We start from the raw sequence: 56,184 nt of genomic DNA, 5'->3' as shown, positions 1-56,184 counted from the left end.
GACCGGCACGGCGTCGAACTCCACGCTGCCGCTGGCCGAGAGCCGCTGCCCGAAGTTGTCCCAGTCGTCGTTGCGTACCACCCCTTGGTGCGCCGGGTCGACGAGGACGACCACGGGCTCCCCCGTGTCCGTGCGGGTGGCCCCCGCCACGAGCCGGTCGGCGACCCGGGCGCCGGTGGCGAAGCTCTTGCGCCCGTCGAGCCGGAAGCCGCCCCCGTCCGGGGTGAGGACGACATCGGGGTCGCGGGGGTTGAAGGCGCCGCCCCACAGCCACCGGCCCTCGGCTGCGGCGCGCTCGACGCGCTCGGTGTGCGCGGGGCCGCCGAAGAAGCGGACGTTCCAGGAGAGGAGGTAGTGGTAGCCGATGAGCTGGCCGATCGAGCCGTCCGCGGCGGCGATCTCGCGGATGACGGCGTAGGCGGTGCGCCAGTCCGCTCCTCCGCCGCCGCGCTCGGTGGGGATGAGGAGGGTGAGCAGCCCGGCCTTGCGGAGGCGGTCGGCCTCGTCGAAGGGCGGCTGGTTGGCCTGGTCGCGGGCGACGGCGTCCGTGGCGAGGTCGGCGGCGACCGCGCGGGCGGTGGCGACCCATTCGTCGTGCGTGGTGGGTGGCGGGAGTGTGGTCATGGAGTGGTCCTCAGACGATGCCGTTGGCGGGTGGGTCGACGCCGTTGAGGGCGTGGTTCCCGAGGTGCTGGATCTTCCAGCGGCGTGGGTCGTGCAGCGTGTGGGTGCGGGCGTTGCGCCAGTGCCGGTCGAGGTTGCCGCCGCGCAGCGCGGACCGGGTGCCGATGAGGGCGAAGACGTCGCTGGAGACGGTGACGGCCGCCGTATCGGCCTGGGCGCGGGCGGCGGTGACCGCGACCGACGCCTCCGCGGCCAGCCGCTCGTCGGCGGGCGCGCGGCGGGCCGCGTCGATGGCGGCCCCGGACCGGTCGAGCAGCGCCTCGGCGGCCCGTACGAGCAGGGCGAGTTCGCCGAACTTCTGGATCACCAGCGGCTCCTCGCTCGCCCGGTCTGCCCCCGACTCCCCCCAGGGCCGGGCGATGTCACGGACCAGCTGCCCGCCCTCCTCCAGCGCCGCGCGGGCGATGCCGGTGTCGACGGCCGCGTGGATGAACTGGCCGAAGGCACCGAACACTTCGGGCCGCTCGAACGTGAGGTGATGCGGCACCACCCGGTCCTCGGGGACGTACACGTCCTTGAGCCGCACGGTTCCGCTGGCGGTGGTGCGCTGGCCGATGCCGTCCCAGTCGTCGACGACGGTGACGCCGGGTGCGTCGTGCGGAAGGAACACGGCGGTGAGGCGGTCGTCGGGGCCGAGGGCGAAGACCGGGATCCAGTGGGCGAACAGCGCACCGGTGGCGTAGTGCTTGACGCCGGTCAGCCGGAAGCCGCTGCCGGTGGGGTCCGGTACGAGCCGGGTGGCGAACTCCAGGGCGTGCTTGGTGCCTTTCTCGGCGAGGGCATTGCCGAACCTGCGCCCGGCCAGCAGTTCGGCGTAGAAGAAGTCGCGCTGCCCGGCCGTCCCGTTCTCCTTCAGCACTTCCACGAAGAAGAAGTGGTTCTGAGGGATCTGCCCGATGCTCGCGTCGGCGGCCGACAGCAGGCGGATGACCTCGCCGAGGGTGCGGGCGCCGACCTCGGCACCGCCTTGGGTACGGGGCACGGTGATACCCAGCAGCCCCGACCGGGAGAGCTGGTCGAGTTCGGCGTGCGGGAGGATGCGCTCGGCGTCGCGCAGCGCGGACCCGCGGGCGAAGGCATCGGCCAGCTCGGCGGCGATGGCGATCGCCTCCGCCTCGCTCTTGATCACGTGGGTCATCAGGAACTCCCTGCGTTAGCGAAGGGGACCTGCGCGGCGGGGCGGTCGTCGGTGCGGAACGGGTGGCTCCACAGGCCCCGTTGGCGCAGGAGCGGCAGCACGCCCTCGCCGAACCAGAGGCTGCCCACGTCGGCGCCGCCGAACTCCGCGGGCACGGTCACGGTCGGCAGGCCGGAGGCGGACAGCCGGTCCAGTTCGGTGCGCGGAAGCCGACGCCGAGCGTCCCGTTCGGTGGCGTCCTCGCGGAACCGGGCGGCCAGTTCCGCGGCGACCGCGAGCGCTTGGCCGTCGTGGGCGATCCGGCCGGTCATCCGGCGGCCGCCAGCACGGAGGTCCGGCCGCCGAGGGCGGCGGAGAACTGGCCGACCACCTGATCGAGGCCCTCCGACGAACCCGAAGCCACCGTCAGGGTGCCGTCGTCGCCCGTCGTGATGTCGTTGTCGAGGGTGAACCACCCCTGGACGATGTGGGCGGCACCCATGGAGCTGAGGACGGGGCGCAGCGCGTAGTCGATGGCCAGGACATGGGCCGTGGTGCCGCCGGTGGCCAGGGGAAGCACGGTCTTGCCCTCGAGGGCGTACTGCGGGAGCAGATCGAGCAGGGACTTCAGCAGGCCGGAGTAGGCGGCCTTGTAGACGGGCGTGCCGATCACGACGCCGTCGGCGCGGGCGAAGAGGGCGGCGGCCCGGGTGATGGCGGGGTGCTGGAAGTCTGCGCCGGGCAGCGCCTCGGCGGGCAAGGTGCGGACGTCCAGCGGGATCACCTCATGCCCCTGAGCCGCCAGCCGGCTGTCCAGGTGGCGCAGCAGCCGGGCGGTGCGGGACGTGGCGGACGGGCTTCCGGAGACGGACAGGACGGTGGCCATGCGGGCCCCTTCCACAGTGAGGGACAGGCTCGAAGACGAACCGGTGGTCGGGTGTACGAGCCGGGTCGGACGGCGCCGGGGCGGGATCGGCACCGAAAAGGGCGCAGCGCCCCGGGGCGGGGTATGCGCGCAGAGCGGATCAGCGCCGCCGTCCCCGCGCCGTCGCATGGACGACCGGACGACGGGCGCGGGGGATGTCAGCCGCGAAGAGAGGGGAGGGAGCCGCGGAAGACCGGACGCGCCGGGATGACGGCAACGGAAATGCCCGGGAGCGTGATGTCAGGAAGGGGCGCCTTGGGGTCGCACCTGATCAGGGACCCGACTCGGGGGCGAGCACTTCCGGGAAGGCTTCTCCGGAGGCTTGTTCAGACCAGACAGCAACAGGTCGCGCTGGAGACGCGCGCGAGGTCGACGTGGCGCCGACGCGTGAATTCCTGTCGCTTCATATCACCGATAGAACCAGTGGGGAGTCCAGCCGGTCAAGCAAGCCCGGTGTGATTCCACATCCCGGACGGCCTGCTCAGGACGGCTCCCGCAGCCGCCGGCCCGGCAGCGAGGCCAGAAGTTCGCGCGTATAGGGATGGCCCGGGGAGGTGAAGACCTCCTCCACATCGCCGCGCTCCACCACCCGTCCGTCCTTGAACACCAGCACGCGGTCGGTGAGGTGGTGCACGACGCCGAGATCGTGTGAGATGAACAGCAGGGACGTGCCCAGCTCGGACCGGAGGTCCGCGATCAGGCCGAGCACTTGGGCCTGGATGAGGACGTCCAGGGCGGACACCGGCTCGTCGCACACGATGATCTCCGGCTCGGCGATCAGTGCCCGCGCGATCGCCACGCGCTGGCGCTGCCCGCCGGAGAGCGAGCGGGGGCGGCGCGTGAGGTGATCGGCCGTCAGGCCGACGCGTTCCAGGGCTGTGGCGGCGAGGTCGCGCCGCTGGGAGCGGGAGGGGGAGGCGCCCGGCCGGTGGATGTTCTCCGCCAGCACCTGGCCCACCGTCCAGCGGGGGTCGAAGGAGCTCAGCGGATCCTGCGGCACGTACTGGACCAGCCGGCGCGAGGCCCTGCGCTCCCGCTCGGTCAGCGCGCTCCACGGGCCGCCGTGCAGTCGCACCTCGCCGGAGTCGGGCCGGGTGAGCGCGAGCACGATGTCGGCGCAGGTCGTCTTGCCCGAGCCGGATTCGCCGACGATGCCCAGCGCCTCCCCCCGGTGGAGCCGGAAAGACACATCGTCCAGAGCGGTGAACCGCTGCTGTCCGCCCGTGCGGCTCCGGCCGCTCGGTGCGTACGTTTTGGTCAGGCCGCGCGCCTCCAGGACCACCTTGCCCTCGGGTGCGTCGGCCCGCCGCGGAAGGCCGCGTACGGCGGTGTCGGTGGCCGTGGGCGCTGACGGGCGGTCTCCGGTGAGCCGCGCACCGCGTGAGGCAGCCGACGGGATCGCCGCCAGCAACCGCCGGGTGTACGCGGCCCGTGGGTGGCTCAGCACCTCGCGCACCGGCCCGTCCTCCACCACCCGGCCGCGCTCCATCACCAGGACGCGGTCGGCGATGTCCGCGACGACGGCCAGGTCATGGCTGATCAGCAGCAATCCGGTGCCCTCGGCGACGCGGGCGGCGAGCAGTTCGACGATCTGCCGCTGCACGGTGACGTCCAGCGCCGTCGTCGGCTCGTCAGCGATGATCAGTCGCGGTTCGGCGGCGATGGCGGAGGCGATCAGTGCCCGCTGCCGGAGCCCCCCGGACAGCTCGTGCGGGTAGGCGTCGATCCGCCGGTCGGGCTCGGGTATGCCGACGGCGCGCAGCGTGTCCAGCACGCGGCCGCGCACGTGGGCACGGGGCGCCAGCCGGTGGTGGCGGACCGGCTCGCCCACCTCCTGGCCCACGGTGCGCAGGGGGTCGAGCGAGACCAGCGCGTCCTGCAGGACCAGCCCCGCGAACCGGCCGCGCAGCGCGCGCCAGTCCCGCGCGGAGAAGCGCAAGCCGTCCCGGCCGTCCACCCGCAGAGCGCCCGCGCCGGTCACCGCCTCCCGGGGGTTCAGTCCGACGAGGGACCGGGCGGTGACGCTCTTGCCCGAGCCCGACTCGCCGACGATCGCCACGCACTCGCCGGGGTGGACGGCGAAGGAGACGTCGTGCACGGCCGGTACGGCCCCGCCGCGCGCGGGGAAGGTGACGCTGAGGGAGTCCACCTCGACGAGGGGCCCGCGGGACGCGTCCCGCGCGCTCGTGGACGTGGTGAGCGTGGGGGCGGTCATGGGGTCCTGCCTTCCAGGAGGAGTTGCAGCCGACGGCCCACGACGGTGAAGGCGATCACGGTCGCGGTCATGGACAGGCCCGGGAAGAGCCCGGCCCACCAGGCCGTACGGAGGATGTCGCGGCCCTCGGAGAGCATCACGCCCCACTCGGGGATCGGGGGCTGCGGGCCGAGGCCGAGGAAGCTCAGGCCGGACACGGCCACGATCGACGTACCGATGTCGATGGTGGCGATGACGGGGACGGCGACCAGGACGTTCGGAGCGATGTGCCGGGCCAGGATCCAGCCGCGGCCGCGGCCCTGGACGATGGCGTGGGTGACGTAGCCGGCATCCCTCACCGACCGGGTCTGTGCACGGATCACCCGGGCGAACTTCGGTACGCCCGACACCCCGATCGCCACGGCGATGTTGAAGACACCGGGCCCGGTGAAGACCACGACGAGCATCGCCAGCAGGACGCCCGGGAAGGCGGAGACCACGTCGAGCACGCGCGCCACGGCCTCGTCGACCACCCGGCCGGACAGTCCCGCGAGGACGCCGGTCAGCAGGCCGAGGACCAGGCTGATGAGCATGGCGGCCACGCCGAGCAGCAGGGAGTAGCGCGCCCCGTGCACCACCCTGGCGAAGACGTCCCGGCCCAGCAGATCGGTGCCGAACCAGTGCCGCGCGCTGGGCGCCTGCAGGGATTCGGGCATCGACGAGCGCAGCGGGTCGACGTCGCCGAACAGGCCGGGGAAGGCGGCGGCGAGCAGCAGCACGGCGATGAGCGCGGCGCACAGGGCGGTGCCGGCGTGGCGCAGCCATCCAGGACGTGGGGTCATCGGGTCCTCAGCCTCGGGTCGATGAGCAGGTTGACGATGTCGACGAGCGTGGAGATGACCACGTACGCGAAGGCGGCGAGCAGCACGACGGCGAGGACGACCGGCACGTCCTTGTTGGTGACGGCGGTCAGTGTGACGGCGCCGAGCCCCGGCCGGCCGAAGACGGTCTCGGTGATGACGGCGCCGCCGAGCAGGTTGCCGATCATCCAGCCGCCCAGGTTGATGACGGGTGGCAGCGCGTGAGCCAGTGCATGGCGCAGCCGCACCGGCGTCTCGCCGACGCCCCGCGCGCGGACGGTGGTGATGAACGGCTGCTCGAGGGCGGATTCCAGAGCCTCGCGCAGGACCTGTGACAGCAGCCCGGCCATGGGCAGCCCGAGGGTGACGGCGGGCAGGACCAGGGAGGCCGCGCCGCTGTCGGCGGTGATGGGGAACCAGTCCAGCTCGAACGAGAACACCATCAGCAGCAGGATGCCGAGCCAGTACACCGGCATGGAGGTGGCGACGAGCTCGGTCACCGAGGCCAGTGCGCGCAGCGGACGCGCCCGGCCGGCGGTACCGACCGCCACCGACAGCGCGAGGAGGAGGGCCAGCCCCGCCGCGAGCAGGGTCAGTTCGACCGTGGGCCACAGCTGGTCGCCGACGACGGAGGCGACCGGCTGCCGCATCGCGTAGGAGGTGCCGAGGTCGCCGTGGAGCAGCCGCCCCAGATAGTCGAGGTACTGCACAAGGGGCGGCCGGTCCAGGCCCCATTCGGCGGCGACCGCCTCGTGGGCTCCCGGATAGGTCTGGTCGCCCACCAGGATGTCTTCGATCTTTCCCGGCATGGCGTGCAGGACGGCGTAGGCGACGGTGGCGGCCGCCCACATCACCCCGATGCCTGTGGCGACCCGGGTGGCGACACGGCGCCAGGCCACCCCTGCCGCCCGCTTCCGGGACACCTCGGCGGGCCGATCCGTCGTGGCAGTGGCCGTGCTCATCGGCTGACCCGGACCGCGTAGGGGTTGGCGGGCGCGTCGAGCTGGGTCTCGAAGCCGAGCCCGTGGACCGCGTCGGACGCGGCGATCTGGTAGTGCGGCGCGAACAGCGGGACGATGTACGCGCGGTCCACGGCGCGCTGCTGGATCCGGGCGAGGAGCGGGCGCCGCTTGTCCAGGTCGGTGGTGGCCAGCGCGTGTTTGATCATTGCGTCGAGCTTTCTGTCGTAGCCGCGGACGTTGGCGTAGAGGAACTCGGTGCTGCCGAGGACCTGGTTGAGTTCCATCCCCGCGTCCAGCGGATTGAGCGTGTTCGGGTAGATGGTCCAGCTGCCTTTGGCCTTCTGGTCGGTGAACTCTCCGGCGGTGTTGATCTTCAGATCGAGGTCGAGGCCGATGTTCTGCCGCAGTTCGGCCTGGAGCGCCTCGATCAGCACGTCGCGGTTGTCGCGCACGTACGGCTGGGGGTAGCCGACTTCCAGGGTGAGCCGTTTGCCGTGTCTGGTGCGGTAACCGTCGCTGTCCCGCCCGGTCCAACCGGCCTCCTCCAGCAGGCGGTTGGCCTCCTTCGGGTCGTTGCCCCAACTGCCCTTCAGCGAGGCGTCGTAGTCGGGGTTGTCCGGGCCGATGTTGGACCACGCGCGGGGCACGGTGCCTCGGTAGACGGCCCGCACCACCGCGTCCAGGTCGGCGCCGTCCCGCAGCGCGCGCCGGACCCGTATGTCGGCGCCGGGCCCCCGGGCGTAGTTGACGTTGAGGGTGAACGAGGTCTGCCGGGACGGTCCGGTGCGGTACTGGAACCCCTTGACGCCCTTGAACAGCGGTACGTCCAGGGGCTGCACGCCCTCGATGACGTCCACCTGACCGGAGGAGAGCGCCCCGGATCGGGTGGAGTACTCGGGCAGGAAGCGGTACGTGACGGTGTCCAGATACGCGGGGCCGCGGTGCCTCGCGAAGGCGGGCGGCCAGTCGTAGTGGGTGTTCTTGCGGAAGCGCACGGACTGGCCCCGGGTGTAGCCGTCGAGGACGAACGGGCCGGTGCCGACCAGGGCCCGGCTCGCGTTGCACAGCGTGTCGCCCTTCTTCAGCGACGCGGGCGACAGGAAGCCGAGCTTGACGCTGGAGAGTGATTCCAGGAGCGAGGAGTCGGGCTTCTTCAGCTCGATGCGGAACGTGGTCGGGTCGGGCGCGGTGCTGCGCTTGTAGTTGACGAGCAGGCTGGCGGCGTCCGTGGCGTTCTCGGGGTCGGCGACATAGTCGAAGTTGGCCTTCGCGGCCTTCGCGTCGAAGTGGGTGCCGTCATGGAAGGTCACATCGTCGCGGAGCTTGAAGGTGTACGCCGTGCCGTCGTCGGAGACCTTCCAGCTCCTGGCAAGCCAGGGGGCGAAGGTCCCGTCCGGCTTCTTCCCGATGAGCGAGTCGACGTAATTGCGGATGACGATGAACGCGTTCTGCTGCGTGGAGCGGTGCGGGTCGAAGCACTGCGGCTCCGTGGTGACCCCCCAGGTGAGGGACGACCCGGGGGCCGACGCGCGGGAGCCCGCCCCGGACGGGGCACACCCGGCGAGCAGCAGCAGCAGCGCGCCGAGGGCGGCGAGCGGCCGGAGGTTACGCATGGCGGTGGGGCTCCTTTCCCCGCGCGGCATCCGGCGCGTGGGCCGGGCCGCTGCTCAGCCGCTTGGCGAAGCAGACGCTGTAGGGGTCGCGGCTGTACGGCGGATAGGGCGCGATGCGCCGCCAGCCCTCACGCGCGTAGAGAGCGGCGGCCTCCGGCTGCCGGTCGCCGGTCTGCAGCATCAGCTCCGCGATGCCCCGCTCGGCGGCGGACGCCTCGACGGCGGCCAGCGCGGCGGCGGCCAGCCCGCGGCCACGGTGGTCCGCACGGACGAACACCCGCTTGATCTCCCAGCGGTCACCGGGGAGCGCGCGGAGCGAGGCGGTCGCGACGGGATCTCCGGACGGGTCGAAGGCCACCCAGGTGACGGCGATCTCGTCGGTGGTGGGCGGTGGCGGCAGGTGCGGGCGCGGCCCGTACGGCGCGTACCGCGGCTTGATCTCCGCGTCCATCAGCGCCCGGAGTCCGGCGGCCGCCGGGTCGTCCCAGCCGACCGCCGCCCAGCGGATGGGGCCCTCCGGGGCGGGCGCGGGCCGCGGTGGAACGGAAGAGGCGGTCGGCGCGTGGGTCATCGGGCCGCCTCGGGCTTCAGCGCCGCGGCCAGCCGGCCGGCCGCGGTGGCGAAGTCGGCCTCGCCCACCGCTCCGATGCCGAGCCGGATACGCCCCGGGGAGCCGGCCCCGCCGGGTGGGGAGAAGTGGCTGCCGACGCCGAAGTCGGTGCCGAGCGCGTGGGCCCGGGTGCGCGCCGCCTGCAGGTCCACATCCTCGTCCAGCACCGTGGCCCACAGGAACAGCCCGCCCTGCGGCAGCGTGGCCTCGACGCGACCGGCGAGCACCGTGCCGAGCGCCGTGTGGAGGGCGAGGGCCCTGCGCCCGTACAGCGCCCGCGCGTCGGCGGTCACGCGCTCGAACAGGCCGGGCGTGGTGAGGAGGGCGGTGGCGATGGCCTGGGTGAAGGTCGAGGTGTGCTGGTCCTGGTTGGCGCGCAGCCGCGCCACCGCCGGGAGCAGCCACGGCGGGCCGACGATCCAGCCGAGGCGCAGGCCCGGCCCGAGGGTCTTGGAGAAGCTGTTGACGCGGACCACGCGGTCGCTGTCGGCGCTGACCTGGGGTACGTGGTGGCCGGAGTACCGCAGCTCGCGGTACGGGCTGTCGGCCACGATCGTGAAACCGTAGGTTTCGGCGAGTTCGACGAGCCGGAGGCGGGCGGGGGCGGGCAGGGTGGCGCCGGTGGGGTTGTGGAAGTCGGGCACGGTGTACAGCACCTTGGGGCGGGCGCCGCCTTCCAGAGCCCGCGCGAGGGCGTCGACGTCCAGGCCGTCGGGACCGGTCGCGACCGGCAGATACTCCACGTGGGAGCGGCCGAGGACGCGCAGCGCGAGGGGGTAGACAGGGTCCTCGAGGGCGACCAGGTCCCCGGGGTCGAGCAGCGCGTCGAAGACGAGCGACAGGGAGTGCAGCGCCCCGTTGGTGACGAACACCCGGTCCGCGCCGACCCCTTCGTGGTGGCCGATCCACTCGCGCAGCTCCGGGGTCCCCTCCACACCGGAGTACTGGAACGCACCGGCCGCCGACGGGCCGCCGAGCACGCCGGCGGCGGCCTCGGCCAGCTCCTTGATGGGCAAGGCCGCGTCGGCGGGGGTGCCGCTGGTGAGCGGGAGGAAGCCGGGGACTCCGGCCGGTGGAGGGGGGCCGAAGCCGCCCAGGGCGGTGGTGTCGGCGCCGCGGCGGGACAGGGGCATGGTGTCTCCTGGTGAGGGGGTGACGAGGCGAGGGGGGGGCAGGCGAAGCGTCCGCGGCGGGAGCGGCGCCGGGTCCCGGGGCTAGGTCCTGTCCGGCGGATCTTCGTGGATCAGGCCGCGGCGTCTGGTGCCGTGCATCGCAAGGCGGAGGATCGTCCTCGTACTGGGCGTACTCGGACGACTCCGACAACGCAGCGAGGTGCGGTGCCAGGCGCCGCGGTCCCGCGAAGATCCGCCGGACAGGGCCTAGAGGGCCTTGCCCGGGTTGAGGATGCCGTGCGGGTCGAACACGGCCTTGACACTCCGCTGGAGCGCGAGCCCGGCTGCCCCGAGCTCGTCTTCCAGCCAGCGGCGCTTCGTGGCGCCCACCCCGTGCTCGCCGGTGATCGTGCCGCCCAGGGCCAGGGCCCCGCGTACCAACTCATCGGCGGCGACGTCGAGTTCGGGCGGCGGCGGGGCGGCGGGGTCGGTGCCCTCGGGCACGGGCCGCGAGAGCACGGGGTGGAGGTTGCCGTCGGCCGCGTGAGCGACGGCGGCGAAGTCCAGCGCGTGGCGCCGCCCGATCCGCTCCAGCTCCTCGTACATGCCCGCCACCCGGGACTTGGGCACGGCGACGTCCTCGCCGACCGACCACACCGGGCGGGTCCGGCCACGCCCGGAGCGGCGCAGCTCCCACAGCCGCTCGGCCTCCCGCTCGTCGGTGACCAGGTGTGCGTCCCCGCCCGTGCGGCGCAGCGCCGCGACGACGTCGGCGGCCTCGGCCGCGGCCGCGTGTCCGTCCGTCTGCGCCAACAGCAGGACGTGCCCGCCGTCGGTGAGCCGGGAGCCGCTGTACTCGTCGATGTTGCGGAGACTGGCATTGTCGATGAGCTCGGCGATCGCCGGAACGACACCCGCGCGCGAGATCTCCCGGACGCCGTCCAACGCCCCCTGTACGGACGGGTAGTACGCGCTGACCGTGGCCGTGGCGACGGGGAGCGGGCGCAGGCGCACGGTCGCGCCGACGATCACGCCGAGGATGCCCTCCGAGCCGACGAACAGGGCCGTCAGGTCCAGCCCCGTGACGCCTTTGACGCTGCGGTGGCCGGTGCGCAGGGCGGTGCCGTCGGCGAGGACGACATCGAGGGCGAGCACCGAGTCGCGGGTGACCCCGTACTTCGCGCAGCGCAACCCACCCGCGTTGGTGGCGATGTTTCCGCCGATCGTGGAGATGGCGTGGCTGGCCGGGTCGGGGGCGAAGTACAGCCGGTGTTCGGCGAGCGCCTTGTTGAGATCGGCGTTGATCACCCCCGGCTGGACGACGGCGACCTCGTCCTCGGGCGAGATCTCCACGATGCGGTCCAGCCGTTCCGTGCTGAGCACCACACATCCGTCGACGGCGGACGCCCCGCCCGACAGTCCCGTACCGGCGCCGCGGGTGACGACGGGGACGCGGTGGCGGTGGGCGAGCCGCAGGACGGCCGCGACCCCGTCCGCGTCAGCGGGACGTACGACGGCGAGCGCGCGGACATCCGTCCGTGCCGCGGCGGCCCCGGAGCGATCGTGGAGGTAGGGAAAGGTGCGCTCGTCGTCGACGAGCGACGCGCCGTCCTCGGCGAGAGCCTCACGGAGTTCCCGGAGGAACACGCGCTCGGCGTCGTGGGACACAAGAACCTGATGGCTAGTCACTATTACTTCCTCGTGGGCCTCATGGCCTCACCGGCGCACGTCGGGCGCTCGTCGGTACTCGTATCGACGTGGGGCGAGGACGGGGACGACAGGGCCGCCGCTCACAGGACGGCCCTTGGGGGAAGTCACACCTGAGGGAACCCACCGGGAGGCCGGGCAGCGGGAGAACGTGGCGCCCGCACTCGTACAAGAGGGTGCCCGCAGGCAGGAATCAGCGCCTCAACAACACTGCGCGCTCACCACTCGACCGAAGTCGACGTGGTGGCGGTGCACCAGAAACACGGAGGCCATGGCCGTCACGAAACACTGCCACCCGTCGAGCGGTCAAGTGGCCACCACCATGCGGCAACCCTCCACTCCCCCGCCCATCTCAGGATGCGGTCCGCCCTTGACCTCCGACGTTGAGGGCTGTGAGCATCCATCCCCATGTCGCGGAACCGTCGCTTCACGCGCCGACGCACGGTCGATCACATGATGATCACCAGTGCCGCCTGTTTCTCTCACTGAACCTCACCCCCGCTCGGGGCAGGCCGTCTCCCCCTTCGACGTGCCCGCCCGCACTCCCTCCAGAGCGTCGAGGAGTCCACGCGGTGATCCGTGTAGAGAAACTGCAGAAGACCTACGGCACCGGCACCCGCGCGCGGCCGGTGCTCCACGGAATCGACCTGAACATCGCGCGGGGCACCATCCGTGCCGTCGTCGGGCCCAGCGGCGCCGTAAAGGGCACCCTGGCCCGCTGCGTCAACCTGCTCGAACGCCCCACGTCCGGGCGCGTATGGGTGGCCGGAACCGATGTGACCGACCTTCCGGAGCGCGAGCTGCGCCATGCCCGGCGGGCCATCGGAACGGTCTTCCAGTCCGCCAACCTGCTGCGCAGACGCACGGCGGCGGAGAACGTCGCGGTGCCACTGCGGTACCTCGGTGTGACCGCCCGGGACGAGAAGCGCCGCGTCGCCGAACTGCTGGAGCGGGTCGGCCTCACGGACCGCGCCGACTCCTACCCTGCCCAGCTCTCCAGCGGCCAGCGCCAACGCGTCGGCATCGCACGGGCCTTGGCCCGCCGCCCCAGGGTGCTGCTGTCCGACGAAGCCACCTCCGGTCTCGACCCCGACGCGACCCGGTCCGTCCTCGCCCTGCTGCGCGAGCTGCGTACGGATCGGGGCCTGGCCATCCTCCTCATCACCCACGAGATGGAGGTGGTCCGTGAAGCGGCGGACACCGCGATCCTGCTCCGCGACGGGCGCGTGGCCGAGTCAGGGCCCGTCGATCAGCTCGTGGCCGATCCGCGGTCCGCACTCGGCAACGCGCTGCTGCCCGACCGCCCGTTCGCACAGGAGCGGCCGGGGCTGGGCACCTGGCGCGTCACCTATCAGGGGCACGAGGTGCCCACGGACTGGCTGACGCGGCTCGGTGCGGACCACGGGCTCGACGTCCACGTCTTGTCCGCGACCGTGGAGGAGATCGCCGGACGGGTAGCCGGCCGGGCGACCATCGCGATCGACGAGGACCGGGCCGACGAGCTGACATTGGCCCTGGACGGCTGGGGAATCCACGCCGAACCACTGCCCCCGGGCGGGCCCCTCGTGCCCGAGGAGCCATCGGTGCCCTCCGACCCCGTGCGCGAGGCGGTCGCGGAGACGGCCGTATGAGCACCGAACTCGACAACCTCTGGCCGCTGCTCTTCCCCGCGATCGGCCAGACCCTGCAGATGGTCGCGGCCGTCATGCTCATCGTCGTCACCATCACACACGACCTCGACGTGGAGACCCAGCCCGCGAGGCTCCCGACCGACCATCGACAGCGAGCCGCCCCATGACCAGCGGAACCGGCAGGCGCCACCTGCACCTCAACGTCAACATCTTCCAGTCCGGGATCTTCGCCGGCGCGTGGCGCGCCCCGGACGGCGACCCGCGCGCCGCCTTCTCCCTCGACCACTACATCACCACCGCCCGCATCGCCGAGGCCGCGAAGCTCGACGCCGTCTTCCTCGCCGACACCCCGGTCCTCACCCCCGACATCGCCCACCGCCCGGAATACGCCCTCGAGCCCACCGTGATCCTGGCGGGGATCGCGGCGCACACCAGCCGCATCGGCCTGATCGCCACCGCCTCCACCAGCTACAACGAGCCCTACAACATCGCCCGCCGGTTCGCCGCGCTGGACCACCTGAGCCGGGGCCGTGCCGGCTTCAACGCGGTGACCACGGCCGGTCCCGCCGCCGCCCGCAACTTCGGGCTTCACCAGGCACCGGCCCACCGCGACCGCTACCGGCGCGCCGCCGAGTTCGTCGAGGTCGTCGGCGCCCTGTGGGACAGCTGGGACGATGACGCCCTCGTCGGCGACGCCGCGCGGGGCGTGTTCGCCGACCCGGACCGTATCCGCACGATCGACCACGAGGGCACGTTCTTCCGGGTGCGAGGACCGCTGAACACTCCGCGACCGCCGCAGGGCCGCCCCGTCCTCGTCCAGGCCGGCGGATCGCCCGACGGCATCGAGCTGGCGGCCGCGCACGCCGAGGCCGTGTTCAGCGCCGCGCAGACGCTCGACGAGGGCAAGGCGTACTACCGGGCGGTCACATCCCGTGCCGCCGAGCTCGGCCGCGACCCCGGCCACATCGTCGTGCTGCCCGGCCTGTCCACGGTGGTCGCCGCCACCCGCGACGAGGCACTGGAGCGGCTGAACAGCCTGCAGGACCTCATTCCGCTCCGCTACGGCCTGGACCGGCTCGCCGCCCTCCTCGGCATCGACGCCGAAGCCCTCGACCCGGACGCGGAACTGCCGTGGGACCTCATCGGCCCCGCCGAGAACGTCCAGGGGCTGCAGACCTTCTTCACCGTCACCACCGAACTCGCCCGGCGCGAGCGGCTGACCGCCCGGCAGCTGATCCGGCGGCTCGGCGGCGGGCTCGGCCACCGTGTCGTCGCCGGGAGCCCGGCCGATATCGCCGACACCATCGAGGAGTGGTTCAGCGAAGGCGCGGCCGACGGTTTCAACCTGATGCCCGATGTGCTCCCCAGCGGGCTCGCGGCCTTCGCCGAGCACGTGATCCCGGAACTGCGCCGCCGGGGACTGTTCCGTACGGAGTACGCGGGCACCACACTGCGCGACCACTTCGGCCTGGTCCGGCCCCCGGTCGCCCGGCCCGCTCACGACACCGTGGAGGCGATCGTCTGATGCCACGTCCCCTCAGCTTCCTCGTGAACATCACGGGGGCCGGCAACCACCCCGGAGCGTGGACCCTGCCCGGCCGGGCCCCGGACGCGTACATCGACCCCGAACACCATCTGCGCGTCGCCCGCACCGCCGAGCGCGGCGCCCTCGACGGGGTGTTCCTCGCCGACATCCCCGCCCTCCACGGCGACATCGGCCAGGGCCCCGGGCAGGCCCTGGAACCGTCGATGCTGCTGACCTACCTCGCCGCCGCCACCGAGCGAGTCGGGGTCGTCTTCACCGGCTCCACCACCTTCAACGAGCCCTACAACCTCGCCCGCCGTGTGCTCTCGCTCGACCACGCCTCGGGCGGGCGCGCCGGCTGGAACGCGGTGGCCACCTTCTTTCCGGAGGCGGCACGGAACTTCGGCCTCGACGCACCCCTGGATCACGACACCCGCTATCGCAGGGCGGAGGAGTTCATCGGCCTGGTGCACCGGCTGTGGGACTCCTGGGAGGGTGACGCGCTCATCGCCGACACCGTCGGCGCGCGCTTCGCGGACCCCGACCGGATTCACGCCGCGGACCACACAGGAGAGTTCTTCGACGTCGCGGGGCCGCTCAACGTACCGCGATCGCCACAGGGCCGCCCGGTGACGCTGCAGGCCGGGGCCTCATCGCAGGGGCTGGCGCTCGCGGGACGCTTCGCCGAGGCGGTCTACACCCCGCTGCTCGACGCGGAGGCGGCCCGCGGCTACCGCGCCCGGCTCGCCGAGCAGGCGCACCGGTACGGACGGGATGGGTCCGGTATCCGGTTGCTGCCCGGCCTCACCCCCGTGATCGGCAGCACCGAGGCCGAGGCCCGTACCCGCTTCGCCACGCTCGAGGCGGGCGTACGCGAGGACGCGCGGCAGATCGGCCGGGTGGCCCGTACGCTCGGCCTCGACCCCGCCATCACCGACCCCGAAGCGCCCCTGACCGCCGCCCAGTTGGCGGGACCACCACCGGGCCGGCTGCCCACCGGCTTCTTCCGCGCCCACGTCGAGATCGCCCGCCGCGAGGGGCTTTCCCTCGCCGGGCTCGCCGCGCGCACCATCGGCGGCCACCGCTCGGTCGTCGGCACCCCCGAGCGGATCGCCGACGACATCACCACGTGGTGGTCGGCCGGCCTCGTGGACGGCTTCACGCTGCTGCCCGACGCGCTCCCCGACGGCCTGGAGGTCTTCGTCGACCACGTCGTGCCGATCCTCCGCGCTCGCGGCGTCTTCCGCCACGGTTACACCGGCACGAACCTCCGCGACCACCTGGGACTTCCCGTACCGGCATCGTCATACGAGCAGAAAGGGGCCGCGGCCCTATGAGCACCAGTACGGTCCACCGGCCCGGAACCGTTTCGCTTCGGGGCCTCCTCGACCGCGTACCGGAGCTGACCGCCGCCCTCGCCGTCGACGCGGCGCGCCGCGAGGCCGCGCGGGAGCTGCCGTACGCGGCCATGGACGCGGTGCGGGCCAGCGGCATCGGGGGCCTGCGGGTCCCGGCGGCGTACGGCGGTCCGGGGGCGAGCCTGGTGGACCTCTTCCAGGTCGTCATCGATCTTTCGGAAGCAGACTCCAATGTGGCGCAGGCGCTGCGCCCGCACTTCGGTTTCGTCGAGAAGCTCATCAGCGACGGCACGGAGGCGGAACGCGAGCGGTGGTTCACGGCGGCCCTCGCGGGCGAGCTGTTCGGCAACGCCACCGGGGAGACCGCGGCCAAGCATCCCGGAGACATCCACGCGGCGCTGACACCCGACGATGACCGCTACCGGCTGAGCGGTACGAAGTACTACAGCACCGGCGCTCTGTTCGCCGACTGGGTGGTGGTCGCCGCCAAGGACCACCGGGACCGGCGGGTGCGCGCCGTCGTGCCGCGCGGCCGCCCCGGTCTGCGGCTGGTCGACGACTGGGACGGCATGGGTCAGCGCATGACGGCCAGCGGCACCACGGAGCTGGACGACGTCGTGGTGCACCCGCACGAAGTCGTCGTGGACGAGGCCGTGGGTGTGCGCCGGACCCATCTCGGCGCGTACCACCAGCTCTTCCTCGCCGCCGTGGAGACCGGCATCGCCAAGAACGCGGCGCGCGACGCCATCGGCTACGCCCGCGACCGCGCCCGCGCCGTCCGGCACAGCGGCGTCGAGCATGCGGTCCGGGACCCCTTCGTGCAGCACACCGTGGGCGAGATCGCGGCGCTCGGGTACGGGGCGGAGGCCACTGTGCTCCGCGCGGCCGCAGCCATCGACCGGGCGCTCGCCGACGCCCCTGGCGAGGACGGCGTCGCGGGCTCCGAAGCGGCGCTCGCGGAGGCTGCCACGGAGGTGGCACAGGCCCAGGTGGTCGCCGCCCAGGCGGCGCTGCGGGCGGCGGAGCGGCTGTACGACGTGGGCGGGGCCTCCGCCACCCGGCGGGAGTTCAACTTCGACCGCCACTGGCGCAACGCGCGGACGCTCGTCAGCCACAATCCGATCGCCCACAAGGCGCGCGTGGTGGGCGACTTCCTCCTCAACGCCGAGGCCCCGCCCCTGACCGGCTTCTTCTGAGAGCCGCCCCGTTGAGGGAACCCGCACGTTGGGGGCGCGCCGTGACGGCGCGCCCCCAACGTGCGAGATGAGGAGCCACGTCAGCGCAGGAGCCGCCCGGACTGGCGCAGCACGTGGGCGGCCACCTTCTTGCCGAGCGTGACGCCGGCCTCGTCCGCGGAGCGGGTGTGGATGCCGGAGAAGATCCGTGCGTCGACGTTGTCCGCCGTCAGCTGGTGCCAGCTGGTGTACTCGCGGGTCACCCCCGGCGCAGTCGGGCTGGTCACCTCGAACGGCGCGGTGCGCGGGCCGATGAGGGCGGACAGGATGCCCTCAGCCGACCCCGAGTAGGTGGTGTGGCCGCTCGGATAGTCCGGGTGCGCCGGGGTGTTGTGCAGCGGCGTCCACGTGGGATCGGTGTCGATGGAGCCGGTGCGGATCGCGGTGACCGGGCGCCAGCGCAGGTACGTGTACTTGGTGTCGGAGGTCGCGATCTGTGTGTCCACCGACGCGACGTGGAACAGCGCGACCAGCTTCGCCCGCTCCTCCACCGGCCCGGCGGACCGGGCCAGCGCCACCCTCAGCGGCTTGTCGTAGAGGGTCAGCGACGAGCCGTACCAGAAGGTGGCCGTCTCCGTCTGGCGGGCGGTGCGCCGCGTGCTGTCCTTGGCGCCGTAGGCGCGCACTTCGGCCAGGTCGGAGCGGTACTGCCGGGAGTCCAGCGATGGCGGCGGCCCGAGCCGGAACTGGTCGGGGCCCGCCAGCGCGAAGGGCCGGGCGAGGCGGTTGCCGTACTGCGTGGCGGGGGCGTGGTCGGGCGGCGTCGGCTGCCACACGCCGGGTGCGGCGGGCGGCACGGTGAACGGGGCGATGACTGAGGCCGGGTCCAGTCCGTCTCCCTCCCGGGACGCGAGGACGGACCGGGCCTGCCGCTCGCCGGCCGCCACGCCCCGGTCCTCGGCGCCACCGTCCGGGATCGCTTCCAGGGTCCGGCGGAACGCCGCGTCGAGCTGCTCGGTGCGTGCCGGGGCGAGGGCGACGAGGGAGCTGTGCACGGCGGAGGCGAGCGCCGCGTCCTGGTAGTCGCCTCGGCTGACACCCGCTGGAACGTCGCGCGTGGCGCGTGCCGCGGCCAGCCAGCTCACCGCCCAGGTGCGGCTGTTGGTCACCTGGGTGGGCGCGCCGGCCGACGCGATCGTCTCGGCGGTGGTGTCGTACCAGTCGAGGACCACCGACGTACGGGGCTCGGCGGGGGCCGCCTCGGCGGTGGGGGCCAGCGCCGAGGCGGCCAGCAGCGACGCGGCACCGAGGGTCACCAGCAGCGGTCGGGTACCTGTCGGACTCACAAGAGACTCCTGAGGTCTGATATGTGGAGGGACGGTGGGAGACGGTCAGCTGTGGCGGGCGTGGCGGCTGCGCGGCCGCTCCTGCCCGTAGTGCTCGCGCAGGGTGGTGCCGGTCTACGCGGTGCGGAACAGCCCGCGTCCGCGGAGGATCGGCACCACCTGGTCCGCGAAGTGGTCGAAGCCCTCGGTCAGCCACGGCGGCATGACGTTGAACCCGTCCGCGGCCCCCTGCTCGAACCAGACCCGTATCTGGTGGGCGACCTGCTCGGGCGTGCCCGCGACCACACGGTGGCCGCGCGCCCCGGCGAGGCGGTACAGCAGCTGAAGCGAGTACTCCGGGATCCGCGGAGAAGTCCCGGCCGCTCGCCGGCGTCTGGTGGGGGGATGCAGCCGGCCAGCAGCAGAGTGCTGGTCACAGTGGCCAGGACGAGTGGGGCGTGCCTGGGCATACGGGTTCCCGGGTGCAGGGCGTACGGCGTCGGTGCGTACGGAAATCGACTGATCGCGGGCGGAGAGTTCTCGCGCGAGTGAGAGGTGTTCGCGGCTGGAGTTCAGCTACACAGCGCGGCGGTGAGGCGCATCAGATCGACAGCGCGCCGCCGCGTGAACCGCGGGAAAGTCGGCATGCCGCCGAAGCTATATACGACACCAAGAGAGGGTCAAGCGTGTGTTCGCCTTCCCGGGGTTCCGCAATGACGACTTCGTGCGGCTGCCATGCGCGCGTTACAGTGCCCCGCCACATCCTCTCTGTGACGCGAACGCCCCCTCCACCGCGGGGCCGTTGTCCCAGTCCATGAGATCGCTCCGGTCTCACTTGAGCGGCGGACAGGAGCCGACCATACCGTCGGCCATGTCAGACGCCGTCGGCCAGCTCGTGGTCCGTCTCCCCCTCGTGGGACGGCTCCACGTCGACCTGTGCCGCCAGTCCAGCGCCTGTTGTCGTCTCTGATCCGGTCTGATCCGGGATTCCAGGCAGGTTTGCCCCGGGTGACGGTCCTCTGTGACCACCTTCGCGGCGATGATCCCGCTCACTCGGGCGTCCTCGCGTCCACACCGGTGACGCTCACGCACCCGCCGCGGGGTTCTCGTCCTTCTCTCCCGGCCACGCCTGCCGGGTGACGCGATGCGCGCGGAGCCGCGCGCCGGTCCCACCTCAGCCCTCTTCGTACATCACCGCGCCGTGAACCGTCCCCGGCGTCACATCGACAGCGGCGCGCCCGCGCATGCAACGAAACGGTAGTCCGACCATGCCCGACACACCGCTCACCTCCCCGCCAACCGACAAGCGCACCAACCGGCGGAGCCTTCGTACGGTGGTGCTGTCCAGCCTCCTGGGCACCACGGTGGAGTGGTACGACTTCTTCCTCTACTCCACCGCCGCCGGCCTCGTCTTCGGCAAACTGTTCTTCCCCACCGGCAACGACACCGTCGGCACCATCCTCTCCTTCGCCACCTTCGCTGTCGGCTTCCTGGCGCGCCCCATCGGTGGCCTGCTCTTCGGCCACATCGGCGACAGGATCGGCAGGAAACGGACCCTCGCCGTCACCATGGGCGTGATGGGCGGCTCCACCACGCTCATCGGTCTCCTGCCGACGTATGAGACGGCAGGCATCTGGGCCCCGATCCTCCTGCTCGTCCTCCGCGTCGCCCAGGGGGTGGCGCTCGGCGGGGAGTGGGCGGGCGCCGTACTGCTGTCCGCGGAGCACGGCCCGGCCGGTCGCAAGGGCCGCTACGGCAGCTACCCGCAGATCGGGCTGGCGCTGGGGCTGGCCCTGGGGACCGGTGTTTTCGCCCTGCTCAGCAACCTGCTCAGCGACGAGGCGTTCCTGAGCTACGGCTGGCGAGTGGCCTTCCTGGTGAGCCTGGCGCTGGTCGTCCTCGGTATCGCCGTACGGCTGAAGGTCGACGAGACCCCGGCCTTCCAGCAGATCGAACAGCGCCAGGCAGCGTCCCGGGTCCCGCTGGCCCAGCTGCTGCGGAATCCCGGAACCAGGCGCCACACTCTGCTCGGGATGGCGGCCAGGTGGGGCGAGGGCGCCGCGTTCAACACCTGGGGCGTTTTCGCGATCACCTACGCCACCTCGACGCTGAAGCTGCCGCGCACCTCGGTCCTGCTCGCCGTCACCGTCGCCGCGCTGCTGATGGCCGTGCTGATCCCGCTGTCCGGTTCCCTGGTGGACCGGCAGGGCGCGCGCCGGACGTACATGACCGGCATCGCCCTGTTCGGGCTCGCCGTGTTCCCCGCCTTCCTGCTGTTCCGGTCCACCGGAATCTGGGGATTCGCCGTGACGCTCGCGGTGACGCTGGGAGTGGTCCACGCCTACTTCTACGGTGCCCAGGGCACACTCTTCGCCGCCCTGTTCCCGCCGGAGGTGCGCTACACGGGCATGTCCGTCGTCTACCAGCTGTCCGGTGTCTTCGCCTCCGGCATCACGCCCCTCCTCATGACGACCTTCCTCGCCCTGGGCCACGGCACACCCTGGATCGCCTGCGGGTACCTCGCGGCCACGGCGGCCGTCAGCGTCTGGGCGACCTCACGCATCCGGTCGTCCGACATGTACTTCGCGACCGGGTCCGCATCCATCCATGGCCACCCCGCCGAGCTCCCTCCGGAACACACCCCGGCCTCCGCGGCCCGGTAACCCTCCCGCGCCGACGCTCGTCTGCCCGCGACATCGCCCTCGATCCAGGGGCGCGGTCGCGGGGGCGCGTCGTCCTCGGCGACTACGGCGCTCGGCACGACCGCCCGACCGGGTGTGTTGCAGCGATATGTAACGAGCATGAACATCGGATGAGGGCAGCTCGCGAAGAGTTGTCCGCAGCGCCGGTGGCCCCCAGCGTTGATCACTATGAACGATCCCAGGATGTCCCGACGCCTCTTCCACGGCCTGATGGGTGGCAGCGCGCTGACCGCGGCAGGTGTGACCGCCGCCGGACCGGCCACCGCGAACGACAAGGCCGGCAAGGAAACGGAGGAACGGCCCTTCCGTTCCCGCTCGGACGGCGCTGCGGTCCGCCGGCCCAACCTGCTGGTCATCCTGGGCGACGATCTCGGCTGGGCCGACCTGTCGTCCTATGGCGCGCCGCACATCAAGACCCCGCACCTCGACCGCCTCGCCCGGCAGGGTGTGCGCTTCACCAACGCGTACTCCGGCTCGGCGACCTGCTCCCCCACCCGGTTCAGCCTCTACACCGGCCGTTTCCCCGGCCGGACGAAGGGCGGACTTGCCGAGCCGGTCAGCGACCGCTCCCAAGGGCTGGACCCGCATCATCCGACCCTCGCCTCGCTGCTCAAGGCGGCCGGTTACGCCACCGCTCTGATCGGGAAGTGGCACTGCGGCTGGCTGCCCGACTACAGCCCGACGAAGTCCGGCTGGGACGAGTTCTTCGGCAACTTCGGCGGCGTCCTGGAGTACTTCTCCAAGCTCGGGCAACTCGGCGAGTACGACCTGTTCGAAGGCGACACCAGCTACAAGGACCTGCGCTACTACACGACCGTTCTCACCGAACGGGCCGTCGAGTACGTCAGCCGTGACCACGACCGGCCCTGGCTGCTCAACCTCAACTTCACCACCCCCCACTGGCCATGGCTCGCGGAGGGCGACGCCGCCACCGGAGCCGAGATCGCCGCGAAGATACGGTCGGCCAAGGACCATGCCGATGTCGTCACCGCGCTGAACCACTACGACGGTGGTTCCGTCGCGAAGTACACGGAAATGGTGGAGAGCCTGGACGCCGCCGTCGGCGAGGTCCTCGCGGCGCTGCGGCGCTCGGGCCAGGAGGACGACACCCTGGTGCTCTTCGCCAGCGACAACGGCGGGGAACGCTTCTCCTACAACTGGCCGCTCAGCGGAGAGAAGTTCTCCTTGCTGGAGGGCGGCATCCGGGTGCCAACCATCCTGCGCTGGCCGTCCCGGATCGGCACGCGCCAGGTCAGTCACGAGCCGAACTTCTCGCCCGACTGGACCGCCACCCTGCTGGAGGTGGGTGGCGCCCGACCGGACCCGGCATATCCGCTGGACGGCACCAGCCTGGCCGGCTACCTGCTGCGCGGAGAAGCGCCGCGTGACCGTGACCTCTTCTGGCGGGTGCGGGACAACCGGGCACTGCGGCGTGGCGAGTGGAAGTACTACCAGGACGCCGACGGCAAGGACCACCTGTTCAACCTCGCGCAGGACGCACGGGAACAGGCCGATCTCGCTCCCGACCGGCCGGAGCTGCTCACGGAACTCAAAACCTCCTGGGAAAGGACAGCCGAGGAGCTGCTTCCCTATCCTGCGGCCTGAGCTTGGCGTTTAACGCGGGTGAGCTTGGTGTTCCTTGATCGATTCGGCGCGTTTGACCGTCTTGCCGACGTCGTGGTGCCTGGCTCGGTGCCTGTTTTTCGAGCCGGGAGGCCGTCCCGGCCCTGGCCGGGACGGTTTCGGTGCGGCCGCAGGACGGGCCGTGGTCGCGCGGACGTTGCGAAACCCCCGCCGCACCCGGGCGGGGGTGAGGCGGCGGGGCTCGGCCGGTCGTTCCCAGGGGCGGCGGAGGTCCTCGGCGAGGGGGCGGGCCAGGCGGAGCTGGGTGTGGGCGGCGATGATGAGCCAGGTCCACAGGTCGGCGGTGTCCGCGTGGCGGAATTTCGGGGCTGTCCAGCCGAGGGTCTGTTTCATGAGCCTGAAGGTGTGCTCAAGATCGAATCTGCGGAGGAAGCACTGCCACCAGCGCTCCACGTCCGCCGGTGTGGCGGCGGTGGCCGAGCACCAAAGCCAGACCGCTTTCGGGTCGCGATCGCCCGGCAGGCGCTCGACCTGGAGGCGGATCAACCTGCCGTGCAGGATGGGCAGTTCCTCTTGCGCGTGGTCCAGCCAGGGGCCGCGGTGGGTGAGTCGGGGGTGCATCCGGGCCCAGGCTCTGGCCTCGGCCTTGCCGTAGTGGGTGGTGTCCGTGACCGTGGTGACCTCGGGTTCGTGCCAGCTGTCGGGCTTGGCGAAGGCCAGGACGCCGCCGTGCCGACGCGGCCGTCCGCCCTTCGGCCCGGAGCGGGCGGGGCCGGGGTCGCGGAGCATAACGCGGTCCGAGCGCAGGCGTCCGACCAGGACGACGGGCAGGTCCGCCAGAGCGTGGGAGAGGTAGGCGACGTCGTAGCCGGAGTCCATGACGATCCAGATCTCCGGATCACCCGCCCGCCACTGCCGGGCCTGGATCAACCGCTCGACGACGTCTCGTAGTTGGGCAGCGGTGACGGCGGTCGCGTCGTCCGCCTGCCCGAGGCGCACGGCGTCCAGCAACGCGACCCAGGAGGTCCGGCCGGTCTCCAGGGCGGCGACGAAGGAGTACGGCCAGCCCGGCACGAACTGATCCGTCTTGCGGTCTCCGCGCCCGTAGACGTGGCAGAACAGCCGGTCGTCGCTGGTCGGGGCGTCCGGGCGGAGCCAGTTGCTGACATCCACGGCCAGTACGATGCGCCCGTCGGCCGCCCTCGGCAGCGGCAGGCCGGCCAGCGTGCGGCGCAACCGCGTCGGCTCCAGCCAGCCCCGATCCAACGCGGCATACAGGGCCCCGTGCCCCCGCCGGTGCTCGGCCTCCAGGCAGAGCTCGACCAGGGTCTTCACCGGTCCATCAGTGCACAAGACCGCGTCAGTGATCTCGAAGAGCGCGTCGGCACGGCTGTACAGGCAGTCGTAGAAGTCGACCCGAAAGCGGGACAACACCCTCAATGCCTCGCCTGCGGGCGCATCGACGGGGAGACTCATAGGCAGCGGCCGTTCTTTCGTGCTTCGTTACTCGACATCTCGAAGCGTGAAGAACGGCCGCGTCACATGCCCCCGGTTCCCTGGGATCTCAGCAGGTCGAGTGACCTGCGACGTTAAACGCCAAGCTATGTCACCGCCCTGATGGACGCGCTGGGCTGAGCCAGGCGGTCCAAGGGGGGCGGGCACGGCGGCGAACCGCGACTGCCGTGCCCTGCCTCGATTCGAACAGCGACATCGCCCGCCGTGACCACTCCCCAAGATCCGTGCCAGAACCCAGCTCTCAGCGACAAAGCCACCGACAGACTCGTCAACCAGGTTCGCAGTCGACTTCATCGCTGCGGCTAGGTGTACTGACCGGGCACGTTGATCAATCGTGAGAATGGCGGCTGGTTGTCGCACGCGGTGTGGGGCCGGTGGTGGTTGTACTGGTGGAGCCAACCGGCCAGTGCGTCGCGTCGTTCTTGCTCGCTGGTGTAGCAGCGGGCGTAGGCCCAGCCATCGGCCATGGTGCGGTGGAAGCGCTCGACCTTCCCGTTCGTCTGCGGGCGGTAAGGGCGCGTGAACTTCGAGGTGATCGAAAGCGCTTCGCAGTTGTCGCGCCACAGGTACGAGCGGTACGCGCCGCCGTTGTCCGACAGGACCCTCTCAATGGTGACGCCACGGTCAGCGAACCAGTCGACAGCCCGGTGCAGGAAGCCGACGGCGGTGACGGCTGTTTCGTCGTCGTGGACCTCGGTGTAGGCGACGCGGGAGTGGTCGTCGATGACGGTGTGCACGAATGCGTATCCGACCTTCGGGCCGCCGTAGGCGTTGCGTGACTTGCTCTGCGTCGCGGCGCGGTGCTTCTCGCCTTGGTGGCGGCCGACGTAGCGCCAGCCGCCACCGTCGGGGATGTTCCCGAGCTTCTTCACGTCCACGTGCACCAGTGATCCCGGTTGGTCGTGCTCATACCGGCGGACGGGCTCACCGGTCTCACGGTCGACGTAGGCGAGTCGGTTCAGGCGGGCCGATCGCAGGATTCGATGCACTGTCGACGGGGCGATATTGAGTCTCGCAGCGAGCTGGACCGGCCCTTCCCGCAGACGTAGTCGCAGGCTGACGCACCTCTTCGTCACGGTCTTGGGTGTCTTGGCAGGAGAGCTCCGCGGTCGTGAGGATCGGTCCTGCATGGACTCGCCTGCGAGGTAGCGATCGACCCAGCGCTTCACGGTCGGCCAGGACACCTGGAAGCGGGCCGCGACTTCGCTGACTGGCCAGCCGTCGTCAGCGACGAGTCGAGCGACTTTCAGCCGGTGGCGCGGGGTGAGGGCCGCGTTCGAATGCGACATTTCTGAGCTCCTGGACAGGCTGAAAGGCCGGCCATGGTGTGTGGCCGGCCCTTCAGCTTGGAGATATGCGGGGAGGGATAGTGCAGGTCAGTCGACCGGGGAGACTCGGATGAGGTTGCCGTCAGGGTCCGTAATCACGAACGTGCGGCCGAAGACAGCATCATGCGGCTCCTGCACAACGTGGACCCCCTTCGAGGCCCACCTCTTGAAGATCTCGTCAATCGCCTCCGATGGCCCCGGAACCATGAGTCCGATCTCTGTCGTACGAGGGAGGATCGGGACCGCGTGCTCGCTGTAGCCCGTCCACAGTGCGAACAGGACACTGGGGGCAGCCTCGAAGGCTACGTAGTGGGGACTGGTGAAGGTCGGTTCGATCTCGAACAGGTCGCTGTAGAAGGCGGTGGCGGCCTCGGCGTCGCGGACGCCGATCAGGAACAGGTTCGGTGCGGGCATGGAGTGCTCCTCAACTCGTTGATTACTCGGTCCAGCACCCAGCGGATCACCCAATCGCGACGGGACCTGTCACCTTTTCTGAGAACATGGGTAAGCATGAAGGCTTCAAGGCTCCTGCATCTCCTGCTGCTCCTGCAGACCCGTCAGCGGCTCACTACCACGGAGCTCGCCGCGCGTCTTGAGGTGTCCCGGCGGACTGTGCTGCGGGACGTCGAGGCGCTATCGACAGCGGGCGTGCCCGTCTATGCCGAACGTGGGCGGAACGGCGGGATCGTCCTGCTCCCCAGTGCACGGCTCAACGCATCCCATCTGGAACCACCAGAACTGGAGGCCCTATCCGTGGCCGGCTTGGACAGCGCACTACGTGAGCGAATGGGTCTAACTGCGGTGTGGGAGTCGGCCGAGCGCAAGATCGCCGCCCGCCAGGCTGCTGCACCTGAGTCGCCGAGCCCGCTGCGGCTGGCTGACCTGGTGCTTGTCGACAGCACCGCGTGGTTTGCTGCCCCCGAGGCAGCGGTCGAAGTATCGGCTCTGGCCTCGACCCTGCGACACCGGCGACGCCTTCGAATCCTGTACCGGCGCAGCGCCGAGAGCCAGGCCTCGACACGGGTGGTCGACCCGTACGGGATCGTGGCGAAATCAGGTCGCTGGTATCTCGTCGCCGATGACCAGGGCGACAGCCGGCTGCTCGCTCTGGAACGACTATCGGCCTTCGAACAGCTAGACGCACCAGCCGTGCTCCAACCAGGCGAAACCCTCCGCACCAGATGGGCCGTGTTGAAGAAACGCACTGAGGAGCAAGATCGCGTGAGCGTGACCATCCGCCTGCCGGAAAAGGGGCTCGACCTGGCGCGGCGCATCCTCGGCACCCGCATCCACCATGTCTCCGACGCGGAAAAAGGCTCGTGCGTCGTCGTCGTGCGCTACCCCGACATCGAGTCGGTGCGTCAGCTTCTTCAGTTCGGCGACCACATCGAGGTGCTCAACCCTGAGACGGCCCGCGCACGCATCAGTCAGCTCGCCAGGGACCTGACTAACAGACACTCAACTCCCGCATCGTGATTGCCGATCAGGTCCCCTGTTCTCAATCAACGTGCCCGGTCAGTACAGCAGGCTGGTGCGCGTGGATGTGACGGGGTGTCTTCGGTGCGTGAAGGGCGTCAATATTCCGATCAAGCTGCTGAGCTGGGCCTTTCCTGTGGCTGGTGAGGCAGTGTTAGTGGCGTGGTGTGGTACTCGTTGAGCAGTCCACCGAGTACCTGTCGGCGCCTGACCGTGCCAGCGGGTAAAGGGATGATGTTCGGGTCATCGTCCGGGGCGCGTAGGTCCAGACTGCGGTGGGGCCGCCCGGTGTTGTAGTGCTCGGCGTACGCAGTGAGGACCGTGCGCAGGTGTCGTTCGCCGGTGATGAGGAGGCGGTCGGTGCATTCGGCGCGGGCTGTGCGTATCCATCGTTCGGCGAACGCGTTTGATCGGGGGCTTTGCGGCGGAGTCGGGATGACGGCTGTGCCGTTGCACGCGAAGACCGCGTCGAATGCGGCGGTGAACTTGCTATCCCGGTCACGGATAAGGAACCGGAAATGCCCGGCTCTGTCCTCCAAGTCCATGAGCAGGTTGCGGGCGAGTTGGGTGACCCATACGCCGGTGGGGCGGGCGGTGACGCCCAGGATATGGACGCGCCGGGTGGCGATCTCCATAACGAAGAAAACGTAGAGACGTTTGAGGAAGACGGTCTCCACGCGCATGAAGTCGCAAGCCAGCAGCGTGTGGGCCTGGGAGCGCAGGAAGGAACGCCAGGTCTGCTGGGATGCGCGCCGCGGTGCGGGCGGTAGACCGGAGCGGCGCAGGACGCGTCGGATCGTGGCAGCGGCGACCCGATGACCAAGCCGTCGCAGCTCGCCTTGGATCCTGACGTACCCCCAGGTCGGGTTCTCCCTCGCCAGGCGCTGGATGAGGGCGACCATCTCGTCCGGCAACGGTGGCCGGCCGGGCCTGACCGGTGCTTGGCGCCCTTTCCAGCGCACCAGACGGCGGTGCCAGGTCAGCAGCGTGCCGGGGGTGACCAGCCGATGGCGGCGTGGAGCGGGCGGCAGGTGCCGTGCAAGAGCGGAGAGCACGGCACGATCGGCCCACAAGATCCGCGGCCGCTCAACCTGTCGGCGCAGCACAGCGACCTCATGACGAAGCGCCAGGATCTCGGCGTTGCTCGCTGCGGACGAACGGCCCAGCAGAAGAAGGCAGCCCAGTAGCCGGTAGAAGATCAGATAGAGCAGTCGCAGGCCCACGATCAATGATCATGCCCAGACTCGGAAGATCTCAAAGCCCCAGGTCAGCCACCGTACGGCAATAAAGACACCCTTCACGTGTCCGAGTGTTCTGGTGTGCATGGTCAGCTTTCTTGGATCGTGGTCGGGTGCCCGCCGCGGGACGGTTCCGTGGTGGACGTCGCCGCGAGGCTCGCGAGCGGTCGCAGGCGCTCCTCGCTGGGCGAGCCGGGCTCCGCGGTGTAGATGAGGAAGGACAGGCCGGGCTCGGCGGTCAGCTCCATCCCCTCGTAGGTCAGCGTGAGGTCGCCGACCTCGTGGTGGTGGAACTGCTTGGTGCCCGCGATCCGTGGCGGCGTACGTTGTGGGCTCCCCAGCGGGTGCGGAATTCGACGCTGCACGTGGACAGCTCGCCGATCAGGTCGTGCAGCTGCTTGTCCCGGGGATCCCGGCCGGCTTCGGTGCGGAGGATCGACACGGTGATGTCCGCGGCCGCCTCCCAGTGGGGGTAGAACGCCTTGGCCGTTTCGTCGAGGAAGCAGTAGCGCGCCAGGTTTCCCTGCCCGGGGCCATCGAACACCTCGTCGTAGAACGCGGGCCCGAGGGCGATGGCGTCCAGCGCGCGGGCCAGGCTGACCCTGGGCACCCACGTCTTCGTCCTGCGCCTGCGCACGGGCCGTGCCGCGCCATTGGCCGCCCGGGCGAGGTCGAAGAGGTGCTCACGCTCGGCGTCGTCCAGTTGCAGCGCCCGGGCGAGCGACTCCAGGACGGCGTCGGACACGCCGGCCAGGTGGCCGCGCTCGATCTTGGCGTAGTACTCCGGGCTCACGTCCGCGAGCATCGCCACCTCGCCGCGGCGCAGGCCGGCCACCCTGCGGTGTCCGGAGACCGGCAGGCCGGTCTGCTCGGGAGTGAGGTTCGCTCGACGGGACATGAGGAACTCCCGTGCTTCGTTCCTGGCGTCCATGCGTTCCACGCTAAGGCGCGAAGCCGCTGTCAGGGACGCCCTGCCAGTACACCCCTCACCGGGGTCTCCCTCGCTCGGCATGTGCGGCGATGTCATTGGCATTGCGCGTAGAGAGAGCGCTCGACGGACGTCGACGCGGACAGGGAGAGATCATGGCTGAGAACACGGGCACCGGCTGGACCGGCGGGAAGAACGCCTTCGGCGGCTTCGCCCCGGGGCTGGTCCATTACACCGACCGGGTTCTCTTCGACGAGGTCTGGGAGCGCGAGGGCCTGTCCAAGCGCGACCGCAGCCTCGTCACCGTCTCCGCGCTGACCGCGCTCGGGAAGATGGACCAGCTGCGGTTCCACCTCGCGTTCGCCCGCCAGAACGGTGTCACCGACGAGGAGCTGCGGGAGGCGCTGCTGCACCTGGCGTTCTACTCCGGCTGGCCCAACGGCATGGGAGCGACGAGCGTGCTGAAGAACATCGTCGAGGAACAGGACTGAGCAGGAATGCGCTGGCAGTCCGGCGGGGGGCATGGTCTCCTCTATGTCGGGTGTGCGATGCGGGATCAGCATCACCGCTCGTCCGCCCACCTGTCCGGGCGGCGGCGCAACAGAGGCGCGTTCCTCGGCGAGCTGCTCGCTCATCCGTTCTAGGACCCGTTCGGCGGCGGCGAGCTCGTCCCGCTCGGCCCGTACTTCCGCCAGCTGCTTGGCCGGCTGTTCTTCAAGTTCGTCCGGCTCCGTCAGGTGATCTACTCCGCAGACTGCCGCCGACGGCCAGAACGAGCACCCCGAGAGCCGGTCACACCAGTCTTTTGACCTGCGGTTTCAGGTTGGGCGGAAGCTCACTGACGAAGCATGCTGGTACGCCGGTCCGGGGCGAGGGTGCGGACCACTTCCGTGGCGTCGTCCACCACGTGAAGGGCACGTATCAGTCGAACGGCCGCGCGCACTCGGTCCATGGGTACAGCAGTGGCGGCGGCAGCCGCGCAGCCCTCGAATTTGCGGGTGATGTCCTCCCATGTCAGGGGGCGTGGCTGCTGCCAGGTACGTCGGTGCCGGTGCGGGAGACGCAACGGCCGTCCCGGAGCAGCAGCTCGACTCGGCCTGGGGGGAGTTCCATCGTCCAGTCGAGGCTCTTGTCGGGTACGGGTACGACCTTGCGCGCCGTGTTCAGCACCTCCGGATCGCGCAGCCCAGTGGGCAGGAAGTCCGGCACCTCCACGGTACGGCGGACGGCGGCGACGGCCACCAGGAACGGCAGGCTGAACTTCGCGTCCACGAGTGTGGACGGGGCGCGTCGTGCATCGAGCGGGCGGCACATCAGGTCGTGGTAGTCGCCGACATGTACCCGGATCTCGTCGATGTCGTCCGGGACCAGGTGGTGGTCGGCCATGAGGCCGATGATGGCGTGGACGTGACTGTGGGCGGTGCCGACCGCGGGCCAGGGCTTGTAGAGCGTTTGGCTGCCCTGATAGTCCGTGCCCAGTCCGTCGAGGATCGCCTCACGGTCGTAGTCGCCCCCGAAGTATGTGCTGAAGACACCGTGTTCGCCTTCGAAGAGGTCAGGGACTCCGGTGATGCCCTTCTGCGCCAGCAGTGCCGCCGTGACCGCTCCCCTGGCGGGGAACCCCGCGTATATCGCCCGTAGGTTACTGCCCGTGCCGGCGACGACTTCCATGACGCCGCTGGATTGCATGCTGGCGATGCCCAGGGCGTCGGCCAGGCGCTCGCCGGGCAGGCCCATGACGCGGCCCGCCGCTGCCGTAGCGGCGTAGACTCCCAGCACGATCGACAGGTTCCAGTCCTTGCGCCAGCCGACGTTGCGGCGCAGCCATGCGAGCAGGTCTTGTCCTGCCGCGACCGCGGTGATCAGGTCGGCTCCGCGGACGCCGCCCTGTCGTTCGGCCACCGCGAAGACCGCCGGAATGATCGAGCTGGAACAGTGCTGGCCCCAGGGGGTCTGGTCGTCGTAGTCGAGGCAGTGCGCCATGGCACCGTTGGCGAAGACCGCCGCTATCGCGGGGGCCTTCCCTGAAGGGTGTCTTTATTGCCCTACCGTGGTTGACCTGGGGCTTTGCGATCGCCCGAGTATGGGCATGATCAGTGATCGTGGGTCTGCGACTGCTCTGCCTGATCTTCTGCCGACTACTGCGCTGCCTCCTCGGTGCTGGGCCGATCGACCACCGCGAAGAACGCCGAGATCCTCGTGCTTCGTCATGAGGTCGCTGTGCTGCGCCGGCAGGTTGAGCGACCGCGGCTCTCATGGGCTGATCGTGCCGCGCTCTCCCCTCTCGCCAAGCACCTGCCACCCGTTTTACGTCGCCATCGGCTGGTCACCCGGACACGCTGCTGACCCGGCACCTGTGCTTGCCGAGAATGTCATCCGCCCTGGTCGGAGGGCTCTATCAGGATTGGTGGTCGTCGGCCTCGCCGCTCGAGTAGGCGCTCTCGCGTAGTCGGTGGTGCACGCGTGATGATGATCGATCGTGCTGCTTCGATTGGCCTACCTGAGCGTGACCAATGCGTTCGCGCTGCTGCGTCTGTTGCCGATGAGCGACCGGGACAAGGATGCGGAGTTCCTGGCGCTCCGTCATCAGACCACGGTGTTCGAACGCCAACTCGACAGTGCCCGACCACGGTTCACGCCGAACGATCAGGCGCTCCTGGCGGCGCTGCTGCACCGGATGCCACTGTCCGCCCTCCGGCGTGTGCGACTACCCATGTGTCCAACTGAACCCGAGTTCGATATAGATTTCAGAATGTGGTCGTGTCCTGGGTTTCATGGATGGAGTCGCCCACTCTATGACGTGACCACAGGAGGGCTCGCTCAGCGCTTCCAGAGCGCGAGTGAACCACTTGACACATTATTTTCGCCAACATCAATCATCAAACACCGACCACAGCCGAAAGGGTTCGCGACCGGTCAACGGCCTCGAGCAGCCTCACGTGATGGCAGGGTGATGGCATCGCCCCGGTTACGCCATGATCAGCCACCTGATACGCCAGGCACCGGCGCCTCCACGGTGGAGTCACGCACTCACACTCCCCACCGGAGGTGAACACAGTGACTTCTCCATGCCCAAACGCGGCCGCCTGTACCGGCGTTGCGGCTGCCGTCGCCCCGACGCCCGGCAGTACGGTGCCAGCTGCCCCCAACTTAATGATGGCTCGAAGCACGGGTCATGGGCCTTTGCCGTTGACTTCCCTCCGCCGACGGCAAGCGCCGTCCGCTCTGCCGCAGCGGATTCGCCACCCGAAAGGCCGCCGAGACAGCACTCGAGCGCGCGCTGGAATCGGAGCGCACCGGCTTGGAGTGCAGCCACGACGTCACCCTCGCGACCTTTCTGGCCGAGTGGCTGCGCATCAAGGAGAAGACGCTCAAGCCCACCACCTTCGCCCGCTACCGCGACCACGTGCAGGCGGACCTCATCCCGTCCTTCGGCCAGCTGGCACTGACCGACCTGCGGGCCCGGCATATCACCGCCTGGAGCGAGGCCGAGCTCGCCCGCGGCCGCGGCTACACCGCCGTCTACCGGAGCGGTGCCACCTTCTCCAGCGCCCTTGGCCACGCAGTACGCACCCGCCTGATCCCCGCCAACCCGTGCCGGTACGTGCTGCTCCCCCGTCCGATCGCCCCGGAGCGGATCTGCTGGAACCCCACCCAGGCCGCAGCCTTCCTGCGCCACAACCACGCCCACTACCGCGACCAGATCGACGACCTGTTCGAGCTGCTGCTGGGCACCGGTATGCGGCGCGGCGAGGCCCTGAGGCTGCACTGGACGGATGTGCACCTGTCCGAGCGGATGCTGCTGGTGCGCTGGAGCCTGACAGCGGTGAACAACAACCGCCTCTCCCTCGGACACCCCAAAACGAAAGCCAGCCGGAACTGGGTGAGCCTAGCCCCGCGTGTGGTCGCCGCCCTGGAGCGCCAGGCCGCGCTCGCCCGAGCCGGCCAGCCGGAGGGCACGCCGCTGGAAGGTCTGGTCTTGTGCCGCTCGGACGGCTCGCCGCTGCGTCCACAGGGCGTGCTGGTCGAGCTGCGCCGGCGCGCCGCCGAGCTCGGGCTGCCGCGGATCGGCGTGCACGATCTGCGGCACACCGCCGCCACCATCATGATCAGCTCACCGGTGCCGCTGGCCGTGGTCTCCAAGACCCTGCGCCACTCGACGCTGGCCACCACCGTCAACCTCTACGGCCACCTGCTCCCCCACGCCGCCCGCGACGCCGTCACCGCCATCGGCACGGCCCTGGAACGCGCCGACCGCAAGGCCAGCGGTCCTGGTGGAGCGTCAGAACAGCGGGCGGCGTGAGGGCTCAGACGGCTCCGTGCTCACTGCAGCCGCGCCTTGTCTCGGCGCCCCTTGCCAGGGGCGCCCTGGCGGCGCCGCCCTCGTGTTCACCGGTTGTCATCACGTCGCCATCACGTGTCACACGAACGCAATCAGCGGGTCTGCCATCACTGGCAAACCTGCTGGTCACACCGTCGGGACGACAGGATTTGAACCTGCGCCCCCCTTGCCCCCCATGCCAGCCGCCGTGCCCGTGTCGCCGCGAATCCGTACGGCTTCCGGTGAGGACAAGCCGGTCAGTACCCCGTGCTGAGCGGGTGGGGAAACTACTCCGCTCGTCGGCCAGGGCCGTCGCGCCACCCAGCTACATCGAGGAGCAAGTCCGCCACGCCGCTCGGTACGAGATTCCCTCCGCATAGGCTGAGGCCGCCGCCCGCGCAGCCGTACACGCGTTGCTCGACGCCAAGTGGCAGGCGCTGCCGAAGCGGGGGCGGTGACATAGGATATGAAGACCAACCGGCTGTGGGGTCGTCCACAGCCTCGGCTGATCGGGCGCTGCGTCTCTCCATCGAAGATCATCAGCCACACGGCATGGCAGTGGATCACCCTGCGGGATGCAACGACGACCTTCCCTTTGTGGAAAGGACGGTCGATACCCGTGGCACACATTCGTCCCGTCACGGTGGACCGGGAAGTCGTCACCGCCGTACTGCGTCCCTCGTACGACTTCATCATCTGCGGCGGGGGCACCTCGGGGTCTGTCGTCGCCCGACGGCTGGCCGATGACCCCACGGTGAAGGTCCTGCTGTTGGAGGCAGGCGGCAGCGACCGGGTGCCCTCCGTCATTGACTCCACCCTCTGGCTCTCCAACATCGGCAGCGAACGCGAGTGGGGGTACCGCGCCCAGGCTTCCCCCCATCTCAACGGTCGTACGCCTCGGCTGCCGATGGGCAAGGTGCTGGGCGGCGGTTCCAGTATCAACGCTTCCGTCTGGGCACATGGCCACCGCAACGACTTCGACTCCTGGGCCGAGGACAGTGGCGATCCCGGCTGGTCCTATGCGTCCGTCCTCGACATCTACCGCCGTATCGAGGACTGGACTGGCTCTGCCGATCCCCGGCGTGGTACTGGCGGCCCTCTGCGGATCGCCCTCCCCGAGGACCCGGTTCCGCTCGCGCCGAAGCTGGTCGAGGCGGCGTCCGCGCTCGGCATCCCGGCCGTCTCCGACATCAACGGTGACCCCATGGAATCCGACGGCGGCTGCGGCTTTCCCAATCTCCTGGTCGATCAGGGCAACGCCCGGGTCTCGATGGCCGCGACCTACCTTCATCCGGCCATGGGGCGCCCCAACCTCGACATCGTGCTGTGTGCCGAGGTGACGCGGCTCGGGCTGTCCGGAAAACGGGTGACCAGCGTGGAGTTCGTCCAGCGGGGCCGCCTTCACAGCGTCTCCGCGGGTGAGGAGGTGATCGTCTCTCTCGGCGCGATCAACACGCCGAAGCTGCTGATGCTCTCCGGCATCGGTGACCTGGCCGAAGTCTCAGCCCTCGGCATACCCGGCGTCGTGCATCTGCCCGGCGTCGGGAAGAATCTCCAGGACCACATCTTGCTCGGGGGCTGTATCTGGGAGTACCGGGTCCCCGAAGCCCCCCGGAGCAACGCCGCCGAGTTCGCCTTCTTCGCCAAGAGCGACCCGTCACTGCCCGGTCCCGACCTCATGCCGACGCTGGACGAATTCCCGTGCGCCAGCGAGGTGACGGCCACCCAGTACGACGTTCCCGTCGGAGTCGACTCCGCCTGGACACTGGCCCCCGGGCTCGCCCGGCCCGTCAGCCGTGGATCAGTACGGCTGGCCGACGCGGACCCCCTGGCGGCCCCGGTGATCAACGCCAATTTCCTGAGTGCCGAGGAGGACCTGAAGGCTCTCGAGTACTGCGTGGCACTGTGCCGGGAAATCGGGAACTCGTCAGTGGTGAAACCGCTTGCCAAACGCGAGGTCATGCCCGGCCCGCTCAGCGGCAACGACCTCAGGAATTTCGTCCGCAACGCGGCCGGCTCGTACTTCCACGAAACCTGCACCGCAAAGATGGGGCGCGACGAGATGTCTGTTGTCGACAGCTCCCTGCGCGTCTACGGCATTGATGGCCTGCGCATCGCGGACGGCTCGGTCATGCCGAGCATTACGAGTGGCAACACCATGGCACCATGCGTAGTCATCGCCGAACGGGCAGCGGAGCTGATCAAGACACGCCACGGTTTGAGGTGACTTTCCACCATCGGGTCCCGAAACCGATCCTGCGCATTTCGCCGGTCGACACACGCTCCGAGATACCGGCTATATTCGGCTAAGAGGAGATGGTCGGCGTTCTGCGGTCCGTAGGGCGCCAAGCTTTTCGGGAGACGGCAGGTAGCTCCATGGGTGTCCATGAACAGCACCCAAAAACCGCGAACACCGGGATCACTCGATCAGCACGGACACGGCTTCGGCTGCTGGACTGCGCGGTCGACGACCGAAGCGGCATCGAGCCACTGCCGCTCGCCCTCGCCCACGTGGTCGCCGAACTCGGCGCCCTGGGGGGCATGATCCATCTGCGTGATCCGAACTACGGCTGCCTCCGTCTGGTGGCCAGCATCGGGCTCCCCAGCTCCCTGACCATGGGGTGGGAGACGCTCACGGAAGATGACAGCGCGGCTCCCGTGGCCTGCCTGCAGTACGGAATCCATGCCCGGACACCCCCTCCGCCCGTCGCCCTGCACCAGATGTCCTCACCGTCGTCCGGCCATCCCTCCCCCGGCGCCTCCGGCGTCGGAGCCATTCCTCGTGGAAGCGGTGTGACCTCCGTACCGGTGGTCACACCCGAACGACAACCGGTGGGCTCGCTGTCCGTCCTGACGGACACAGATGGTGACCTCAGCGACGCTCAGCGCCACTTCCTTCGGACGGTCGCCGGGTGGATCGCTGAGCGCGGACAGCCCGCCCCGGCCACCGCCACGGGCATCGGGCACGAAGGCGAGCCCCCCTGCAGTGACACCATCGGCAAGTCCATGTGGCGGATGAACGACGGTCTTCTCCTGCTCGACCGTCACTCACGGATCACGTTCGCCAACGTGGCGGTCCTGAATCTACTCGGTTCTTCCGCGACAGGGGAGCTGGGAACAGTCCTATGGGACCACCCGGTGATCCGTGAGACCGGGATGGCCGCCTGCCACGGGCAGGTGGCGGCCACTCGCACACCGGTCGGCCTCGACACCCAGTGGCCCGGGAGATCAGAGTGGTATCACGTACGACTCGACCCTATTCCCGACGGCCTGGTCATCCACATCTCCGATATCACCGAACGCCGGACGCGGGAAGCCGAGCGCACCGCGGCCGAGCGCACCGCGGCCGAGCGCGTCACCCTCATGGGGGAGCTCACGTCGGCACTCGCCAAGGCACTGACCGTCCGGGACGTCGTGAAGGCCGTCGCCAACCGCATGCTTCCCCCTTTCGGCGCAACCGGCCTGATCTGCCAGCTGATCGAGAACGGGCGCGTGCGCATGGTCGGCTCTTCCGGGTATCCGGAGGAGTTCCTCAAGATCGTCCAGAAGATTCCCTTCTCGGAAATGTCCGCCATCGTCCGTGTGCTCACCACCCGCTCCCCAAGCTTCCTGTCCACTCCGCAGGAGTACGCCGAACAACACCCTGACGCTGTCGACTACCTTCACCAAAGCGGGATGAACGCCTGGGCATTTCTCCCGCTGATCGCCTCCGACCAGCAGATCGGCTACTGCGTGGTGGCCTTCAGCCGACCCCGCCACTTCTCGGAGGAGGACCGTTCCCTGCTCATCGCTCTCAGCGGGCTGGTCGCCCAGGCACTGGAGAGGGCTCGCCTCTACGACGCCGAGCACACTCGCGCCCAAGAACTGCAGCGCGGTCTTCTGCCCCGTACCCTGCCTTCCTTGATGGCGGTCACGGCCGCCGCCCGCTACCTACCCGCCAGTGAAGGCATACAGGTCGGTGGGGACTGGTACGACATCATCCCGCTGTCCGGGGAGCGGGTGGCTCTCGTCATCGGCGACGTCATGGGCCATGGACTGTCCGAGGCCGCCACGATGGGCCAGCTGCGTACGGCCGTCCACACCCTCGCGGACCTCGACCTCCCGCCCGGCGAACTCCTCACGCACCTCAATGACCTCGTCGGAAGCCTCGGAGACGATTTCTACGCCACCTGCTCGTACACGATCTACGACCCCACCACCAACATCTGCACCGTCGCCAGCGCCGGACACCCACCGCTCGCCATCGTCCGCCCCGACGGCGCGGTCCACTTCCCGCACGACGTCGCCGACCCACCGCTCGGCGCCGCCATCCCGCCCTTCGAGACCCATGAGGTCCACGTTCCCGAGGGCAGCCTCCTTGTGCTCTACACGGACGGCCTGGTCGAATCCTCCACCGTCACCATGGACGACGGCATGGCCTCCCTCGCCCGGACTCTCACCCACGCCGCTCCCGCCTCGGGCCCGCCCGGGCAGACTGCCAAATCCGGCACCACGGCCCTCCAAGATCCTGGCCCCCTGTGCGATGCCGTCATCAGCGCGCTCCTGCCGGAGCAGACCGAGACCCAGGACGACACCGCTCTGCTGATCGCCCGTACGCGGTCACTGGCCCCCGGAAGGGTCGTCTCCTGGACACTCCCGGACGGCCCCATCGCAGCCGGTGAAGCCCGCCACCTGGTCACGGAACAGCTATCCGCGTGGCATCTCGACGAGCTGTCGATGACGACAGAACTCCTGGTCAGTGAGCTGGTCGGCAATGTCGTCCGACATGCCAAGGGGCCCATACAGCTGCGTTTGCTGCACGGCCGGGCACTGATCTGCGAGGTCTCGGACGGCAGCCTCACCACCCCTCGCATACGCCGCGCCGCCGACACCGACGAGAGCGGCCGCGGGCTGCAGCTGGTCGCGGCGCTGTCCCAACGGTGGGGCACCCGTTTCACACCGACGGGCAAGTGCATCTGGACGGAGCAGGCGCTGCCCTCGCACCTGGTGGCAGCATCGCCCTGAAGATTTGTCAATATTCCGATCAGGCCGCTGAACTGGGCGATTCCTGTTCATCGCTGGGTCGTCTGATGGGCGTGGCCTGGTACTCGTTGAGTAGTCCGCCACGTACTTGTCGGCGTCTGATAGCCGCTGCGGGTAGAGAGATGATGGCCGGATCGTCGTCTGGCGCCCGTAAGTTGAGGCTGTGGTGGGCCCGTCCGGCGTTGTAGTGCTCGGCGTATGCGGTAAGGACCGTCCGCAGGTGTCGTTCACCGGTGGTGAGGAGCCGGTCGGTGTACTCGGCGCGGGCCGTGCGTATCCATCGTTCGGCAAACGCGTTGGACTGGGGACTTTGCGGCGGAGTCGGGCCCGCCCGCTCGAACGCCCTGAGGACGCGGAGGTCGACATGCCGGTCGGCGACCACATGGTCCTCGCACTCAGCGGCCGAGTTCTGCCCGCCGAGGACCGCCGGGTGCTCGCCGCCTTCGCCGCCCAGGCCGCCGTCGTCCTGGACCGCCAGCGTGTCGGGCTCGAATAATCGTCACTGCTGGTCAAAAGGCCACGGCCTCCGCGTAGCACTGCCATCCTGGTTCGATGGTCGTGTCGCTTCTCTACCGGATGACTCGACGTCTTCTCTCTGCCCAGCAGTACTCCTACGGCGGGACACCTCGAAGGAGGCTGAGCTTCTCGTCCTCCGGCACGAAACGCTGTGCTACGACGCCAGCTGCAGGGGCGGGTACGGTACGAGCCAGCGGACCGTCTCTGGTTCGCAGCCCTGTCCTCGTTGATCCCCCGCCGCCGCTGGTCCAAGGTCTTCCCGGTCACACCGAGCACGCTGCTGACCTGGCACCGCAAGCTCGTCGCCCGCCGGTGGGTGCGCTTGCCGAGAATGTCATCCTGTGCCGCTCGAAAAGTCATCGCCGCAGATGAGCCGGGTGCGATCAGTCCGCTGGGATAATGTCCTCCGTGATCGTGTCCTTGCTGTACAACGTGACCCGGAAACTGCTGAGCGTTCCATCAGTTCTCCTCCGTCGCGGGACGGCGAAGGACGCGGAACTGCTGGTGCTGCGGCAGGAGAACGCGGTTCGGGGCCCTCCGCGACAGCACGGAGGCAGCAGGAGTTAAGGGATCTCCGTCAACGGTCTGCTCCGGCCGAACCTGGCCGCCCGTGTATACCCCGGTCCTTTGCCCGTCATGGCGTCGTGTACCCCCCGTCCACCATGTACTGTGCCCCGGTCACATAGGACGCCTCGTCGCTGGCCAGGAAGAGGATGACGTTGGCGACCTCGGTGGGTTGCCCGATCCGCCCGAGAGGCGTCGCTGCGATGACGGTGTCGGAGATGGCCTGGTCCTGCGCATCGATCATGGGGGTTGCGATGAGACCGGGGTGCACGGAGTTCACGCGGACCTTCTGACCGGCGTAGGTGAGCGCCGCGTTCTTCGTCATCTGCGTGACCGCTCCCTTCGATGCGGTGTAGGCGGCCACGCCTGCTGCGCCTACCGCGCCCCAGATGGAGGAGACGTTGACCACGGACCCGCCGGTCTTGCTCATCTGCGGGATGAAGGTCCGCATCCCGTAGAACACTCCGGTCTGGTTGACCGCGATGATGCCGTCCCAGTCCTTGAGGTCGATGTCGGTGATGCCTGCGTAAGTGCCCACCATGCCAGCGTTGTTGACGAGGATGTCGGCGCCACCGGCGTCTGCGACTTCCGCCGCGAGCTTTTCCCACGACGCGAGGTCTCGCACGTCGAGCGGGCGGAGATGGATGGTGCCGTCGTCGCGGGGGGCGGTGTAGGCGATGTCTCCGGCGTACACCCGCGCGCCCTCGGCGGCGAAGCGCTCGACGGTGGCTCTTCCGATCCCTGCCGCCGCGCCACTGACCACGGCGATCTTGTGTTCGAGTCTCACTGCCTGCTCCTCGGGAGTCTGGTTCCGGTAGCGGTCCGGCCGCGCGCCCCGCTACGGGTGCTGCCTTACGCGCCCTTGTCCGCTCCGCTGACCCTGCTGATGAGCAGGGCAATCAGGATGATTCCGCCAGTGGTGGCGCTGATCCAGTAGGCGGGGACGTTGGAGAGGACGAGCACGTTCTGGATGAGGACCAGCAGCAGGACGCCGCCGCAGGCGCCGGCCACCGTGCCGCGGCCGCCGTTGAGGCTGACACCGCCCAGGACGGCGGCGGCGAAGGCGTTGAAGATGAGGTTCTGTCCGAGGGACGAGGGGATGGAGGCGATGCGTCCGGCCTGCAGCAGGCCGGCGAGTGCCGCGAGTACGCCGCCGACGATGAAGACGCCCATGATGACGCGCTCCACCCGGATGCCGGCGACCCGGGCTGCCTGCGGGTTTCCGCCGACGGCGTAGAGCATCCGTCCAACGCGGTGTCGGGAGAGGAACAGCGTCAGGGCGATGAGTACCACCATCGCGATGAGGAACGACAGCGGCAGCTGCGCGACGCTGGCCTGTCCGGGGATGGTCATCACCGAAGGCAGTCCGGACAGGGTGGCGCCGTGGGTCAGCCCGAGGCTGACGCCGCGTAGCAGGATCAGCGTGGCGAGGGTGGCGATGAAGGCGTTGAACTTCAGGCGCACGACGAGCACGCCGTTGAACGCTCCGATGATCGCGCCCACGACGAAGACGGCGAGGAAGGCCACGATGGGCGAGTTCATGAGGCCGAGGCTGCCGCCGGCGGCCTGCAGGAAGCAGTAAGCCGCGACCATCGGAGCCAGCCCGAAGATCGACTCCAGTGACAGGTCGAATTTGCCGGTGATGAGCACCAGCGTGAGCCCCATGGTGAGGACCGCCAGTTCGCTGGTCTGCTGCAGGACGCCGTAGATGTTGTTGTAGGAGAGGAAGGTGGGGTTCAGGACGGCGCCGACGACGATGACGACGACGAGGGCTGGCAGGACGGCCCATTCGGGCTTGAGGAAGTCTGAGACTGTGCGGCCCAAGGTGGGGTGTGCGGTGGCAGGTGTGCTGCCACGCTTGGGCGGGGCGATGTCGTTGTGGTGGGTGCTGGTGCTCATGATTCCTCGCTGGACAGTTCGGAGCCTTCCATGGCGGCGACGAGTTCGCTCTCGGTCATGCCGCTTCCTTCCGTGGTCTTCCTGCCGCGGACCCAGATCTGGATCCGGTCGCAGAAGACGAGTTCTTCCGGCTCGTCGCTGACGAGGAGGACGGCCAGCCCTTCTTTGCGTCGCTGCTCGACGATGTCGAGGATCGTGGCCTTGGAGGCGATGTCGACGCCCGCGGTGGGGTGCAGTAGCACGAGCACGGCCGGGTTGGTGCTGAGTGCCGAGCCCAGCAGGACCTTCTGCTGGTTGCCGCCGCTGAGCTCCCCCACGGGCTGCGAAACGGAGGAGCACTTCACACCGAGATCGGTACGGTTCGTCTCGGCGAACCGGCGCCGTGCACGGCGGTCCAGGAGCACTCGCTTGGTCAGCTTCTTCAAAGCGGGCATGGACATGTTGTCCTCGATGGACATCTGGCCCACCAGGCCGGTGTTGATGCGGTCCTCGGGCAGCAGGCTGACGCCAGTTCGGACTGCCGTGTAGGGGTTCCATTTGCGGGGCACCGGAGTGCCTTGGACCGTGATCGCGCCTTCCCAGTCCCGGTGGTGCCCGGCCAGGGTCAGGGCCAGGCTGCGTGTGCCCGATCCAAGGTGGCCGGCCAGGCCGACGACCTCGCCGGCCCGTAGCGACAGCTCCATCGTGTCCTGGTAACCGTCCACGCGTACCGCGGCGTTGAGCACGACGGGCGCGTCTTCGGGCAGCGGCGGCCGGACGATCTGCTTCTTGGCGGTGAGGACGGTGCCAGAGGCCTCGTCGCCGACCATCGCGGAGACGATGTCGGAGGTGGTGAGTTTGTGTGCATCACCGCTCAGGACATGCCTGCCGTTGCGCAGCACGGTCACCGCGTCACACACCCGCGGGACTTCGTCCAAGTGGTGGGAGATGAACAGGAACGTCACCCCGCGTTCGCGCAGTTGATTGACGCGGGTCATGAGGATGTCGATCTCGCCGGCGACGAGCTGGGCAGTCGGTTCGTCCAGGATGACGAACCGTGAACCGTGGCTGAGGGCCCGTACGATCTCGATCATCTGGACCTCGCCGACGCCGAGGTCCATGACCTTCTTCGTCGGCGGGATGGGGATGTCCCAGTTCTCGAGTTCCGCCGCGGCGGCCTTGTTGAGCGCGCTCCAGGAGATCGTCTGCTTGTTCTGGTACGTGCCCAGGTAGAGGTTCTCCGCGACGCTGAGGCCGGGTACGACGGTGCGGTGCTGGTAGACGCAGCTGACCGCGGACAGCCACGCCTTGCGGTCCGAGCGCGGTGGCGGTTGCGCGCCGCCCAGCAGGAACGTGCCCGAGTCGATCTCGTTCAGTCCGGTCAGGACGGACACCAGGGTGGACTTGCCGGCGCCGTTGCGGCCGACGAGTCCGTGTGACTCGCCTCGACGCACGGTGAGCGAGAGGCCGTCGAGTGCCGTGGTGGCCCCGAACCGTTTGACGGCGTCTCGAATCTCCACGATGGGTTCGCCCGCGCCGAGCAGGTCGTGCGTGTCGGTGGAGTGGTTGGGGATCGTCATGACCTGTTGCCCCACAGGGTGGAATCGTTGACGTTCTTTTTCGTCACCACAGGTGCGGGCAGCTCGTCGATGAAGGAGGAGCCCTTCTTCACGACCGTGCTGTCGTGGTCGGTGGCCCCGGCCTTCATCTTCTTGCCGTCCAGCGCGTCCTGGAGGTAGCCGACGCCGTACTTGGCGTAGTCGAGCACGGGCTGCGAGACGGTGGCGTCCAGATAGCCCTTGCGGATCGCGTCGAGCGATTCCACGCCGCCGTCGATGGCGACCGTCGGCAGGTGTCCGGACTGCCCCACGGGTGACAGACGCCCGCGGGCCTTCAGGGTTGCGGCGACCGGCTCGTAGTAGAGCGTGTCGGTGGCCAGGAACACGCCGTTCAGCTGTGGAGTGCTGCTGAGCACCGTCGACATGACATTCGCGCTCTTCGTGCCGTCCCACTCGGCGGACTGCCGGATGACCTTGACGCCCGGTGCCTTCTTCTTGAACTCCTTGTCGAAGCCGCTCTTGCGGTCCTGCCCGTTGGTGGTCGTCAAACCGCCCATGATTTCCAGGATCTTGCCAGTCTTGGGCACCTTGGCCGCTAGTGCGCCCGCGGCCTGGGCCGCCATCGCCTCGTTGTCCGCCTTCACGACGGCGTACACCTCCCCCGCTGCGGGCGCGTCGTCGACGATGACCACCGGGACCTTCTGGCTCTTCGCGTAGTCCAGAGCGGGTCGGATCGCCGACCGGTCGACCACGCCTGCCAGGATCACGTTGGCGCCGGCCGCGATGAGGTTACGGAAGTCGTTGACCTGCTGGCTGGCGTCGCGGTTGGCGTTCGTCGTCTGCACGACCTTGCCGCCTTCTGCTTTCGCCTGGGCCGTCGCCTCCTTGCCCAGGACCGTGAAGAAGGGAGTGTTGAGCGTCGGCATGGACAGCCCGAGCTTCATCTTCGATCCCTTCTCCGTACCGGCGGCGGTGGGGCCGGTGGCACTGCATGCCGTGGCGCCGCCGACCAGGACCGTGCTCAGGCATATGGCTGCGAGACGCCTGCCACGCAGGGTCGGCATGGATCTGGTCTGGGTGAGCGGAGACATCTGGGGACCTCTTCTTTCTGGGGAGGTGCTGAGCGGTTTGGTGGCCGCCGCGCTCAGTCGCCGGTTCCGGTCTTGATCAGTGCCTTGATGGTGGAGTCGGGCCGGCGGAGCGCGGCGAAGGCCGCCTCATGCTGATCGAGCGTCAGCACGGTCGAGGTCAGCGAGATGACGTCGACAGCGTCTCGGCTCAGGAGCTCGATGGCCTGGTCGAACTCTTCGGCGTAAATGAAGTTCGCCGAGATGGTGATCTCTTTGGTCAGCGCATCCATGGCGGAGAACGCGACCGGTACCGCGGCGACCCCGATCAGCTGGACCGTCCCGCCCGGCGAGAGCAGAGTGATCGCGGTCTGCACCGCGGTCGGGTTCCCGGAACATTCGTAGACCCGGTCGACGGGCCGGAAGTCGCCGCAGGCGACGGCCTCGGCGAGCGTCGCCGGGGTGTAGACCGCGTCGGCTCCGATGCTCATGGCGACGTCACCGCGGAAGCCGGACGGTTCGACGACGTCGATCCGCGCGGCCCCCGCTCTGCGCAGCAGCTGCACGGTCAGCAGGCCGATGGGGCCGCCGCCGATGACCACGGCTGAGTCCCCGAGTCGGATACCTGATCCGCGTACGGCACGGATCGCGACGGCCAGCGGCTCGGTCCATGCACCGCGCTTGCTGTCCACGGAGTCGGGCAGCCGGTGCAAGTGGACCGCGGGTACCGTGGCGAACTCGGCCATGCCCCCGTCGCGGCGTACGCCGAGGCCGTTGTCGAAGACCGCGGTCTTGCAGAGGTTGGTGCGGCTGGTGCGGCAGGCTTCGCACACACCACAGGTGTTCCCGTTGGGGTTCACCGTGACCCGGTCGCCGATATTCCAGCCGGTGACACCGTGCCCGATCGCGGCGATCACGCCGGAGAACTCGTGCCCAATCGTGACGGGCGGAGCGAAGAGGTCCAGATCGGCGGCGTGCAGGTCGGTGCCGCAGATACCGCAGTACTCCGAGGCGATCAGTATTTCGCCTCGGCCGGGTTCCCGGACCGGCCGGTCTTCCAGCGCGATCTTGCGGTCTGGTGTGAGGACGACCGCCTTCACGACGCCGCCTGCTGTGCGGCGTTCGTCTGTGCGCGGGATGCTGTGATCATGGTGGTCTCCGTCCATGCACTGGGGAGGGGAGCGGGTTCGGATCGGGCGTCGGTCTCCGCCGACCGGCAGGGCGGTGCAGGTGTCACGGTCAGAGCAGGCTGCGTACGCTGCCGCCGTCCACGCCCCACACCGACGCGGTCACGAAGCTCGCGGCATCGCTGGCGAGGAAGGTGATGACCCGGGCAACCTCCTCGGGCGCGCCGAGACGGCGCAACGGCAGCTGCCGCAGGCTCATCTCGTGCTCGACCGCAGCCATCGATTCCATGCCGTGCACCTCCCCGAAGGTCTCGGCGAAGCCGCCGGGTTTGGTCCAAAACGGTGTCCAGACCGGGCCGGGAGCGACGGCGTTGACCCGAAGGGCCGGCCCCTCCGCCCGTGCGAGTGACTTGGTCAGGGAAAGGACCGCGGCCTTGCTGGCTGAGTAATCCGCAGGTACCGGCTCGGGTTGGCGCGCCAGGTCGGAGGCGTTGTTGACGACGACGCCGGAGGTGGCCTTGCGCAGCGTGGGCAGGCACGCGCGGGTGATGCGCACGCAGCTCATGAAGTTCAGATCAAGAGTGCGCTGCCAGTCATCGTCGGTGAGGTCGTCGAAGTGCCGTACCGCACCCGCGCCCACGTTGTTCACGAGGATGTCAAGGCCGCCGAGCGCCTCCAGGGCCTGGGCGGCTCCCTCAGAACATCCCGCCGCGCTCGACAGGTCGGCCGGTACGGCGATGACCGAGCCGGTGAGTTGCTGTGTGGCCTCTTCGAGTTCGTGCAGCGCCGTCTCATCGATGTCGAGCGCGGCAACCCTGCAGCCCTCGGCAGCCAGGTGTTCCGCGGTGGCACGGCCGATGCCGGTGGCGGCACCGGTGATGAGGGCCTGGCGGCCGTTCAGTTGCAGATCCATGTGAGTCATCCGTCCAGGCGGGTGCGGTTTGATGCGGCGGGGTCAGGCCGAGGGACACAGGCTTGGCTGGGAGGACGCACAGCGGGCCACCGCGACGGGGATTGGCCCGCCACGCTCAGCCGGCGGGCCGGTCGAGGAAGGACAGAGTGGTCGCGTAGGCCGCGTTCACCGCTTCCTCAAGGGGCAGCTTGCGATACTCCGCACCCAGGATCTCCACGCCCCACGGCCCCTGGTAGCCGGTGCTCTTGATGGCGTCCACGAAGCCGGCCACGTCGAACTCGCCTTCACCGCACAGGCGTCGGCCGTTGAAGGTGTCCGCCAGAAGGTCGCCCTCCCAGGTCAGCGGTGCGTCGTCGAGCTCGATGCTGGTCAGGTGCTCGGCCGGCAGATCGGCCAGGGTGGCGAAGTCGACGCCGGCACGCTGCGTGTGCCAGATGTCGACCAGGAGTCCACCCGCCGGGTGCCCGGCCCGCTGGACCACCTCCAGTCCCTCCTGGGGGGTCTTGATGGCGCCGAAGGGCATCGGCTCGAGCGCGAGACGTGTGCCCGCCTCAGCGGCGTCGGCCGCCAAGCCGGCAAAACTCTCGGCGAGCCGGTCGACACTGACCTTGGCGCCGGTGTGGTCACCGCACTTGATGTGGCGGGCGCCGACCGCTTCTGCCGCGCGGAGCATGTCGGCGCGGATCTTGTCGGAGCGCTTCCTGTCCTCACCTGTGGTGAACCAGTTCATGAGGAATTCGATCTCGAAATGCTCGATGCCGTTGTCGGCGAGCATCAGCTTCAGGTCCGGGAAGCCGACGGTTCGCTCCGCGTCGAGCAGGTCGAGGTGGCCGATGCCGAATCCCTTGAAGCCGGCGCGGCCCGCGGCTTCGATGCGCTCGCGGACGCCGAGCGGGCTGCGGTCTTCCTCCGCCCCCGCGTCCGCGTCTCCTGCGGTGACCCAGCAGGCTGCAATGAGTTCGTAGGTGCTCAACTTCAGTTTCCTTTCGACCAATACTCTAAAATTGTCCGATTTACGAAGAATGTCCGACTCGTCGAGGGTGATAAGTGTTCGATGAGACGGGGAATGGCCGTTGGCGCAGATGAGGCACCTCGGGGACGCCATCACATCGCGCCGCACGCCGACCGTGGCCAGTTACGGCCAGGCTAGATGAATAGGCATCAATGGGCGCCTTTGGGTCTAATACGACAAGTCGGGGTAGGAGTGGCGTAAACTCTGCGTTACATGGTTGGGCCCGCTACTCAGACTGTCCAATACTTGTTCTTCGAATGATCTATACGTTTGCCAACTAGATGGAAGGCTGCGGTTCCAGGGCTCTAGCACTCGTCCCAGCCGGAGTGAGCCCGCCTACGGCCCGGATTTCGGTCCGGACATCCCGTCCATACGTGCCGCTGCACCGGTCCTCGACTGGCTGGGGTCCACGATCTCCGGCTCCCGGGCGAGCATGAGCCTCGCCGATGCCCGGGCAGGAAGATCCAGTGCCGCTCCGGGAGATGCATTCGCGAGTCGACGCCTGGACGCCCTCGCCGCCGCGCCGGGGTTCTCCCTCGCTGAGAACGTGGTCGGTACGAACGGCATCGCCCTGGCCCTGGCGGAGCGCCGGGCGGAGCGCCGGGCGGAGCACCACCCCTGTCGTGTCATCGGGGCCGAGCACTTTGCCGAGTGCTTCCAGCAGTGCGCCTGCGTTCCGTTCCTGTCCGCGACCCCCTCAGCGGTCAGATCCAAGGCGTCGTCGACTTCGCCGGCGGCGCGGCCGATGCCGAACCTGAGGCCGAGACCCCTGATGCGTGAGCAGGGGGCGCTCTTGAGGAACGGATGTTGAAGCAGGCCACACGGCGGGAGCGTCTCTTACCCGAGACATCCGTCGGGCCGAGCGCCGAGCGCGGGCTATGACCGTGGCCGGCGAGTCACTGTCCGGAGTCGAAGGCAGCGCGATCGGACACTGTGCCTGGCTCATCTTGCAGGAGCAGGCCGTCGAGCTCATCGCACTCGGCCGGAAGGCTGCCGTCGAGGTGTCACCTTCCGCAAGATCAGACCGCCACGCTGGTGTACTCGTCCGCAGAGGCTCGCCCCAGGTCGGCTGGCTTCGCCGTCGAGGTCATCCTCGGGGATGGTCCGTCCCGCCGCCTTGACAGGCTCCACCCCGCCCGCGTTGGTCGGCTGCGGCATGGGCCGAGGACATCATCTGGCCCGCGTCGCTCCATCGACGAAGCCGGCCAGCACCGGGCTGTTGTTCTCCTGCATCCAGACAAGGCCCATCTCGACGCTGAGGGGCTCGTTCTGGAGCGCGCGATAGGTGACGCCGATCTTCTGGATGCGACGCACCGACGCGGGAATGAGCGCGACTCCGACTCCACTGGCCACGAGCCCCGCGATGGTCTGGATCAGGGCCGCCTCCTGAACGATGCGGGGCACGAATCCGCCCCGACGGCACTGCTCCAGAATGATCTCGCGTAGTCCTTGACCGCTGTGGCCGCTGACCGTCACGAACGGTTCCTCGGCAAGCTCGCCGGTATGGATCTTCCGCTGCGCCGCAAGTCTGTGACCAGGTGGAAGCGCCGCGACCAGAGGTTCGCTGGAGATGGCCGCGGACCTGAGGTTCCGGTCACCGAACGGATGCATCTCGGCGAACGGAAGGTAGAAGCAGGCGCAGTCCAGCGATCCGTCCCGCAGCCCGGAGACCTGCTGCTCCGGGGTGAGTTCGTGCAGGTCGAGCCGCACATTGCTGAACCTCGCCCGAAAGTCGCGAAGGAAGGGCGGGAGGGTTTCGATGGTAGCGGAGGGAACGAAGCCCAGAGCCAGCCTGCCCCACTCGCCTTTCGCTGCTCTCCTCGCGTCCACGATGTTCGTGTCCAGTTGGCTCAACAGCTCCTGCGTGCTCTTGTGAAAGTGACGTCCTGCCTCCGTGAGTTTCACCTTGCGCGTGGTCCGCTCGAAGAGGGCCACATCGAGCTCTTCCTCAAGCTGGCGGATCTGAGCGCTCAAAGGCGGCTGAGTCATGTTGAGCCGGTCCGCCGCTCTGCTGAAGTTCAGCTCCTCGGCCACGGCCACGAAGTACTGGAGTTGTCGCAGTTCCATCAGTGCGATCCGCCCTGTATCGCTCGGCACCGGCAGCGCCGACGGTGATGTATTCGCCATTCGTATAGATCAGAGGCAAAACGAGTATTGGACAGGATCAATACTGCACGACAACCATGTGACGCAACGTTCACAGGAGCGCGGAGGCGGTCCGTCCCCCGGGCAGAGGCACAGAGCAGGAGGGAGTCCCATGCTCACTATCCACCCCCTTGCCGTGCCGGAGACCCCGTGGCGACCGTGCGGCGCCGACCGGAAGAAGGTTCTCGTGACGGCGAGATCGATGTCGGAGGTCGTCGCGGGCTTCACCCATGACGTGCACGCGGTCAGGGTCGTATTCGCGGTCGACGCTCACCGTACGACTTTGCAGCCGGAACTCGATCGTCTTGGCGCCAAGGCGGTCCTCGTCCTGGCCTCCGCCTCGCAGAGGGCCGTGGCCAGCGCGCTCACGGCGGCGATGCCGGGTGGGCGCGCGCAGCCGTTGGCGTTCTCGCGGAGTCGGTCAGTGGCGGGGCAGATCTCCCGGGCGTGCGAAGTCGCGGCGCGCGGGGAGGCTGACTGCCTGGTCGCCGTCGGGAGCGGCGCGGTGATCCACGCTGCCAGGCAGGCCGCGCTGCGTGCGGAACTCCCCTTGGTCGCCCTGCCGACCTCGTACGCCGGTGCGGAATTCGTTTCCCCGTCGGGCACCCCGTCGTTGTCTCCCAGCAGGAGCGGACCAGCCGTAGACACGTCACCGGCGGCCTCGAGGGTGGTGATCTACGACCCGGTCCTCACCGTCGGGCTTCCGGACCACGTCACCGCCCGGTCCGCGATGCGCGCGCTCGCATACGGCGTGGACGTCCTGTGCACGCCGGACGCGAGTCCGATCGCCGCGATGATGGCAGAGGAGGGGATCCGTCAGATCGCCGATGGCATGCCGGACGCGATCTTGCATCCCCACGGCCTGGTCGGCCGTTCCCGGACCCAATACGGTGGCTACCTCACCGTCGGCTCGCTCGCCGTGACCCCGCCGGGGCCCCATCGCGCACTCTGCGAAGCCGTGGAACGGGTCTGCGGACTGCGCCACGCCGATGTGCGCCCGGTCCTCCTGCCGCACCTGCTGGCGGCCACCAGTGTGAAGCGGCCGCTGGCTCTCGCTCGTGTCGCCGAGGCCCTCGGCTGCAATGACGCCGTGCAGGGCATCACCGACCTCGCGCACGAGGTCGGCGCCGCGCAGAGCCTGCGGGAGCTGGGGATGGGGCTCGACAGGCTGGACGCCGCACTGGAGACACTGCGGCGCGACGAGACGGCCGCCCGGGACGCCGAGCTGGAGCCGGAGGCGCTCGCCATCGTCGTGGAGAACGCCTACCACGGGCGTACACCCGTCGGCCCCTGACACGGCTCGACGGCAGAAGCCCCATCGGGGAGCCAGACGCTACGTATGAAAGGTCGGGAGGATCCCATGAGTGCGCCTTCGCTGTTCTCCGAGGACAGGTCCGCGGAGATCGTGGCCGAGAGTTTCGGCTCGGACACGGACCCGAGACTGCGGCAGGTCCTGAGCTCCCTCGTCCGGCATCTGCACGCCTTCGTCAAGGACGTGGAGCTCACGGGCGAGGAGTGGGAAGCGGCCATCGCCTTCCTCACCGAGACCGGTCAGGCCTGCACCGACATCCGGCAGGAGTTCATCCTGCTGTCGGACGTGCTGGGCGTCTCCATGCTGGTCGAGACGATCAACAACCGCTCACTGGAACTCGCCACCGAGTCCACCGTCCTCGGCCCGTTCCACATGGTCGAATCCCCGCCCAGGAAGCCGGGCGACCTCATCGCCCTGGACGGCAAGGGCGAGCAGTGCCTGGTCACCGGGCGCGTCACCGACGAGAAGGGCGACCCGATCGCGAACGCCACCGTCGACGTCTGGCAGGCGAACGCCGAAGGCTTCTATGACGTACAGCAGCCCGGCATCCAGCCCGAGCGCAACCTCCGTGGCCTGTTCACCACCGACGACAACGGCGCATTCTGGTTCCGCTCCATCGTGCCCCGCTTCTACCCGATCCCGGTCGACGGGCCCGTCGGCCGCCTGCTCGAGGCCACGCACCGGCACCCGAACCGGCCGGCGCACGTGCACTTCCTGGTGACCGCCCAGGGCCACCGGCCGCTGATCACCCACCTGTTCGTGCGGGACTGCCCCTACATCGGCTCCGACGTGGTCTTCGGCGTCAAGGAAACCCTCCTGCGCGACTTCGCCCAGGTCGACGACCCCGTCCGCGCGGCCGAACTCGGGTTCGACAACCCGTACCGCGCCGTCCACTTCGACATCACCCTCCTCAGCAACGACGACCAGGAGGCCAAGCGATGAGCCGGGCCCGAACCTTCACCTACCAGTCGTTGCCCATGCGCGTGGTGATGGGACCCGGCGTGCTCGGCCAGCTGGCCGACGAGATCGACAGGGCCGGACTGGGGCGCGTCCTCGTCCTGTGTTCCCCGCCGCAGCAGGCACTCGGCGAGGCCGTCGCACAGATGATCGGCGACCGTGCCGCGGGGGTCCACCCGCACGCCCGCATGCACGTTCCGGCCGAATCCGCTGCCGCGGCCCGCGACCGGGCGGCGGAGCTGGGGGCCGACGGCTGCGTCGCGGTCGGCGGCGGCTCGGCGATCGGACTCGGCAAAGCCATCGCCCTGGAACACGGTCTGAAGATCATCGCCGTACCCACGACGTACGCCGGTTCGGAGATGACCTCTGTGTGGGGGCTGACCGAGGGCGGTCGCAAGCGCACGGGCAAGGATCCCCGGGTCCTGCCCGTCAGCGTGCTCTACGACCCCGAACTCACGCTGAGCCTTCCGGCGGCCGTCTCCGTGACCAGCGGCATGAACGCGATCGCGCACGCCGTAGAGGCCCTCTACGCCCCGGACGCCTCGCCGATCATCAGCCTGATGGCCGAGGAAGGGGTACGTTCGCTCGCTGCCGCCCTCCCCGCCGTGGTCGCGGACGGCAAGGACGTCCAGGCACGCGCCGAGGCCCAGTACGGGGCGTGGCTGTGCGGGGCCTGTCTCGGCGCCACCACGATGTCCCTGCACCACAAGCTGTGTCACGCTCTCGGCGGTACGCTCGACCTGCCGCACGCCGAGACGCACACCGTCGTCCTGCCGTACGCCCTGGCGTACAACCAGTCCGCCGTCCCCGACGCCGTCTCCGCACTCCAGCGGGCCTTGGGCCAGGTCTCCGATCCGGCCACGACCCTGTGGGAGCTCGCCCGGCGCCTGGGCGCCCCGAGCTCACTGCGTGAACTCGGCATGGAGGAAGACGACATCAGCCGGATCGTCGAGCAGGCGCTGACCCAGCCGTACGCCAACCCGCGGCAGGTCACCGCGGACGGCCTCACGCGCCTCCTGAGCCGCGCCTGGGCCGGCGAACCGCCGACCTCGTGACCTGCCGCCTCTTACCTCACGTACCGACCGCACCGAAGGAACCACTCATGACCGCAGACGACGCGGCAATCATCCGTGCCCTGGAGAACCAGCGCTTTGACGCCCTCGTCAACCAGGACTTCGATACGTTCGCCGAGCTCGCTCATCACAGCCTCTCCTACACCCACTCCAACGGGGCCCTGGACACGCTGACTTCGTACCTGGACAAGTGCAAGAGCGGTTATTACGTCTACCACCGGATCGACCACCCGATCGAGACGATCACTGTGGTCGGGGACACCGCTGTCGTCATCGGCGAGATGAACGCCGACCTGACCGCCGGAGGCGTTCGCAAGCAGCTGGCGAACCGCTCGCTCGCCGTGTGGACGCGGGCGGACGGCATCTGGAAGTTCCTCGCCTACCAGCCGACCGTCAAGCAGGTCTGACATGGACAAGGTGGTCGCCTCCGCCGCAGAAGCCCTGGCCGATGTCCACGACGGCGCGTCCCTCGCCGTCGGTGGGTTCGGCCTCAGCGGGGTCCCGAACGTACTGATCAAGGCGCTGCATGAACTCGGCATGTCCGACCTGAGGGTGGTGTCGAACAACTGCGGAGCGATGGATTCAGGGCTCGCCGTGCTCTTGGCCGCAGGACGGATCGGGCGGGTTACCGGCTCCTACATCGGGGCGAACAAGGAATTCGCGCGCCAGTACCTGGCCGGCGAGCTGGAGGTAGATCTGATCCCGCAGGGCACGCTGGCCGAGCGGCTGCGGGCCGGCGGGGCGGGAATCCCCGCCTTCTACACTCCAGCCGGCGTGGGCACGCAGGTCGCGGAGGGCGGACTGCCGTGGCGGTACGACGGTGAGGGCGGCGTCGCGCTGGCCTCACCGCCGAAGGAAGTACGGGAGTTCGGCGGCGTCGAGTACGTGCTGGAGCACGGCATCCGCACCGACTTCGCCCTCGTCCGGGCGGCGCGCGGGGACCGGCACGGGAATCTTGTGTTCAACAAGTCCACCCGCAACTTCAACCCCCTCGCCGCGATGGCCGGGCGGGTCACGATCGCCGAGGTCGAGGAGCTGGTCGAGCCCGGCGAGATCTCCCCGGACGCGGTGCACCTCCCGGGCATCTTCGTGCAGCGGGTGGTGACGCTGAGCCCCGAGCAGGCCACCGACAAGAAGATCGAGCAGCGGACGGTGAGCAGCTGATGGCCTGGACAAGGCAGCAGATGGCGGCGCGCGCCGCACGCGAGCTCAAGGATGGTCAGTACGTGAATCTGGGCATCGGCCTGCCCACCCTGATCCCCAACTACCTTCCCGAGGGGGTGGAGGTGATCCTGGAGTCCGAGAACGGCATCCTCGGCACCGGCCCCTACCCGTCCGAGGATGCCGTCGACCCTGATCTGATCAATGCCGGGAAGGAGACCGTCACGGTGCTGCCGGGGGCCTCCTTCTTCGACTCTGCGCTGTCGTTCTCGATGATCAGGGGCGGGCACATCGATGTCGCCGTGCTGGGGGCGATGCAGGTGTCCGCCTGCGGTGACCTGGCGAACTGGGCCATCCCCGGGAAGCTGATCACCGGGATCGGCGGGGCGATGGACCTGGTGCACGGGGCGCGCACGGTGATCGTGGTGATGACGCACACCGCCAAGGACGGCTCAGCGAAGATCCTCGACGAGTGCGCACTGCCGCTGACCGGCAAGACGTGCGTGGACCGCATCATCACCGACCTTGGCGTCCTCGACATCACCGACGACGGACTCGTCCTCGTCGAGTGTGCGCCCGGGGTCACCGTCGAGGAGATCATCGCCAAGACCGCCGCCAAAGTCCGCGTTCCCGAGGAGATCCAGTCGTGAAGGACGTCTACATCGTCGATGCCGTCCGCACCCCGATCGGCCGCTACAACGGCGCTCTCGCGAGTGTCCGCCCCGACGACCTGGCCGCCCACGCCATCCGCGAACTCCTCGCCCGCACTCCGGAGTTGGACCCCACGCGCATCGAGGACGTCTACTTCGGCAACGCCAACGATGCCGGCGAGGTGAACCGCAACGTCGGCCGCATGGCCGCGCTGCTCGCCGGCCTGCCCACCTCCGTGCCCGGGGTGACGGTCAACCGGCTTTGCGCCTCCGGCCTGGAGGCCGTCATCCAGGCGGCCCGCGCCATCGCGGTCGGCGACGCCCACATCGCCGTAGCTGGCGGCGTCGAGTCCATGACCCGCGCGCCCTACGTACTGCCGAAGTCGGACAAGCCATTCCCAGCAGCCCACACCGAGCTGCACTCCACCACCCTGGGCTGGCGCATGGTCAACCCGAAGATGAACCCGCAATGGACCATCCCGCTGGGCGAATCAGCCGAACTGATCGCCGACAAGCACAAGATCAGCCGGGAACAGCAGGACGACTTCGCGCTGGCCTCCCATCAGAAAGCGGCGGACGCCCAACATCAGGGCTTGTTCGACGCCGAATTGGCACCCGTGTCAGTCCCGCAACGTAAGGGCGGCCCGGTCGCCTTCGCCACCGACGAGTCAATCCGCGCGGACGCCTCACTGGCAGCGATGGCCAAGCTCAAGCCGTCCTTCCGCACCGAGAACGGCACAGTCACCGCCGGCAACGCCTCCCCCCTGAATGACGGCGCCGCCGCCCTGCTCCTGACCGACGAGGAAGGTCTGCGGGCCACCGGCCGCGAACCCCTCGCCCGCATCTCCGCCACCGGCGTCCACGCCGTCGACCCGCACTACTTCGGCCTCGCCCCGGTAGAAGCCGTCAACCGGGCGCTCGCCAAGGCCGGCAAAACCTTCGCCGACCTGGACGTCCTGGAGCTGAACGAGGCCTTCGCCGCCCAAGTTCTCGGCTGCATGGCCGAATGGCCAGAGTTCGACCCCCAGATCCTCAATCCGCAAGGTGGCGCCATCGCCCTGGGACACCCCCTCGGCGCGTCAGGAGCCCGCCTCGCCGGCACCGTCGCCCACCAACTCGCCCGCAAGGGCAGCGGCACCGGCATCGCCACCCTGTGCATCGGCGTCGGCCAAGGCCTCGCCCTCATCCTCGAACGCTGATCAGCCCGGGCCGAACGCGAACGACGAGCATCCGTGCCGACTCGCCTAGGGCCTGTGTGAGGTCGTGATCAATCTCGGGTTTTGGTCCCTTGCGGGGGCAGGACCTGGTAGGACGCTGGGTGTGACACGTAGGCAACTC

At 69.4% G+C, this 56,184-nt stretch carries 51 protein-coding genes and 2 pseudogenes (1 of these 53 only partly in view); 21 read left to right on the top strand and 32 right to left on the bottom strand.

Translation table 11 applies throughout. The annotated features are described in order from the left end of the window. The 12 genes from ACFZCY_RS38595 to ACFZCY_RS38540 all read right to left on the bottom strand — a co-directional run. A protein-coding gene (locus ACFZCY_RS38595; protein WP_391184448.1) for an acyl-CoA dehydrogenase family protein crosses the window boundary here: on the bottom strand, positions 1-624 show its 5' portion. Its footprint begins 573 nt before the window's first position; the window shows 624 of its 1,197 coding nt (coding positions 1-624); the start codon lies at positions 622-624; its stop codon lies beyond the left edge, outside the window. 10 nt (positions 625-634) lie between these two features. Further along, the gene (locus ACFZCY_RS38590) at positions 635-1,822 is read right to left on the bottom strand and encodes an SfnB family sulfur acquisition oxidoreductase (RefSeq protein ID WP_391184445.1); all 1,188 of its coding nucleotides are present in this window, start codon (positions 1,820-1,822) and stop codon (positions 635-637) included. After that, the gene (locus ACFZCY_RS38585; RefSeq protein ID WP_391184442.1) at positions 1,822-2,133 is read right to left on the bottom strand and encodes a hypothetical protein; all 312 of its coding nucleotides are present in this window, start codon (positions 2,131-2,133) and stop codon (positions 1,822-1,824) included. The genes ACFZCY_RS38590 and ACFZCY_RS38585 overlap by 1 nt, the downstream gene beginning before the upstream one ends. Next, positions 2,130-2,687, bottom strand: a complete 558-nt coding sequence (gene ssuE / locus ACFZCY_RS38580; RefSeq protein WP_391184440.1) for an NADPH-dependent FMN reductase — start codon at positions 2,685-2,687, stop codon at positions 2,130-2,132. The genes ACFZCY_RS38585 and ssuE overlap by 4 nt, the downstream gene beginning before the upstream one ends. Positions 2,688-3,052: 365 nt before the next feature. Continuing rightward, a complete protein-coding gene (locus tag ACFZCY_RS38575; RefSeq protein WP_391184570.1) occupies positions 3,053-3,133 on the bottom strand; it encodes a putative leader peptide in 81 nt (26 codons plus the stop codon). A gap of 74 nt (positions 3,134-3,207) precedes the next feature. Continuing rightward, positions 3,208-4,941, bottom strand: a complete 1,734-nt coding sequence (locus ACFZCY_RS38570; RefSeq protein WP_391184438.1) for a dipeptide ABC transporter ATP-binding protein — start codon at positions 4,939-4,941, stop codon at positions 3,208-3,210. Further along, positions 4,938-5,762 (bottom strand): ABC transporter permease subunit, encoded by an 825-nt coding sequence (locus ACFZCY_RS38565; RefSeq protein ID WP_391184435.1) that lies wholly within the window; start codon positions 5,760-5,762, stop codon positions 4,938-4,940. Before ACFZCY_RS38565 ends, ACFZCY_RS38570 begins: the two co-directional genes overlap by 4 nt. Next, positions 5,759-6,742: an ABC transporter permease subunit gene (locus ACFZCY_RS38560; protein ID WP_391184432.1), complete on the bottom strand. Its 984-nt coding sequence runs from the start codon at positions 6,740-6,742 to the stop codon at positions 5,759-5,761. The genes ACFZCY_RS38565 and ACFZCY_RS38560 overlap by 4 nt, the downstream gene beginning before the upstream one ends. Next, positions 6,739-8,355: an ABC transporter substrate-binding protein gene (locus tag ACFZCY_RS38555; RefSeq protein WP_391184429.1), complete on the bottom strand. Its 1,617-nt coding sequence runs from the start codon at positions 8,353-8,355 to the stop codon at positions 6,739-6,741. The genes ACFZCY_RS38560 and ACFZCY_RS38555 overlap by 4 nt, the downstream gene beginning before the upstream one ends. Beyond that, positions 8,348-8,926 (bottom strand): GNAT family N-acetyltransferase, encoded by a 579-nt coding sequence (locus ACFZCY_RS38550; RefSeq protein ID WP_391184426.1) that lies wholly within the window; start codon positions 8,924-8,926, stop codon positions 8,348-8,350. Before ACFZCY_RS38550 ends, ACFZCY_RS38555 begins: the two co-directional genes overlap by 8 nt. Then, on the bottom strand, positions 8,923-10,098 hold the full coding sequence (locus ACFZCY_RS38545) for an aminotransferase class I/II-fold pyridoxal phosphate-dependent enzyme (protein WP_391184422.1): 1,176 nt from the start codon (positions 10,096-10,098) through the stop codon (positions 8,923-8,925). Before ACFZCY_RS38545 ends, ACFZCY_RS38550 begins: the two co-directional genes overlap by 4 nt. A gap of 246 nt (positions 10,099-10,344) precedes the next feature. Then, positions 10,345-11,766 carry an FAD-linked oxidase C-terminal domain-containing protein gene (locus ACFZCY_RS38540; protein ID WP_391184419.1) on the bottom strand — a complete coding sequence of 474 codons (1,422 nt, stop codon included), beginning with the start codon at positions 11,764-11,766 and terminating at the stop codon, positions 10,345-10,347. A gap of 590 nt (positions 11,767-12,356) precedes the next feature. On the opposite strand from ACFZCY_RS38540, the gene ACFZCY_RS38535 reads away from it, so the two are divergent. From ACFZCY_RS38535 to ACFZCY_RS38515, 5 genes are read left to right on the top strand one after another with little or no spacing between them, the layout of a single operon-like run. Next, positions 12,357-13,415, top strand: coding sequence for an ATP-binding cassette domain-containing protein (locus ACFZCY_RS38535; protein ID WP_391184416.1), 1,059 nt, complete (start codon positions 12,357-12,359; stop codon positions 13,413-13,415). After that, complete coding sequence (locus ACFZCY_RS38530; RefSeq protein ID WP_391184413.1) at positions 13,412-13,582, top strand: hypothetical protein; 171 nt, start codon at positions 13,412-13,414, stop codon at positions 13,580-13,582. Before ACFZCY_RS38535 ends, ACFZCY_RS38530 begins: the two co-directional genes overlap by 4 nt. Further along, positions 13,579-14,940: an NtaA/DmoA family FMN-dependent monooxygenase gene (locus ACFZCY_RS38525; RefSeq protein ID WP_391184410.1), complete on the top strand. Its 1,362-nt coding sequence runs from the start codon at positions 13,579-13,581 to the stop codon at positions 14,938-14,940. Before ACFZCY_RS38530 ends, ACFZCY_RS38525 begins: the two co-directional genes overlap by 4 nt. Next, the gene (locus ACFZCY_RS38520; RefSeq protein ID WP_391184408.1) at positions 14,940-16,277 is read left to right on the top strand and encodes an NtaA/DmoA family FMN-dependent monooxygenase; all 1,338 of its coding nucleotides are present in this window, start codon (positions 14,940-14,942) and stop codon (positions 16,275-16,277) included. Before ACFZCY_RS38525 ends, ACFZCY_RS38520 begins: the two co-directional genes overlap by 1 nt. Further along, positions 16,274-17,494 carry an acyl-CoA dehydrogenase family protein gene (locus ACFZCY_RS38515; protein ID WP_391184405.1) on the top strand — a complete coding sequence of 407 codons (1,221 nt, stop codon included), beginning with the start codon at positions 16,274-16,276 and terminating at the stop codon, positions 17,492-17,494. The genes ACFZCY_RS38520 and ACFZCY_RS38515 overlap by 4 nt, the downstream gene beginning before the upstream one ends. 80 nt (positions 17,495-17,574) lie before the next feature. Here the strand turns inward: ACFZCY_RS38515 and ACFZCY_RS38510 are convergent, their stop codons facing one another. From ACFZCY_RS38510 to ACFZCY_RS38500, 3 genes are all read right to left on the bottom strand, one after another. After that, positions 17,575-18,819, bottom strand: a complete 1,245-nt coding sequence (locus tag ACFZCY_RS38510) for a phosphatase PAP2 family protein (RefSeq protein ID WP_391184402.1) — start codon at positions 18,817-18,819, stop codon at positions 17,575-17,577. A gap of 114 nt (positions 18,820-18,933) precedes the next feature. Next, entirely contained in the window at positions 18,934-19,104 is a 171-nt protein-coding gene (locus tag ACFZCY_RS38505) for a hypothetical protein (RefSeq protein WP_391184399.1), read from the bottom strand. Between the two features lie 266 nt (positions 19,105-19,370). After that, positions 19,371-19,445, bottom strand: a complete 75-nt coding sequence (locus ACFZCY_RS38500) for a putative leader peptide (RefSeq protein WP_391184568.1) — start codon at positions 19,443-19,445, stop codon at positions 19,371-19,373. Positions 19,446-19,612: 167 nt separating this feature from the next. Between ACFZCY_RS38500 and ACFZCY_RS38495 the strand changes: the two genes are divergently transcribed. The 3 genes from ACFZCY_RS38495 to ACFZCY_RS38485 all read left to right on the top strand — a co-directional run bounded on the left by ACFZCY_RS38495 (position 19,613) and on the right by ACFZCY_RS38485 (position 23,105). After that, positions 19,613-19,768, top strand: a complete 156-nt coding sequence (locus tag ACFZCY_RS38495) for a putative leader peptide (protein WP_391184396.1) — start codon at positions 19,613-19,615, stop codon at positions 19,766-19,768. A gap of 298 nt (positions 19,769-20,066) precedes the next feature. Next, positions 20,067-21,461, top strand: coding sequence for an MFS transporter (locus ACFZCY_RS38490; protein WP_391184394.1), 1,395 nt, complete (start codon positions 20,067-20,069; stop codon positions 21,459-21,461). A gap of 222 nt (positions 21,462-21,683) precedes the next feature. Further along, on the top strand, positions 21,684-23,105 hold the full coding sequence (locus ACFZCY_RS38485; protein WP_391184392.1) for a sulfatase-like hydrolase/transferase: 1,422 nt from the start codon (positions 21,684-21,686) through the stop codon (positions 23,103-23,105). A gap of 9 nt (positions 23,106-23,114) precedes the next feature. Here ACFZCY_RS38485 and ACFZCY_RS38480 read toward each other — a convergent pair whose 3' ends face one another. The 3 genes from ACFZCY_RS38480 to ACFZCY_RS38470 all read right to left on the bottom strand — a co-directional run bounded on the left by ACFZCY_RS38480 (position 23,115) and on the right by ACFZCY_RS38470 (position 26,341). After that, on the bottom strand, positions 23,115-24,560 hold the full coding sequence (locus ACFZCY_RS38480; protein ID WP_391184389.1) for an NF041680 family putative transposase: 1,446 nt from the start codon (positions 24,558-24,560) through the stop codon (positions 23,115-23,117). 341 nt (positions 24,561-24,901) lie between these two features. Continuing rightward, on the bottom strand, positions 24,902-25,888 hold the full coding sequence (locus ACFZCY_RS38475; protein ID WP_391184385.1) for an IS481 family transposase: 987 nt from the start codon (positions 25,886-25,888) through the stop codon (positions 24,902-24,904). Positions 25,889-25,975: 87 nt separating this feature from the next. Further along, on the bottom strand, positions 25,976-26,341 hold the full coding sequence (locus ACFZCY_RS38470) for a VOC family protein (protein ID WP_391184381.1): 366 nt from the start codon (positions 26,339-26,341) through the stop codon (positions 25,976-25,978). A gap of 96 nt (positions 26,342-26,437) precedes the next feature. Here ACFZCY_RS38470 and ACFZCY_RS38465 point away from each other — a divergent pair, with 96 nt between their 5' ends. Next, positions 26,438-27,403 (top strand): WYL domain-containing protein, encoded by a 966-nt coding sequence (locus ACFZCY_RS38465; protein ID WP_391184378.1) that lies wholly within the window; start codon positions 26,438-26,440, stop codon positions 27,401-27,403. Positions 27,404-27,513: 110 nt separating this feature from the next. Here the strand turns inward: ACFZCY_RS38465 and ACFZCY_RS38460 are convergent, their stop codons facing one another. Together ACFZCY_RS38460 and ACFZCY_RS38455 are read right to left on the bottom strand one after the other, a co-directional pair. Then, complete coding sequence (locus ACFZCY_RS38460; protein WP_391184375.1) at positions 27,514-28,626, bottom strand: integrase core domain-containing protein; 1,113 nt, start codon at positions 28,624-28,626, stop codon at positions 27,514-27,516. 104 nt (positions 28,627-28,730) lie between these two features. Continuing rightward, positions 28,731-29,572 (bottom strand): annotated as a pseudogene (locus ACFZCY_RS38455) (helix-turn-helix transcriptional regulator). 152 nt (positions 29,573-29,724) lie between these two features. Between ACFZCY_RS38455 and ACFZCY_RS38450 the strand changes: the two are divergent. Next, entirely contained in the window at positions 29,725-30,060 is a 336-nt protein-coding gene (locus ACFZCY_RS38450; RefSeq protein ID WP_391184372.1) for a carboxymuconolactone decarboxylase family protein, read from the top strand. A gap of 523 nt (positions 30,061-30,583) precedes the next feature. On the opposite strand, the gene ACFZCY_RS38445 is transcribed toward ACFZCY_RS38450, so the two are convergent. From ACFZCY_RS38445 to ACFZCY_RS38435, 3 genes and pseudogenes are all read right to left on the bottom strand, one after another. Continuing rightward, complete coding sequence (locus ACFZCY_RS38445; protein ID WP_391184566.1) at positions 30,584-31,048, bottom strand: hypothetical protein; 465 nt, start codon at positions 31,046-31,048, stop codon at positions 30,584-30,586. A 39-nt stretch (positions 31,049-31,087) separates the two neighbouring features. Next, positions 31,088-31,582 (bottom strand): annotated as a pseudogene (locus ACFZCY_RS38440) (MmgE/PrpD family protein); the annotation flags it as partial. 385 nt (positions 31,583-31,967) lie between these two features. Further along, positions 31,968-32,243, bottom strand: coding sequence for a hypothetical protein (locus ACFZCY_RS38435; protein WP_391184369.1), 276 nt, complete (start codon positions 32,241-32,243; stop codon positions 31,968-31,970). Between the two features lie 627 nt (positions 32,244-32,870). On the opposite strand from ACFZCY_RS38435, the gene ACFZCY_RS38430 reads away from it, so the two are divergent. From ACFZCY_RS38430 to ACFZCY_RS38420, 3 genes are all read left to right on the top strand, one after another. After that, positions 32,871-33,872, top strand: a complete 1,002-nt coding sequence (locus ACFZCY_RS38430; protein WP_391184367.1) for a tyrosine-type recombinase/integrase — start codon at positions 32,871-32,873, stop codon at positions 33,870-33,872. A gap of 637 nt (positions 33,873-34,509) precedes the next feature. Next, positions 34,510-36,117, top strand: a complete 1,608-nt coding sequence (locus ACFZCY_RS38425; protein ID WP_391184364.1) for a GMC family oxidoreductase N-terminal domain-containing protein — start codon at positions 34,510-34,512, stop codon at positions 36,115-36,117. A 149-nt stretch (positions 36,118-36,266) separates the two neighbouring features. After that, positions 36,267-38,894, top strand: coding sequence for a SpoIIE family protein phosphatase (locus ACFZCY_RS38420; RefSeq protein WP_391184361.1), 2,628 nt, complete (start codon positions 36,267-36,269; stop codon positions 38,892-38,894). A gap of 19 nt (positions 38,895-38,913) precedes the next feature. On the opposite strand, the gene ACFZCY_RS38415 is transcribed toward ACFZCY_RS38420, so the two are convergent. Then, positions 38,914-39,294 (bottom strand): integrase core domain-containing protein, encoded by a 381-nt coding sequence (locus tag ACFZCY_RS38415; protein WP_391184359.1) that lies wholly within the window; start codon positions 39,292-39,294, stop codon positions 38,914-38,916. On the opposite strand from ACFZCY_RS38415, the gene ACFZCY_RS38410 reads away from it, so the two are divergent. Further along, on the top strand, positions 39,277-39,408 hold the full coding sequence (locus ACFZCY_RS38410) for a hypothetical protein (protein WP_391184583.1): 132 nt from the start codon (positions 39,277-39,279) through the stop codon (positions 39,406-39,408). The two genes, ACFZCY_RS38415 and ACFZCY_RS38410, sit on opposite strands and share 18 nt — an antisense overlap. A gap of 654 nt (positions 39,409-40,062) precedes the next feature. On the opposite strand, the gene ACFZCY_RS38405 is transcribed toward ACFZCY_RS38410, so the two are convergent. The 8 genes from ACFZCY_RS38405 to ACFZCY_RS38370 form a co-directional block, all read right to left on the bottom strand. Next, on the bottom strand, positions 40,063-40,779 hold the full coding sequence (locus ACFZCY_RS38405) for an SDR family oxidoreductase (RefSeq protein ID WP_391184357.1): 717 nt from the start codon (positions 40,777-40,779) through the stop codon (positions 40,063-40,065). A gap of 65 nt (positions 40,780-40,844) precedes the next feature. Next, positions 40,845-41,891 (bottom strand): ABC transporter permease, encoded by a 1,047-nt coding sequence (locus ACFZCY_RS38400; RefSeq protein ID WP_391184354.1) that lies wholly within the window; start codon positions 41,889-41,891, stop codon positions 40,845-40,847. Continuing rightward, on the bottom strand, positions 41,888-43,450 hold the full coding sequence (locus ACFZCY_RS38395; protein ID WP_391184351.1) for an ATP-binding cassette domain-containing protein: 1,563 nt from the start codon (positions 43,448-43,450) through the stop codon (positions 41,888-41,890). The genes ACFZCY_RS38400 and ACFZCY_RS38395 overlap by 4 nt, the downstream gene beginning before the upstream one ends. Then, a complete protein-coding gene (locus tag ACFZCY_RS38390) occupies positions 43,447-44,493 on the bottom strand; it encodes a substrate-binding domain-containing protein (RefSeq protein ID WP_391184348.1) in 1,047 nt (348 codons plus the stop codon). The genes ACFZCY_RS38395 and ACFZCY_RS38390 overlap by 4 nt, the downstream gene beginning before the upstream one ends. A gap of 80 nt (positions 44,494-44,573) precedes the next feature. Beyond that, positions 44,574-45,596 (bottom strand): alcohol dehydrogenase catalytic domain-containing protein, encoded by a 1,023-nt coding sequence (locus tag ACFZCY_RS38385; RefSeq protein ID WP_391184345.1) that lies wholly within the window; start codon positions 45,594-45,596, stop codon positions 44,574-44,576. A gap of 139 nt (positions 45,597-45,735) precedes the next feature. Further along, the gene (locus tag ACFZCY_RS38380) at positions 45,736-46,536 is read right to left on the bottom strand and encodes an SDR family oxidoreductase (protein ID WP_391184342.1); all 801 of its coding nucleotides are present in this window, start codon (positions 46,534-46,536) and stop codon (positions 45,736-45,738) included. A 115-nt stretch (positions 46,537-46,651) separates the two neighbouring features. Beyond that, positions 46,652-47,509, bottom strand: a complete 858-nt coding sequence (locus ACFZCY_RS38375; protein WP_391184339.1) for a TIM barrel protein — start codon at positions 47,507-47,509, stop codon at positions 46,652-46,654. Positions 47,510-48,718: 1,209 nt separating this feature from the next. Beyond that, a complete protein-coding gene (locus ACFZCY_RS38370) occupies positions 48,719-49,675 on the bottom strand; it encodes a LysR substrate-binding domain-containing protein (protein ID WP_391184337.1) in 957 nt (318 codons plus the stop codon). 205 nt (positions 49,676-49,880) lie between these two features. On the opposite strand from ACFZCY_RS38370, the gene ACFZCY_RS38365 reads away from it, so the two are divergent. The 7 genes from ACFZCY_RS38365 (at position 49,881) to ACFZCY_RS38335 (ending at position 56,045) form a co-directional block, all read left to right on the top strand. Continuing rightward, positions 49,881-50,987, top strand: coding sequence for an iron-containing alcohol dehydrogenase (locus ACFZCY_RS38365; protein ID WP_391184334.1), 1,107 nt, complete (start codon positions 49,881-49,883; stop codon positions 50,985-50,987). A 66-nt stretch (positions 50,988-51,053) separates the two neighbouring features. Continuing rightward, entirely contained in the window at positions 51,054-51,947 is an 894-nt protein-coding gene (locus ACFZCY_RS38360) for a dioxygenase (RefSeq protein ID WP_391184331.1), read from the top strand. Continuing rightward, positions 51,944-53,017 (top strand): iron-containing alcohol dehydrogenase, encoded by a 1,074-nt coding sequence (locus tag ACFZCY_RS38355; RefSeq protein ID WP_391184328.1) that lies wholly within the window; start codon positions 51,944-51,946, stop codon positions 53,015-53,017. Before ACFZCY_RS38360 ends, ACFZCY_RS38355 begins: the two co-directional genes overlap by 4 nt. Positions 53,018-53,064: 47 nt before the next feature. Beyond that, on the top strand, positions 53,065-53,442 hold the full coding sequence (locus ACFZCY_RS38350) for a DUF4440 domain-containing protein (RefSeq protein ID WP_391184325.1): 378 nt from the start codon (positions 53,065-53,067) through the stop codon (positions 53,440-53,442). 1 nt (position 53,443) lies between these two features. Next, positions 53,444-54,199 carry a 3-oxoacid CoA-transferase subunit A gene (locus ACFZCY_RS38345; protein WP_391184322.1) on the top strand — a complete coding sequence of 252 codons (756 nt, stop codon included), beginning with the start codon at positions 53,444-53,446 and terminating at the stop codon, positions 54,197-54,199. After that, a complete protein-coding gene (locus ACFZCY_RS38340; RefSeq protein WP_391184319.1) occupies positions 54,199-54,846 on the top strand; it encodes a 3-oxoacid CoA-transferase subunit B in 648 nt (215 codons plus the stop codon). Before ACFZCY_RS38345 ends, ACFZCY_RS38340 begins: the two co-directional genes overlap by 1 nt. Next, a complete protein-coding gene (locus ACFZCY_RS38335) occupies positions 54,843-56,045 on the top strand; it encodes an acetyl-CoA C-acyltransferase (RefSeq protein WP_391184317.1) in 1,203 nt (400 codons plus the stop codon). The genes ACFZCY_RS38340 and ACFZCY_RS38335 overlap by 4 nt, the downstream gene beginning before the upstream one ends. Positions 56,046-56,184: the final 139 nt, after the last annotated feature.

Source organism: Streptomyces sp. NPDC007983, from assembly GCF_042958345.1.
Lineage (GTDB): Bacteria > Actinomycetota > Actinomycetes > Streptomycetales > Streptomycetaceae > Streptomyces.
Note: the sequence above shows the minus strand (reverse complement) of the source record. Positions and strands in the feature narration are given on the sequence as shown.

Bases quoted from the DNA above. Each gene is read 5' to 3' on its own strand.
- ACFZCY_RS38355 (WP_391184328.1), top strand. From the start codon at position 51,944: ATGAGCCGGGCCCGAACCTTCACCTACCAGTCGTTGCCCATGCGCGTG.
- ssuE (WP_391184440.1), bottom strand. From the start codon at position 2,687: ATGGCCACCGTCCTGTCCGTCTCCGGAAGCCCGTCCGCCACGTCCCGC.
- ACFZCY_RS38570 (WP_391184438.1), bottom strand. From the start codon at position 4,941: ATGACCGCCCCCACGCTCACCACGTCCACGAGCGCGCGGGACGCGTCC.
- ACFZCY_RS38590 (WP_391184445.1), bottom strand. From the start codon at position 1,822: ATGACCCACGTGATCAAGAGCGAGGCGGAGGCGATCGCCATCGCCGCC.
- ACFZCY_RS38495 (WP_391184396.1), top strand. From the start codon at position 19,613: ATGAGATCGCTCCGGTCTCACTTGAGCGGCGGACAGGAGCCGACCATA.
- ACFZCY_RS38575 (WP_391184570.1), bottom strand. From the start codon at position 3,133: ATGAAGCGACAGGAATTCACGCGTCGGCGCCACGTCGACCTCGCGCGC.
- ACFZCY_RS38420 (WP_391184361.1), top strand. From the start codon at position 36,267: ATGGGTGTCCATGAACAGCACCCAAAAACCGCGAACACCGGGATCACT.
- ACFZCY_RS38520 (WP_391184408.1), top strand. From the start codon at position 14,940: ATGCCACGTCCCCTCAGCTTCCTCGTGAACATCACGGGGGCCGGCAAC.
- ACFZCY_RS38585 (WP_391184442.1), bottom strand. From the start codon at position 2,133: ATGACCGGCCGGATCGCCCACGACGGCCAAGCGCTCGCGGTCGCCGCG.
- ACFZCY_RS38550 (WP_391184426.1), bottom strand. From the start codon at position 8,926: ATGACCCACGCGCCGACCGCCTCTTCCGTTCCACCGCGGCCCGCGCCC.
- ACFZCY_RS38470 (WP_391184381.1), bottom strand. From the start codon at position 26,341: ATGCCCGCACCGAACCTGTTCCTGATCGGCGTCCGCGACGCCGAGGCC.
- ACFZCY_RS38525 (WP_391184410.1), top strand. From the start codon at position 13,579: ATGACCAGCGGAACCGGCAGGCGCCACCTGCACCTCAACGTCAACATC.
- ACFZCY_RS38485 (WP_391184392.1), top strand. From the start codon at position 21,684: ATGTCCCGACGCCTCTTCCACGGCCTGATGGGTGGCAGCGCGCTGACC.
- ACFZCY_RS38390 (WP_391184348.1), bottom strand. From the start codon at position 44,493: ATGCCGACCCTGCGTGGCAGGCGTCTCGCAGCCATATGCCTGAGCACG.
- ACFZCY_RS38515 (WP_391184405.1), top strand. From the start codon at position 16,274: ATGAGCACCAGTACGGTCCACCGGCCCGGAACCGTTTCGCTTCGGGGC.
- ACFZCY_RS38565 (WP_391184435.1), bottom strand. From the start codon at position 5,762: ATGACCCCACGTCCTGGATGGCTGCGCCACGCCGGCACCGCCCTGTGC.
- ACFZCY_RS38555 (WP_391184429.1), bottom strand. From the start codon at position 8,355: ATGCGTAACCTCCGGCCGCTCGCCGCCCTCGGCGCGCTGCTGCTGCTG.
- ACFZCY_RS38475 (WP_391184385.1), bottom strand. From the start codon at position 25,888: ATGTCGCATTCGAACGCGGCCCTCACCCCGCGCCACCGGCTGAAAGTC.
- ACFZCY_RS38340 (WP_391184319.1), top strand. From the start codon at position 54,199: ATGGCCTGGACAAGGCAGCAGATGGCGGCGCGCGCCGCACGCGAGCTC.
- ACFZCY_RS38350 (WP_391184325.1), top strand. From the start codon at position 53,065: ATGACCGCAGACGACGCGGCAATCATCCGTGCCCTGGAGAACCAGCGC.
- ACFZCY_RS38490 (WP_391184394.1), top strand. From the start codon at position 20,067: ATGCCCGACACACCGCTCACCTCCCCGCCAACCGACAAGCGCACCAAC.
- ACFZCY_RS38465 (WP_391184378.1), top strand. From the start codon at position 26,438: ATGAAGGCTTCAAGGCTCCTGCATCTCCTGCTGCTCCTGCAGACCCGT.
- ACFZCY_RS38400 (WP_391184354.1), bottom strand. From the start codon at position 41,891: ATGAGCACCAGCACCCACCACAACGACATCGCCCCGCCCAAGCGTGGC.
- ACFZCY_RS38380 (WP_391184342.1), bottom strand. From the start codon at position 46,536: ATGGATCTGCAACTGAACGGCCGCCAGGCCCTCATCACCGGTGCCGCC.
- ACFZCY_RS38560 (WP_391184432.1), bottom strand. From the start codon at position 6,742: ATGAGCACGGCCACTGCCACGACGGATCGGCCCGCCGAGGTGTCCCGG.
- ACFZCY_RS38410 (WP_391184583.1), top strand. From the start codon at position 39,277: ATGCCGGTCGGCGACCACATGGTCCTCGCACTCAGCGGCCGAGTTCTG.
- ACFZCY_RS38545 (WP_391184422.1), bottom strand. From the start codon at position 10,098: ATGCCCCTGTCCCGCCGCGGCGCCGACACCACCGCCCTGGGCGGCTTC.
- ACFZCY_RS38345 (WP_391184322.1), top strand. From the start codon at position 53,444: ATGGACAAGGTGGTCGCCTCCGCCGCAGAAGCCCTGGCCGATGTCCAC.
- ACFZCY_RS38530 (WP_391184413.1), top strand. From the start codon at position 13,412: ATGAGCACCGAACTCGACAACCTCTGGCCGCTGCTCTTCCCCGCGATC.
- ACFZCY_RS38480 (WP_391184389.1), bottom strand. From the start codon at position 24,560: ATGAGTCTCCCCGTCGATGCGCCCGCAGGCGAGGCATTGAGGGTGTTG.
- ACFZCY_RS38360 (WP_391184331.1), top strand. From the start codon at position 51,054: ATGAGTGCGCCTTCGCTGTTCTCCGAGGACAGGTCCGCGGAGATCGTG.
- ACFZCY_RS38370 (WP_391184337.1), bottom strand. From the start codon at position 49,675: ATGGCGAATACATCACCGTCGGCGCTGCCGGTGCCGAGCGATACAGGG.
- ACFZCY_RS38395 (WP_391184351.1), bottom strand. From the start codon at position 43,450: ATGACGATCCCCAACCACTCCACCGACACGCACGACCTGCTCGGCGCG.
- ACFZCY_RS38450 (WP_391184372.1), top strand. From the start codon at position 29,725: ATGGCTGAGAACACGGGCACCGGCTGGACCGGCGGGAAGAACGCCTTC.